Annotated in this window: 53 protein-coding genes and 1 other RNA gene (1 of these 54 running past the window's edge); 39 read left to right on the forward strand and 15 right to left on the reverse strand. The window is 64.9% G+C overall.

The genetic code is table 11. The features are described 5' to 3' along the window. Nucleotides 1–215 precede the first annotated feature (215 nt). The gene (locus tag XI05_RS02215) at nucleotides 216–1334 is read left to right on the forward strand and encodes a DUF2336 domain-containing protein (protein WP_172787456.1); all 1119 of its coding nucleotides are present in this window, start codon (nucleotides 216–218) and stop codon (nucleotides 1332–1334) included. Nucleotides 1335–1365: 31 nt separating this feature from the next. After that, nucleotides 1366–1608, forward strand: a complete 243-nt coding sequence (locus tag XI05_RS02220; RefSeq protein WP_172787455.1) for a hypothetical protein — start codon at nucleotides 1366–1368, stop codon at nucleotides 1606–1608. 56 nt (nucleotides 1609–1664) lie between these two features. Here the strand turns inward: XI05_RS02220 and XI05_RS02225 are convergent, their stop codons facing one another. The 11 genes from XI05_RS02225 to XI05_RS02275 form a co-directional block, all read right to left on the reverse strand. Next, the gene (locus XI05_RS02225) at nucleotides 1665–3371 is read right to left on the reverse strand and encodes a response regulator (RefSeq protein ID WP_271498350.1); all 1707 of its coding nucleotides are present in this window, start codon (nucleotides 3369–3371) and stop codon (nucleotides 1665–1667) included. Next, on the reverse strand, nucleotides 3368–4882 hold the full coding sequence (locus XI05_RS02230; protein WP_271498351.1) for an ATPase domain-containing protein: 1515 nt from the start codon (nucleotides 4880–4882) through the stop codon (nucleotides 3368–3370). Before XI05_RS02230 ends, XI05_RS02225 begins: the two co-directional genes overlap by 4 nt. A 277-nt stretch (nucleotides 4883–5159) precedes the next feature. After that, nucleotides 5160–5657: a GNAT family N-acetyltransferase gene (locus tag XI05_RS02235; protein ID WP_271498352.1), complete on the reverse strand. Its 498-nt coding sequence runs from the start codon at nucleotides 5655–5657 to the stop codon at nucleotides 5160–5162. 197 nt (nucleotides 5658–5854) lie between these two features. Then, nucleotides 5855–7726 (reverse strand): ferrous iron transporter B, encoded by a 1872-nt coding sequence (feoB, locus tag XI05_RS02240; protein WP_172787451.1) that lies wholly within the window; start codon nucleotides 7724–7726, stop codon nucleotides 5855–5857. Between the two features lie 36 nt (nucleotides 7727–7762). Continuing rightward, complete coding sequence (locus XI05_RS02245; RefSeq protein WP_212259137.1) at nucleotides 7763–8038, reverse strand: FeoA family protein; 276 nt, start codon at nucleotides 8036–8038, stop codon at nucleotides 7763–7765. A 115-nt stretch (nucleotides 8039–8153) separates the two neighbouring features. After that, nucleotides 8154–8405 (reverse strand): ribbon-helix-helix domain-containing protein, encoded by a 252-nt coding sequence (locus XI05_RS02250; protein WP_025038043.1) that lies wholly within the window; start codon nucleotides 8403–8405, stop codon nucleotides 8154–8156. Continuing rightward, the gene (locus XI05_RS02255; protein WP_025038042.1) at nucleotides 8402–8590 is read right to left on the reverse strand and encodes a DUF4169 family protein; all 189 of its coding nucleotides are present in this window, start codon (nucleotides 8588–8590) and stop codon (nucleotides 8402–8404) included. Before XI05_RS02255 ends, XI05_RS02250 begins: the two co-directional genes overlap by 4 nt. A 276-nt stretch (nucleotides 8591–8866) precedes the next feature. After that, on the reverse strand, nucleotides 8867–10300 hold the full coding sequence (fumC, locus tag XI05_RS02260; protein WP_271498353.1) for a class II fumarate hydratase: 1434 nt from the start codon (nucleotides 10298–10300) through the stop codon (nucleotides 8867–8869). A gap of 89 nt (nucleotides 10301–10389) precedes the next feature. Beyond that, on the reverse strand, nucleotides 10390–10908 hold the full coding sequence (locus XI05_RS02265; RefSeq protein WP_172787448.1) for an SspB family protein: 519 nt from the start codon (nucleotides 10906–10908) through the stop codon (nucleotides 10390–10392). Between the two features lie 116 nt (nucleotides 10909–11024). Next, nucleotides 11025–11391, reverse strand: a transfer-messenger RNA (tmRNA) gene (gene ssrA / locus XI05_RS02270). A gap of 113 nt (nucleotides 11392–11504) precedes the next feature. Next, the gene (locus tag XI05_RS02275) at nucleotides 11505–11633 is read right to left on the reverse strand and encodes a hypothetical protein (RefSeq protein WP_271498354.1); all 129 of its coding nucleotides are present in this window, start codon (nucleotides 11631–11633) and stop codon (nucleotides 11505–11507) included. A 27-nt stretch (nucleotides 11634–11660) separates the two neighbouring features. Between XI05_RS02275 and XI05_RS02280 the strand changes: the two genes are divergently transcribed. The 11 genes from XI05_RS02280 to XI05_RS02330 all read left to right on the forward strand — a co-directional run bounded on the left by XI05_RS02280 (nucleotide 11661) and on the right by XI05_RS02330 (nucleotide 21407). After that, entirely contained in the window at nucleotides 11661–11795 is a 135-nt protein-coding gene (locus XI05_RS02280) for a hypothetical protein (protein WP_271498355.1), read from the forward strand. A 96-nt stretch (nucleotides 11796–11891) separates the two neighbouring features. Beyond that, on the forward strand, nucleotides 11892–12653 hold the full coding sequence (locus XI05_RS02285) for a tripartite tricarboxylate transporter TctB family protein (RefSeq protein ID WP_271498356.1): 762 nt from the start codon (nucleotides 11892–11894) through the stop codon (nucleotides 12651–12653). A 7-nt stretch (nucleotides 12654–12660) separates the two neighbouring features. Beyond that, nucleotides 12661–14175 carry a tripartite tricarboxylate transporter permease gene (locus XI05_RS02290; RefSeq protein ID WP_172787446.1) on the forward strand — a complete coding sequence of 505 codons (1515 nt, stop codon included), beginning with the start codon at nucleotides 12661–12663 and terminating at the stop codon, nucleotides 14173–14175. A 141-nt stretch (nucleotides 14176–14316) separates the two neighbouring features. After that, nucleotides 14317–15297 (forward strand): tripartite tricarboxylate transporter substrate binding protein BugD, encoded by a 981-nt coding sequence (locus tag XI05_RS02295; protein WP_271498357.1) that lies wholly within the window; start codon nucleotides 14317–14319, stop codon nucleotides 15295–15297. Nucleotides 15298–15471: 174 nt separating this feature from the next. After that, nucleotides 15472–16266 (forward strand): thymidylate synthase, encoded by a 795-nt coding sequence (locus tag XI05_RS02300; RefSeq protein WP_271498358.1) that lies wholly within the window; start codon nucleotides 15472–15474, stop codon nucleotides 16264–16266. A 5-nt stretch (nucleotides 16267–16271) separates the two neighbouring features. Then, nucleotides 16272–16757: a GNAT family N-acetyltransferase gene (locus XI05_RS02305; protein WP_271498359.1), complete on the forward strand. Its 486-nt coding sequence runs from the start codon at nucleotides 16272–16274 to the stop codon at nucleotides 16755–16757. Next, on the forward strand, nucleotides 16757–17266 hold the full coding sequence (locus XI05_RS02310) for a dihydrofolate reductase (protein ID WP_271498360.1): 510 nt from the start codon (nucleotides 16757–16759) through the stop codon (nucleotides 17264–17266). Before XI05_RS02305 ends, XI05_RS02310 begins: the two co-directional genes overlap by 1 nt. A gap of 153 nt (nucleotides 17267–17419) precedes the next feature. Beyond that, nucleotides 17420–18556, forward strand: coding sequence for an FtsH protease activity modulator HflK (gene hflK / locus XI05_RS02315; RefSeq protein ID WP_271498361.1), 1137 nt, complete (start codon nucleotides 17420–17422; stop codon nucleotides 18554–18556). Then, complete coding sequence (hflC, locus tag XI05_RS02320) at nucleotides 18553–19449, forward strand: protease modulator HflC (protein ID WP_271498362.1); 897 nt, start codon at nucleotides 18553–18555, stop codon at nucleotides 19447–19449. Before hflK ends, hflC begins: the two co-directional genes overlap by 4 nt. An 82-nt stretch (nucleotides 19450–19531) precedes the next feature. Then, entirely contained in the window at nucleotides 19532–19738 is a 207-nt protein-coding gene (locus tag XI05_RS02325; protein ID WP_172787439.1) for a DUF2065 domain-containing protein, read from the forward strand. A 142-nt stretch (nucleotides 19739–19880) separates the two neighbouring features. Beyond that, on the forward strand, nucleotides 19881–21407 hold the full coding sequence (locus XI05_RS02330; protein WP_271498363.1) for a Do family serine endopeptidase: 1527 nt from the start codon (nucleotides 19881–19883) through the stop codon (nucleotides 21405–21407). A gap of 131 nt (nucleotides 21408–21538) precedes the next feature. Here the strand turns inward: XI05_RS02330 and serB are convergent, their stop codons facing one another. After that, entirely contained in the window at nucleotides 21539–22444 is a 906-nt protein-coding gene (gene serB, locus XI05_RS02335; protein WP_271498364.1) for a phosphoserine phosphatase SerB, read from the reverse strand. Nucleotides 22445–22455: 11 nt separating this feature from the next. Here serB and miaA point away from each other — a divergent pair, with 11 nt between their 5' ends. The 9 genes from miaA to XI05_RS02380 all read left to right on the forward strand — a co-directional run bounded on the left by miaA (nucleotide 22456) and on the right by XI05_RS02380 (nucleotide 32814). Further along, nucleotides 22456–23397 carry a tRNA (adenosine(37)-N6)-dimethylallyltransferase MiaA gene (gene miaA / locus XI05_RS02340; protein ID WP_271498365.1) on the forward strand — a complete coding sequence of 314 codons (942 nt, stop codon included), beginning with the start codon at nucleotides 22456–22458 and terminating at the stop codon, nucleotides 23395–23397. 326 nt (nucleotides 23398–23723) lie between these two features. Then, nucleotides 23724–25499, forward strand: a complete 1776-nt coding sequence (locus XI05_RS02345) for an acetolactate synthase 3 large subunit (protein WP_271498366.1) — start codon at nucleotides 23724–23726, stop codon at nucleotides 25497–25499. 4 nt (nucleotides 25500–25503) lie between these two features. Next, on the forward strand, nucleotides 25504–26487 hold the full coding sequence (locus tag XI05_RS02350; RefSeq protein ID WP_271498367.1) for a threonine dehydratase: 984 nt from the start codon (nucleotides 25504–25506) through the stop codon (nucleotides 26485–26487). A gap of 23 nt (nucleotides 26488–26510) precedes the next feature. Then, entirely contained in the window at nucleotides 26511–27053 is a 543-nt protein-coding gene (gene ilvN, locus XI05_RS02355) for an acetolactate synthase small subunit (RefSeq protein ID WP_018640841.1), read from the forward strand. A gap of 3 nt (nucleotides 27054–27056) precedes the next feature. Beyond that, entirely contained in the window at nucleotides 27057–27752 is a 696-nt protein-coding gene (locus tag XI05_RS02360) for a class I SAM-dependent methyltransferase (RefSeq protein ID WP_036006616.1), read from the forward strand. Nucleotides 27753–27798: 46 nt separating this feature from the next. Next, nucleotides 27799–28674: an EamA family transporter gene (locus tag XI05_RS02365; protein WP_271498368.1), complete on the forward strand. Its 876-nt coding sequence runs from the start codon at nucleotides 27799–27801 to the stop codon at nucleotides 28672–28674. Nucleotides 28675–28681: 7 nt separating this feature from the next. Continuing rightward, on the forward strand, nucleotides 28682–29284 hold the full coding sequence (locus tag XI05_RS02370) for a LysE family translocator (protein WP_271498369.1): 603 nt from the start codon (nucleotides 28682–28684) through the stop codon (nucleotides 29282–29284). Between the two features lie 133 nt (nucleotides 29285–29417). Further along, nucleotides 29418–30437 (forward strand): ketol-acid reductoisomerase, encoded by a 1020-nt coding sequence (gene ilvC / locus XI05_RS02375; protein WP_271498370.1) that lies wholly within the window; start codon nucleotides 29418–29420, stop codon nucleotides 30435–30437. 664 nt (nucleotides 30438–31101) lie between these two features. After that, nucleotides 31102–32814: a sulfatase-like hydrolase/transferase gene (locus tag XI05_RS02380; protein WP_271498371.1), complete on the forward strand. Its 1713-nt coding sequence runs from the start codon at nucleotides 31102–31104 to the stop codon at nucleotides 32812–32814. A 5-nt stretch (nucleotides 32815–32819) separates the two neighbouring features. Here XI05_RS02380 and XI05_RS02385 read toward each other — a convergent pair whose 3' ends face one another. Continuing rightward, complete coding sequence (locus XI05_RS02385; protein ID WP_271498372.1) at nucleotides 32820–34379, reverse strand: glycine betaine ABC transporter substrate-binding protein; 1560 nt, start codon at nucleotides 34377–34379, stop codon at nucleotides 32820–32822. Continuing rightward, nucleotides 34376–35158, reverse strand: a complete 783-nt coding sequence (locus tag XI05_RS02390) for an ATP-binding cassette domain-containing protein (RefSeq protein ID WP_271498373.1) — start codon at nucleotides 35156–35158, stop codon at nucleotides 34376–34378. The genes XI05_RS02385 and XI05_RS02390 overlap by 4 nt, the downstream gene beginning before the upstream one ends. A 278-nt stretch (nucleotides 35159–35436) precedes the next feature. On the opposite strand from XI05_RS02390, the gene XI05_RS02395 reads away from it, so the two are divergent. Then, on the forward strand, nucleotides 35437–36255 hold the full coding sequence (locus tag XI05_RS02395) for an ABC transporter ATP-binding protein (RefSeq protein ID WP_271498374.1): 819 nt from the start codon (nucleotides 35437–35439) through the stop codon (nucleotides 36253–36255). Further along, on the forward strand, nucleotides 36255–37043 hold the full coding sequence (locus XI05_RS02400; protein ID WP_271498375.1) for an ABC transporter permease: 789 nt from the start codon (nucleotides 36255–36257) through the stop codon (nucleotides 37041–37043). Before XI05_RS02395 ends, XI05_RS02400 begins: the two co-directional genes overlap by 1 nt. Before the next feature lie 48 nt (nucleotides 37044–37091). On the opposite strand, the gene XI05_RS02405 is transcribed toward XI05_RS02400, so the two are convergent. Further along, nucleotides 37092–37541, reverse strand: a complete 450-nt coding sequence (locus tag XI05_RS02405; RefSeq protein WP_271498376.1) for a cupin domain-containing protein — start codon at nucleotides 37539–37541, stop codon at nucleotides 37092–37094. 137 nt (nucleotides 37542–37678) lie between these two features. Here XI05_RS02405 and XI05_RS02410 point away from each other — a divergent pair, with 137 nt between their 5' ends. The 15 genes from XI05_RS02410 to XI05_RS02480 all read left to right on the forward strand — a co-directional run. Further along, nucleotides 37679–38704 (forward strand): ABC transporter substrate-binding protein, encoded by a 1026-nt coding sequence (locus tag XI05_RS02410; RefSeq protein WP_271498377.1) that lies wholly within the window; start codon nucleotides 37679–37681, stop codon nucleotides 38702–38704. Between the two features lie 28 nt (nucleotides 38705–38732). Further along, nucleotides 38733–39437 (forward strand): NUDIX hydrolase, encoded by a 705-nt coding sequence (locus XI05_RS02415; protein ID WP_271498378.1) that lies wholly within the window; start codon nucleotides 38733–38735, stop codon nucleotides 39435–39437. A 93-nt stretch (nucleotides 39438–39530) separates the two neighbouring features. Next, a complete protein-coding gene (locus XI05_RS02420; RefSeq protein WP_172787423.1) occupies nucleotides 39531–40853 on the forward strand; it encodes an ABC transporter substrate-binding protein in 1323 nt (440 codons plus the stop codon). A gap of 12 nt (nucleotides 40854–40865) precedes the next feature. Next, complete coding sequence (locus XI05_RS02425) at nucleotides 40866–41633, forward strand: ABC transporter ATP-binding protein (protein ID WP_036037489.1); 768 nt, start codon at nucleotides 40866–40868, stop codon at nucleotides 41631–41633. Between the two features lie 3 nt (nucleotides 41634–41636). After that, nucleotides 41637–42341 (forward strand): ABC transporter ATP-binding protein, encoded by a 705-nt coding sequence (locus XI05_RS02430; protein ID WP_271498379.1) that lies wholly within the window; start codon nucleotides 41637–41639, stop codon nucleotides 42339–42341. A 5-nt stretch (nucleotides 42342–42346) separates the two neighbouring features. Further along, nucleotides 42347–43228, forward strand: a complete 882-nt coding sequence (locus XI05_RS02435; protein WP_271498380.1) for a branched-chain amino acid ABC transporter permease — start codon at nucleotides 42347–42349, stop codon at nucleotides 43226–43228. Continuing rightward, nucleotides 43225–44244, forward strand: coding sequence for a branched-chain amino acid ABC transporter permease (locus XI05_RS02440; protein ID WP_271498381.1), 1020 nt, complete (start codon nucleotides 43225–43227; stop codon nucleotides 44242–44244). The genes XI05_RS02435 and XI05_RS02440 overlap by 4 nt, the downstream gene beginning before the upstream one ends. Next, nucleotides 44204–45133 carry a polyphosphate kinase 2 family protein gene (locus tag XI05_RS02445; RefSeq protein ID WP_271498382.1) on the forward strand — a complete coding sequence of 310 codons (930 nt, stop codon included), beginning with the start codon at nucleotides 44204–44206 and terminating at the stop codon, nucleotides 45131–45133. Before XI05_RS02440 ends, XI05_RS02445 begins: the two co-directional genes overlap by 41 nt. Further along, a complete protein-coding gene (locus tag XI05_RS02450; RefSeq protein WP_271498383.1) occupies nucleotides 45130–46167 on the forward strand; it encodes a patatin-like phospholipase family protein in 1038 nt (345 codons plus the stop codon). Before XI05_RS02445 ends, XI05_RS02450 begins: the two co-directional genes overlap by 4 nt. A gap of 797 nt (nucleotides 46168–46964) precedes the next feature. Beyond that, entirely contained in the window at nucleotides 46965–49298 is a 2334-nt protein-coding gene (locus tag XI05_RS02455; RefSeq protein ID WP_271498384.1) for a mechanosensitive ion channel domain-containing protein, read from the forward strand. Nucleotides 49299–49706: 408 nt separating this feature from the next. After that, complete coding sequence (locus tag XI05_RS02460; RefSeq protein ID WP_271498385.1) at nucleotides 49707–51359, forward strand: NAD-dependent malic enzyme; 1653 nt, start codon at nucleotides 49707–49709, stop codon at nucleotides 51357–51359. A 306-nt stretch (nucleotides 51360–51665) separates the two neighbouring features. Then, a complete protein-coding gene (locus XI05_RS02465; protein WP_212258346.1) occupies nucleotides 51666–52058 on the forward strand; it encodes a BlaI/MecI/CopY family transcriptional regulator in 393 nt (130 codons plus the stop codon). Continuing rightward, nucleotides 52055–54574: a M56 family metallopeptidase gene (locus tag XI05_RS02470; RefSeq protein WP_271498386.1), complete on the forward strand. Its 2520-nt coding sequence runs from the start codon at nucleotides 52055–52057 to the stop codon at nucleotides 54572–54574. Before XI05_RS02465 ends, XI05_RS02470 begins: the two co-directional genes overlap by 4 nt. A 162-nt stretch (nucleotides 54575–54736) precedes the next feature. Further along, entirely contained in the window at nucleotides 54737–56191 is a 1455-nt protein-coding gene (locus XI05_RS02475) for a DUF1800 domain-containing protein (RefSeq protein ID WP_271498387.1), read from the forward strand. Between the two features lie 2 nt (nucleotides 56192–56193). Next, nucleotides 56194–57179, forward strand: the 5' portion of a protein-coding gene (locus XI05_RS02480) for a DUF1501 domain-containing protein (protein WP_271498388.1). Its footprint extends 265 nt past the window's final position; the window shows 986 of its 1251 coding nt (coding positions 1–986); the start codon lies at nucleotides 56194–56196; the stop codon falls past the right edge of the window.

The following is a 57179-nucleotide window of genomic DNA, read 5'->3' on the forward strand; positions in this document are numbered from 1 at the left end:
AAGCGGGAGAGGGAGCGCACCTCCTGCACAGCATCTTCCCCGCCTCTTAACCCGCTCCCTCGCATTTGAACGAATTTTCGTCGGCAAAACTGATTTGCCGATTTTACTGAATTCTCGCGTTTCATCTCTAGCGTTGGTTCCCAGAGGAATTCGGCGTCGCGCCGCAAGCGGCGGGACGGCTCGCCAAAGGGCTGCCAAGAACTGGGGTTATCGAGATGAACGGGGCGAAATCGCTTCTGCAGGATCTGGACGACGCGATCGCGCGCGGCACCGACGAAAGCCGGGCACGCGCATTGTGGCATGCGACCGACATCCTGATCACCGGCCGCTACAGCGACGACGAGATCAGCATGTTCGGCGAGGTGATCGGCCGGCTCGCCGACGAGATCGAGGTGGCTGCGCGCGCGCAGCTCTCCGAAGTGATGTCGGCCTGCGATCACGCACCGCTCAACGTCATCGAAAAGCTCGCCCTCGACGACGAGATCGCGGTCGCCGGTCCCGTGCTGCGCGATTCCAACCGCATCGACGAGAAGATGCTGGTCGAGAGCGCCATGACCAAGGGCCAGGCGCATCTGCTGGCGATCTCCCAGCGCCAGTCGATCGGCGAAGCCGTGACCGACGTGCTGGTCAAGCGCGGCAACCAGGAGGTCGTGACCTCGGTCGCCAAGAACGAGGGCGCCCGCTTCTCCGGCTCGGGCCTGCTGCACATGGTCCGCCGCGCCGAGGGCGATTCGATCCTTGCCGAGCAGCTCGGCCTGCGCAAGGACGTGCCGCGCCACATCTTCCAGCAGCTGATCGCGAAGGCCTCCGAAGACGTCCGCCGCCGCCTCGAGGTCGAGCGGCCCGAGATGATGTCGCAGATCCAGAGCTCGGTGACCGAGGTCACCGGCGATCTCCAGTCCAAGTTCGGCCCGTCCTCGCGCAGCTATTTCGTCGCCAAGCGCGTGGTCACGACGCAGTATCGTCAGGGCAATCTCAACCAGGATTCGATCTCGAACTATGCCCGCCAGCACCGCTTCGACGAGGTGCAGATCGGCCTGTCGCTGCTGTCGGCGCTGCCGGTCGACGTGATCGAGCGCGCCTTGATGGACCGCAACCGCGAGATGATCCTGGTGCTGTGCAAGGCCCTCGACTTCTCCTGGGACACCACGATGTCGCTGCTGTTCCTCGGCGCCAAGGATCATCTGATCACGGCGCGCGAGCTCCAGGACAACGAGCGCGAGTACGGCCGGCTCAAGATCGAGACCTCGCGCAGCATTCTGAAGTTCTATCAGTCGCGCAAGACCGGCGCGGGTGCCGATGCGGGCCGTCAGCCCGAGCTTCAGGTTCACTGACAGGTCCACCGAGGACAGGGGAGTATCTGCAATGTTGCCTCAATTCGGCACCGCCGTTCGCAAGAAGAATCCGGCCAATGCCGCCAGCGCCGATCTCGGCGGCGCGGCTCCGGACAAGGCCTCGGTGGACGCCGCCTGGCTCGTGCTCGAAGCCGCCAACGATCTCGGCGACCACGCCGCGGTCGACGCCTGCCGCCGCGTCATCGACGCCGAGCTGAACGGCACCGTGGCCCGCAGCGCGGACGTCGATCTCGTGCTTGGGTATTTCCGGTAAGGCTCCTGAGATCACGGAGTGGCCTGGACAGAGCGCAGCGAAATCCAGGATCACTCTCAGCAGGAGTTCGAGCGTTTGGCGCCTGCATCGCGCCGAAGACTTGACTTCGCCGCGGACAAGGCTGCCGCGAGCTCGTCGATGTGATAGGGTTTGGCTAATATTGCAATGCCCGCGGTCTCCGCTTCATGGACCGAGGCTTCGGCATATCCGCTGGTCAGCAATATCGGTATGTCGCTTCGTCTCTTCCTGATCTCGCGCGCAAGCTCGACCCCGTTCATGCCGCCCGGCATCATGATGTCGGAGAAGATCAGATCGATGGGACGGCCGTCCGCCAGGGCGCCAAGCGCTGCCGCGGCGCTGGAGGCGCGGGTGACGTCGTAACCGAGCTGGCCGAGCATCTCGCTGACCAGCGCGGCAACCTCGTTATCGTCCTCCACCAGCAGGATCTGCCCCTGATTGCTCTTCTTCGGGCGCACCCGGGTGAGGTCGATGAGGTGTCGCTCGCCGGAAGGAGTCTCGAAGGATCGCGGCAAATACAGCTCGATGCTCGTGCCGCGGCCGACCTCCGATCGAATTCGCACCGTGCCCCGCGACTGCGTTGCAAATCCATGGACCTGTGCGAGTCCAAGTCCCGACCCCTTGCCGATGTCCTTGGTCGTGAAGAACGGCTCGAACACCCGCGACATGATTTCCGCGGGCATGCCGACACCGGTGTCGACCATGGACAAGCGAACATAGTCGCCGCAAATCTCCCCATCGTTCAGGTCGGGTAGATTTTCGCCGCGCACGATGATGGTACCGCCATTGGGCATGGCGTCGCGGGCGTTGACGGCCAGGTTGAGAATGACGAGCTCGAGCTCTCCGGGATCGACCTCCACCGGCCATAGCTGCTCCGGAAAGTCGAATTCGACATGGACGTCACCCCTCAGGCTGCGATCGAGCAGTTCTCGCATGCCGCCGATCTGCGCGGCGACGTCGACGGGCTCCGGCCGGAGCTTCTGCCGCCGTGAGAATGCCAGAAGTTGCTTGGTCAGGCTCGCCCCGCGCTGTGCCGCCTGGATCATCCCGTCCATCAGGCGGCGACGGCGGGCCGGATCAGTCTGGCGTTCGAGCATGTCGAGGCCGCCGGAAATCACCATCAGGAGATTGTTGAAGTCGTGCGCCACGCCGCCGGTGAGCTGGCCGATGGCTTCGATCTTCTGGGCTTGGCGCAGCGTTTCCTCCACGCGTGCGCGCTCTTCAATTTCGAGGCGAAGCTGCTTGTTGGCCTCCTCCAGCGCTTTGGTCCGCTCGATCACCAGCTTCTCGAGCTCCTGCGCGGTCTGCTCGCGCGCCTCGAGCAGCGCCCGGATCTCGTATTGACGTCCGCGTGCCCGCAGTGCGGATTGGATGGTGCTGGTCAGAGTGATCGGCTGAACCGGGCGTTCGAGCAGCGAAACGTTGCGGAGAAGCTCGACAATGCTGCGTCGCCAGGCGACCACCGCAGGCTGCTCCCGGTGGCTGGTGAGGACGACAAAAGGAAGGTCGGACCATGGCGGTTGGCCCGCGATCCACTTCGCCAGCGACGCCGTGTCCTTCCCGAACAGACCTTCCTCGGCAACGAAAACGGCACCCACCCCGGCACTCATCTCGGTGACGAGCTCTTCCAGATCGCGGCAGTTGACGGCTTCAAGGCCGGAGCTGCGGAAGAGCTCCGCAGCGGCTGGGCCGTCGCGGCCGATCGGCGCGAAGACGAGAACGTGGTGATCTCGCCCGATGGTCATTCAGCCGTGCCTTCCGCCATCGCCGGGCCGGTATAATGCGGGGTGCCGGAAAAAATGCCGCTGAAATCCCTCAGTGGCGGACCGAGCTTGATGCCGGCGCTGGTGAGCCGAAATTCGCGGATCGTGTGCTCGTGGTTGCCGCTGCGCTTCTTCACGACCGATAAGGCGCGCCGCACCGTTCCGCCGAGCTCGAAATAGCGCAACATGAGGACCGCATCGCTGAGATAGCTGATGTCGAGGTTGGTGTCCGTTGGCCCGACCAGCCCATGCTGAGCCAGGATCAGGATGGTGAGAACTCCTTGCTGCGCCAGGAAGCTCAGCAGCTCGTGCATCTGCAGAATGAGAAACCGCTCGTCCGGCATTGCATTGAGATAGCCGTTCAAGCTGTCGATGACGATGATGCGGGCGTTGTCGCGTTCGACGCTCCTGCGCACGTTGGCCGCGAATTCACCGGGTGAGAGCTCGGCTGGATCGATCTGCTGGAAGCGGATGCGGCCGGCATCGAGATGCTCGTCGAGGGCGAGGCCGATCGTTCGGGCGCGCGCCTCCACCGTGCCGCGACCTTCATCGAAGGCGAAGAACACGGCGTGCTCGCCGCGTGCCGCTGCTGAAATCGCAAAGGTGAGCGCAACGGACGACTTGCCGACGCCGGCGGCTCCGATCAGAAGCGCGTTGGTGCCGCGCTCGAGACCGCCTCCCAGCAACTGATCCAGTTCGGCGTTGCCGCTGGGCGTGAACTCGCCGATAAACGTCTTGTGGTGCTCGGCCGCGACCAGACGTGGGAATATCCGCAAGCCTCCTGTTTCGATCGTGAAATCGTGGTAGCCGCCGCGAAAACGGATGCCGCGCATCTTGATCACGCGAAGCCGCCGCCGTTCGGCACCGTAGTCGATGGCCAGCTGCTCGAGCATCACCACGCCATGCGCGATCGAATGCAGCTGCAGATCGTCCTGGGACGATGAAAGATCGTCGAGCAGCACGACCGTGCAGTTGCGATTGGTGAAGAAGTGCTTCAGGGCGAGAACCTGACGCCTGTAGCGGAGCGGGTTCTGCGCCAGCAGCCGCAATTCGGACAGGCTGTCGAGCACCACGCGGGTGGGATTGATCCGTTCGACCTCCTTGAAGATCAAACCCGTGGTCTCGCTCAGCTCCATCTCGGCGGGATGAAAAACCGTCAGCTCCCGCTCGGGATCGAGCGTCGTTTCCGGCGGCACCAGCTCGAAGATGTCGACGCCGTCCAGTGACCAGCCGTGCCGCTGCGCCACCACAGTGAGCTCGCGTTTGGTCTCGGAGAGAGAAATGTAGAGAACACGTTCGCCGTCGCGCACGCCGCGGAGAAGGAATTGGAGCGCAATCGTGGTCTTGCCCGTGCCCGGCCGGCCTTCATAAAGGTACATCCGGTTGGCATCGAGCCCGCCGCCGAGGATGTCGTCCAGACCGTCGCTGCCGGTCGAAATTCTCGGCAAATCCTTCGGGTCGCCGCCTGGAGCAGCCGCGGATTGAACGGTCATGAACCCCCCTTGCGTCTCTTCTGAAAGCTCTCCATGCGCTCCGAGCGTGCGCAAGGAGCCGGGTTTGGCTTAAAGGTCCGTCTTAGGAACTCTCAGGCAAGGATTGAGTTCCCGCGCCGAAACTCCCCCGGACGATAGGGCGGCCGCTTCGTTGCCGCTCAGATGCATCAAGTGAATTGGCGTATTCGCCACCTCGACAGCTGGGCTGGGCCGACCACTGGATCGTGTCGGAAAATGAACACAAGCGATCCACCTGCACCCGGTCTCGTTCTGGAATTCACCGTCGGATGCGGTAGATCACGACGTCGTTGCCGTGACGGTTCGTGCTTCGCTCGAGCAGATAGTTCGATTTCTCCAACACACGGCGGGATGCAGCGTTGCCGATATAGACGATGCCGATGAGGGAGGGCAGCGCAAGCTGTAATAGTCCGATGTCCGTCAGCGCGGTCGCGATCTCGCTGGCAAATCCCTGGCCCCAGAATTCGCGCTTGAATGCGTAGGCGATCTCGATCTCGTCGACATCGTCCACGAGAATGTGCCGAATGCCCGCCCGTCCGGCGAAGGCCCCGTCTTTCGTTCGCAGTGTCCAAAGCCCGAAGCCGTGCTGGTCCCAATGGCCCATGTTGGTCGCAAGATAGGCCCTCGTGACTTCGGGCGTCCGGACGCCGCCGAGAAAACGGGAGACCTCGGCATCACGATGCAGCGCGACGAGGTCGGCGAGGTGATCCTCGCGCAACCGCTCGGCGGTCAGGCGGTCGGTGCTGAAATGGTCCACGGAGACAGATCGCCGATTGGGTGGCGTGTCGCTCATGCTGCTATCGCTACGGGCTGATCATGACATCATGCCCCTGTTTTGCCCGACGGGTCAACGGACGAGGGCGGGTGGTTTGTTGCCTTGCGCGTAACCCATTGATTTCACGACCCCCGTCTACTGTGCATGGGGTTGTTTTCGTACTTTTGTTTTGGAAGCGGCTAGCCCGCGCCCAGCGCGACCGCGACGTTGTACGTCACGAGGCTCGCCGCATAGGCCAGCACCAGCATGTAGGCGAAGGTGACGCCCATCCAGGCCCAGCTGCCGGTCTCGCGCCGGATCACGGCGAGCGTGGACGCGCATTGCGGGGCGAAGATGTACCAGGCCAGCATCGACAGCGCGGTCGCGAGCGACCATTTCGTCGCCAGCACCTGGCCGATCTGCTCGGCCGCTTCCTTGCCGCCCTCGATCGCATAGACGGTGCCGAGCGCCGCGACCGCGACCTCGCGCGCCGCCATGCCCGGGATCAGCGCCACCGCGATCTGCCAGTTGAAGCCGACAGGGGCGAGCAGGGGCGCGAGCGCCTTGCCGATCATCGCCGCGAGGCTGAAGTCGATGGCCGGCCCGGTCGCGCCCGCGGGCGGCTGCGGGAACGAGGCCAGGAACCAGATCAGCACCATCATCGAGAAGATCGTGGTGCCGGCGCGCTGCAAGAACATCTTGGCGCGGGTGTAGATGCCGATCACGATCGATTTCAGCCGCGGCATCTTGTAGTCCGGGAGCTCCAACATGAAGGGCGCCGGCGCAAAGTCGCGCAGCATGAAGAACTTGATCAGGAACGAGACGACGAGCGCGCTGATGATGCCGGCGGCATAGAGGCCGAACATCACGAGGCCCTGCAGATTGATGAAGCCCCAGATGTCCTTGGCCGGAATGAAGGCGGAGATGATCAGCGTATAGACCGGAATGCGCGCCGAGCAGGTCATCAGCGGCGCGATCAGGATCGTGGTCAGCCGGTCGCGCTTGTTGTCGATCACGCGCGTCGCCATGATGCCGGGAATGGCGCAGGCAAAGCTCGACAGCAGCGGAATGAAGGCGCGGCCATGCAGCCCGGCGCCGCCCATGATGCGGTCCATCAGGAACGCCGCGCGCGCCATGTAGCCGAAATCTTCCAGGAGCAGGATGAACAGGAAGATGAGGATGATCTGCGGCAGGAACACGATGACGCTGCCGACGCCGGAGATCACGCCGTTCTGCAGGAAGCTTTGCAGCAAGCCGTCGGGCAGCGTGGCCTGCACCAGCTCCCCGAGCGAGTCGAAGCCGGACTTCAGCAGCTCCATCGCCGGCTGCGCCCAGGCGAACACCGCCTGGAACATCACGAACAGGATCAGCGCGAGCACGATCAGCCCGCCGACCGGATGCAGCACGACGGCGTCGATCCGTGCGGTCCAGGTGTCGGGGCGAGCAGGCAGGCTGACGCAGTCGGCGATGATGCGGTCGGCCTCGCGCTGGGTCGCGCGCAATTCGCTGACGCTGAGCGCGCGCCAGATGTTGTCCTGCGGCTCGGCGGCGAGCTTGGCCGAGATCTCGTCGGTCAGCTTGAGCAGGTCGGCCGTGCCGCCCTTGCGCACCGCGATCGAGGTGACCACGGGCACGCCGAGCTCCTTAACGAGCCGCTCGACGTCGACATTGATGCCGCGGCGGCTTGCGATGTCGAACATGTTGAGCACGAGGATCATCGGCCGCCCGGTGCGCTTCAGCTCCAGCAGCAGGCGGATGGTCAGGCGCAGATTGGTGGAATCGGCGACGCACAGCACGAGATCGGGCAGGGTCTCGCCGGAGGCCTTGCCGAGCACGAAGTCGCGGGTGATCTCCTCGTCCGGGCTGCGGCCGCGCAGCGAATAGGTGCCAGGCAGGTCGACCACGGAGACCTGGCGGCCGAGCGGGGTGACGAAGAAGCCTTCCTTGCGCTCGACCGTGACGCCGGGATAGTTCGCGACCTTCTGCCGGCTGCCGGTCAGCGCGTTGAACAGCGAGGTCTTGCCGCTGTTGGGCGTGCCGACCAGGGCGAGATGCAGCAGGGGTGCTTCCATGGGATCAAGGGCCTGGGGCAAAATTCCGGTCGCGCGTCAGGCGACGATGATGGCCATGGCTTCGCGACGGCGGACCGCGATCGTGATGCTGTCGACCCGTACCGCGATCGGGTCGCGCCCGACCAGCCCCTCATGCAGGATCTCGACCCGGGCGCCCTCGACGAAGCCGAGCTCGATCAGGCGGCTCTCTAGCTCGACGTCCGAAAGCGCCGAGTCCGCCTGCTTGGCGGCGAGGTGCTGGATGACGCCGGTATAGCCGCGCTGGGCTAGACCCAGCGGCATGTGCGAACGCGTATCAGTGGTGTCGGTCATGCCCTGTATTTTCAACGCCGGGCATTGAGGTCAAGCGCGGTCGCCCGCTGAAGCTGCACCTTAGAGCGATTTTAAAGTGCGGCGGCCGGGGCGCCGTCGCGGGCGCCCCCGACGGCTACTGGGCCGGGACCTTGTCCGGCTGGGCGGCCATGGCGCGGCTCTTGAAGTAGTCCAGGACGAACAGACGGATCGCCGACGACAGATTGCCCTGCTGGCGGTTGTTGTCGATCTCGCCGACCAGCTCCGACAACGTCATGTTGCGCAGGCCGGAGATCTCTTTCATGCCGTTCCAGAACGCCTCTTCCAGGCTGACGCTGGTCTTGTGGCCGGCGACGACGATCGACCGTTTCACGACCGGCGACTTCATGGCTGCTCCTCGCGATCGATCCGGTGCTGGTCCAGGTGCTCCTTGGCCTGGTCCGCCTGCTTCGCCTCGGACGACCGTTCCGCCTTCGTGCGCCCGAATTTCGCCCGGTTGGCGTCCGCCTGCTTCGCCGAGGCTTCCCGCTCGACGCGCTTCCTGAAACGATTCAGGTTGATGACGTTCCCCATGCCGCGTCTCCATCATCCGATCCTCTTCAGGCAGGATGGAACATTCAGAAACAGGGTGCCGCATTGCGCCCCAAAAGACTTGATCGCCATTAGCTCGTCCTCGTCAATCGGCCCTTGGGGCCATCAAAGGATGCTTCGCCCCGTCGAGGGCAGCAGGGCTGCGTAACACGCCGCCCCGCCGCAACATTGACGGTAATCAAATCCTGCCCCCAAAGCCGCATTTTTTTGGACGCCGAGCGTCCGTATCATTACGGATGGCTATCGGAATTCGGAATTTTATCCCGGGCTGGTCATCTTCTCGGGGCGCACCAGGCGGTCGAACTCCTCGGCCGAGACGAAGCCGAGCCGCAGCGCCTCCTCCTTCAGCGTGGTGCCGTTGGCGTGCGCCGTCTTGGCCACCTTGGCGGCGTTGTCGTAGCCGATCTTCGGGGCCAGCGCCGTCACCAGCATCAGCGAGCGCTCCATCAACTCCTTGATGCGCTTCTCGTCGGCGCGGATGCCGCTGACGCAATGCTCGGTGAAGGAGCGCGCGGCATCCGCCATCAGGCGGATCGAGTGCAGCATGTTGTAGGCCAGCACCGGCTTGTAGACGTTGAGCTCGAAATGGCCCTGGCTGCCGGCGACCGTGATCGCGGTGTGATTGCCGAACACCTGGCAGCACACCATGGTCATCGCCTCGCACTGGGTCGGGTTGACCTTGCCTGGCATGATCGAGGAGCCGGGCTCGTTCTCCGGCAGGATCAATTCGCCGAGGCCCGAGCGCGGGCCGGAGCCGAGCAGTCGGATGTCGTTGGCGATTTTGAACAGGCCGGTCGCGACCGAATTTATCGCACCATGCGCCAGCACATAGGCATCGTTCGAGGCCAGCGCCTCGAATTTGTTGGCGGCGCTGGTGAAGGGCAGCTTGGTGATCCCCGCGACATGCTTTGCGAACAGCTTGGCAAAGCGCGGCTTCGAGTTGAGGCCGGTGCCGACGGCGGTGCCACCCTGCGCCAGCGGATAAAGGTCCTTCACCGCGAGCTTGAGCCGGGCGATGCCGCTTTCGACCTGCGCGGCATAGCCGGAGAATTCCTGACCGAGCGTCAGCGGCGTCGCATCCTGGGTGTGGGTGCGGCCGATCTTCACGATCTTCGAAAACTCCTTCTCTTTCTTGCGCAGCGCGCGCAGCAACTCGGTGAGGGCAGGGACGAGATCGACATTGATGCGGCTTGCCGCCGCGATGTGCATCGCGGTCGGGAAGGAGTCGTTCGACGACTGGCTCATGTTGACGTGATCGTTGGGATGCACCGGCTTCTTGGCGCCGAGCTCGCCGCCGAGCAGCTCGTTGGCGCGGTTGGCGATCACCTCGTTGAGGTTCATGTTGCTCTGCGTGCCCGAGCCGGTCTGCCACACCACAAGCGGGAAATGATCGTCCAGCTTGCCCTCGATCACCTCGCGCGCGGCGCGGACGATGGCATTGGCGCGGCGCTGATCGAGCAGGCCGAGCTCGAGATTGGACTGCGCGGCGGCGAGCTTGACGATGCCGAGGGCATGCACGAGCGAGATCGGCATGCGGTCGGTGCCGATGCGGAAATTCTGGCGCGACCGCTCGGTCTGCGCCCCCCAATAGCAATCGGCGGGCACCTCGATGGGACCGAAACTATCGGTCTCGGTGCGGGTCGCCGGGCGGGCGGTGTTCGAGCGGGAAGCTTTGGCCATGAGCACATCCATTCTGCCGCGCGAAACGCCGCACGGCCTCTTCATGTGCTTCTCTATATAGGCAGTTGGGGCGGGCGCGATGGCGTCGCGGCCAACCTAGATCATTTCTTGCGGAAACGATCGAGCCGCACGACCTCGGCGCCGCCCTGGCTCGGTGGGGTCGGCTCGTCGGCAGCTTCCGCCTTCTCCGCGGCAGGTGCCGGGACCGATACGGCCGATGGCGCCGGCGCTGCCGGCAGATTGTCCGGCGCGACCTCGGCGACGTCGGAGGTGTCGAACTGGAGGCCGAACTTCACGGACGGATCAAGGAAGCTCTTGATCGCACTGAACGGCACCACCAGCCGCTCCGGAATGCCGCCAAAGGACAGGCCGACCTCGAAGCGGTCCTCGAGCACGGTCAGGTCCCAGAACTGGTGCTGGAGGATGATCGTCATCTCCTCCGGATATTGCGCGAGCAGCCGCGGCGACAGCTTCACGCCCTCGGCCTTGGACACGAAGGTGATGAAGAAATGGTGCTCGCCCGGCAGGCCATGGGCCGCGGCATCGGTCAGCACCTTCCGCAGCACGCCGCGCAGCGCGTCGCGGGCCAGCACATCGTATCGGATATGATCGGTCGCCATGGTGGTCCTGTTGCATCCTCGAAGCCGGACCCTGCCGATCCGACTCGCCAAGCCGCAATAGTACCGCGCCTGACGGGTGAGCAGGAGTCCCCGCCGGGGAAGAAATCAAAGAGTAAAGTGGAGGCTTCTGTTGCCAGGTGCCTCCGAACCCCGCCTAGCGGAGCTTAACCCACTAGGACTTTAGAGTGGTCTTTCAAACTGCGTTACGCAGCCTGAGCAACCGGAGCAAAGTTGTCGTTGGCAACTATTGCAGTAGCCCGATAACGGCGGAACAATACCGGGAAAAAGCACGCCCTTTACGCCCTCGTCGATCCTATTTCGCCCCCGCCAAAGCCCAGCTTCAGGCTCGCCCGATGGTGGGCTTTGGTGGAGGCGCCGGGTACCGCCCCCGGGTCCGAATGGTTTATTACGACGACCGTTTATTTCCATAGCCGGCGAACCGGCACCCCCAATATAGGGGGCAAAGCTCCCGAAAAACAGAGGGTTGGAGGAGCTATCCTGCAGTTCCCTTTGGATAGGTTTCGGGCCGTTTTTGGCCCGCTCTCCCTGCCGCTTTCAGGCCGTGCTGTGGGTCACGATTCCCGTCAGTGTCGGCGTCACTTATTTCCTGCGGCAGAAAGAAGCAGCATGACCGTCCACAGCCCGTTCTGATCCTTGATCTTCGCCTTCGGTCCGAAGTCGCTGCTCGCCGAGCGCGGCACCGCGGCGACCGCGGCCTGATTCATCGGGGCGGACTGGAGGTGCATGACTGGATGACCGACAGACAGCCAGCAATTGCTGCACTGCTTCTGAGCGCGATGGTTGCGGTGGTCGCGTCCATCTCGCACATCAATCCACTCTGGCATCGGCTTGCTGGCGGCATGTTGGGTTTTGCTGGCATTGTCTGATGAAAATCGCTAGGCAGTGATCCGGGCGGGGGTAACCAGTTCCAGCCGATTTAGAACAACAGTGCTCGTGACTTACGGGTCGCGGAGGAGACAGGCATGGCCGACACGATGGGCCACTCAGCGACGGCCAGCCGAAACACCCGGTTGGCGCTCGGCTTTTGTCTGCTGGCGATTGCGCCGCAGATTTTCGAATTGATCTGGTCGATCGGGGCGATCTTCGGCTGGGGGGCCGGCCGCGGTCCGGCGGCGGTCGTCACCAACCACGCGACGGCGCTGCTGGCCGGCGCGCCCAGCGCCATCTTCGGATCGTTCGGTGGCGGCGCCAAGAAGATGTCGTCCGAGGTGCTGCTGGCGCTGATCTATTCCTATCCGCTGTTTGCGGTGGCCATCCTCACGCTGTTCATGACCATTCGTTCGGCGCAAGATTATGTCGGCGGCGTCGTGCTGATGGCCCTTGCCCTGTTCGCGCTGTGGGCGTCGAGTGATTTGCAGGGCATGCGTGGCTTCTCCTTCGGTGCAGGCACTGCGCCACGTATGTTCGGCGGGCTGCTGGTTGCCCTGTCTGCCGGCGTCGCGTTGACCGGCCTGATCACGGAAGGACCGGCTCTTGCCCATTATTCCTGGCGCGGGCCGCTGTTCGTGATGGCGGCGATCCTGTTCTTCGCGCTGGCGATCCGGCCGCTCGGCCTCGTGGTCACGGCTTTTGCCAGCTTCATGATCGCGGCGACAGGTTCGCACGAGACGCGCTGGCTGGAAGCGGCCATCGTCGGCGCCTGCCTGACGCTCGGCTGCGCAATCCTGTTCCCCTACGTGCTCGGGCTGCCAATGCCGATGTTTCCGCGTTTCCTGAACCAGTGAGGGCGTGATGGATATCTTTGCCAACCTCGCTCACGGCTTCGCCGTCGCGTTCTCCCCGATCAACCTCCTGATGTGCCTGATCGGCGCACTCGTCGGCACGCTGGTCGGCGTTCTCCCTGGCATCGGAACCATCGCGACCGTTGCCATGCTGCTGCCGATCACCTTCGGACTGCCGCCGGTGGGCGCGCTGATCATGCTCGCCGGCATCTATTACGGCGCGCAATATGGCGGCTCGACCACGTCGATCCTGGTCAACATACCCGGTGAGGCGACATCGGTCGTGACCGCCATCGACGGTCACCAGATGGCGAAGCAAGGCCGTGCCGGCCCGGCGCTGGCGATCGCCGCGATCGGCTCGTTCTTCGCCGGATGCGTCGCGACCGTCTTGATCGCACTGCTCGGCGCACCGCTGACGAAACTCGCGCTGGCGTTCGGCCCGGCCGAATATTTCTCGCTGATGGTGCTCGGCCTGATCTTCGCCGTGGTGCTGGCCAAGGGCTCGGTGCTGAAGGCGATTGCGATGATCGTGTTCGGCCTCTTGCTGTCGATGGTCGGCTCGGACATCGAGACCGGCGCCTCGCGCATGGCCTTCAACATTCCGGAGCTCGCCGACGGACTCGGCTTTGCGACGGTGGCGATGGGTGTGTTCGGCTTCGCCGAGATCATCCGCAATCTCGACCACGGCGCCGAGATGAACCGCGACCTCGTGCAGCAGAAGATCACCGGCCTGATGCCCACCAGGAAGGACCTGGCCGATGCGACGCCGCCGATCCTGCGCGGCACCGTGCTCGGCTCGATCCTCGGTATCCTGCCCGGCGGCGGCGCGGTGATCGCGTCCTTCGCGGCCTATACGCTCGAGAAGAAGCTCTCAAAGACCCCGTCCCGGTTCGGCCGCGGCGCGATCGAGGGCGTGGCGGGACCGGAGAGTGCCAACAACGCCGCGGCACAGACCTCGTTCATTCCGCTGCTCACGCTCGGCATCCCGCCGAACGCGGTGATGGCGCTGATGGTGGGCGCCATGACCATCCATGGCATCGTGCCCGGTCCGCAGGTGATGCAGAAGCAGCCGGATCTCGTCTGGGGCATGATCGCCTCGATGTGGATCGGCAATCTCATGCTGATCATCATCAACCTGCCGCTGGTCGGAATCTGGGTGCGGCTCTTGCGCGTGCCGTACCGGCTGATGTTCCCCTCGATCGTGATCTTCTGCGCGATCGGCATCTATTCGGTGAACAACGCGCCGGTCGACGTCATCCTCGCGGGTGTGTTCGGTCTCGTCGGCTATTGGCTGATCAAGCACGATTTCGAGCCGGCGCCGTTGCTGCTCGGGATGGTGCTCGGACCGCTGATGGAGGAGAACCTGCGCCGGGCGCTGCTGATCTCGCGTGGCGACTGGAGCGTGTTCCTGACGCGTCCGTTGTCGGCGGTGCTGCTTGCTGTCGCGGCGAGCCTGCTTGTCCTGACGGTGCTCCCCGTGTTGCGCGCCAAGCGCGACGAGGTGTTCACCGAGTCCGAGAACTGAGGTCGCTCGCGCCCTGCGCTCGCGCCGCGCCCTGCGTCGGCACGCCGCATTCGGAAGTCGAATCGACTTGTGTTACGGCTTTGTGAAATGGAAATGCCGGCCTTTGGGCCGGCATTTTATTGTGTCCAAAGGGGGATCGCCATGACGTTCATTCGCGCGCTCGCAGGCGCATGTGCAGCAGCGATAGCATCGCTGGGCGCCTTCATCGCAACCGCTGAGGCGCAGACCTATCCGACGCGCAGCATTACCATGATCGTGCCCTTCGCGGCTGGCGGGCCGACTGACGTGATCTCACGGATCGTCACCGGGCACATGGCGCAGACGCTGGGGCAGAGCATCATCATCGAGAACGTCGTGGGTGCCGGCGGCACCACTGCCACGACGCGTGCAGCGCGTGCGGCCAATGATGGCTATACGCTGATCACCGGGCATATGGGCACGCATGCCGCCTCTGTGCCGCTCTATCCCAAGCTCGCTTATCACCCCGAGAAGGACTTCGAGCCGATCGCCCTGCTGGCGGGCACGCCGATCCTGATCCTGGCGCGCAAGGACTTTCCGCCGAAGGACCTCAAGGAGTTCGTCACCTACGTCAAGGCGAATGCCGAGAAGGTGAACGCCGCGCATGCCGGCGTCGGCTCGGTTTCGCACGTCTCGTGCGAGCTTCTGCACTCGATCCTCGACATCAAGCCGGTCGGCGTGCCCTTCAACGGGACGGGACCTGCGATGAATGCGCTGGTGGCGGGTCAGGTCGACTACATGTGCGACCAGATCGTCAACGCCGTCCCGCAGATCAATGCCGGCACCATCAAGGCCTATGCGATCGCCACGGCCGAGCGCAACCCGTCGCTGCCGAACGTGCCGACCACGGCGGAAGCCGGCCTGCCGGCATTCCAGGCTCAGGCCTGGAACGCGATGTTCGCGCCCAAGGGAACCTCGCCTGCGATCGTGGCAAGCGTGAACGCCGCCGCCGTCAAGGCGCTCGACGACGAGACTGTGAAGAAGCGCCTGCTCGAACTCGGCAGCGTCATCCCCGCGCCGAAGGACCGAACCCCGGAGGCGCTGGCGACCCTGGTCAAGAACGAGATCGCGAAGTGGAGCCCGGTGCTCAAGCCGGCAAATTAAGCGAAGGCGATCAAGGGGCTAGGCGAGGGGCGGAACGCTGAGTTTCGCCCCCTTGTCGTTTGTGCCGGGAACACTCACTTTTCCGGGTATAATCGACGGGGACAGCGAATCGCCGCTGTTGCAGCGCGGGGGCGGCCGCTAAGTTCGCCGCCTCCCCAAAGGCTCAGTCGCAACATGCACCAGTATCAGGACCTGCTCGAGCGGATTCTTTCAGACGGCGCCGAGAAGACCGACCGGACCGGCACCGGCACGCTCTCGGTGTTCGGCCATCAGATGCGCTTCAATTTGTCGGCCGGTTTCCCGATGCTGACAACCAAGCGGCTGCCGCTGAAGGCGATCGTGCATGAGCTGCTCTGGTTCCTGAAGGGCGACACCAACATCAAATATCTGCGCGACAACGGCGTCACCATTTGGGACGAATGGGCGGACGCCAATGGCGATCTCGGCCCGGTCTACGGCCATCAGTGGCGCTCCTGGCCGACACCCGACGGCGGCAGCATCGATCAGATCGCCAAGGTCATCGACATGATCAAGCGCACCCCGGATTCGCGTCGGCTGATCGTGACCGCCTGGAATCCGGCGGACGTCGACAAGATGGCGCTGCCGCCTTGTCACCTGCTGTTCCAGTTCTATGTCGCGAACGGCAAGTTGTCGTGCCAGCTCTATCAGCGTTCGGCGGACGTCTTCCTCGGCGTGCCCTTCAACATCGCATCCTACGCGCTGCTCACCATGATGGTCGCGCAAGTTACCAGCCTCAAGCCCGGCGACTTCGTGCACTCGCTCGGCGACACCCATCTCTATTCCAATCACCTGGAGCAGGCGCGGCTCCAGCTCAGCCGTGCGCCGCGCGCGCTGCCGGTGATGCGGATCAATCCTGAAGTGAAGGACATCTTCTCCTTCCGCTACGAGGACTTCGAGCTCGTCGGCTACGATCCGCATCCGCACATCAAGGCGGACGTCGCGGTCTGACACCGATGTCACCGACCATCCGCCGTGCGCAGCCCGGAGAGGCCGGCCTCGTTCTCTCCTTCGTCCGCGAGCTCGCCGAGTACGAAAAGCTGTCGCACGAGGTCGAGGCGACCGAGGCCGACATCGCCGACGCGCTGTTCGGCGAGAGGCCGCAGCTCTATTGCGCGATCGCGGAGTGGAACGGCGAGCCGGTCGGCTTCGCGGTGTGGTTTCTCAATTTCTCCACCTTCAGCGGCCGCCACGGCATCTATCTCGAAGATCTCTATGTGCGGCCGTCGCATCGGGGCAAAGGCCTCGGCAAGGCGCTGCTGGCCTATCTCGCCAGGGAATGCGTCGACAACGGCTGGTCGCGCCTGCAATGGGCGGTGCTCGACTGGAACTCACCCTCGATCGCGTTCTACAAATCGCTTGGCGCGGTCATGATGGACGACTGGACCTTGTGCCGCGTCACCGGGCCTGCGCTGACCCAGCTTGCCGGGAGCTCTGCCTGATGGAGATCGTCTTCGTTGTCGCGATCGCGGAGAATGGCGTCATCGGCGCGGGCAATGCGATGCCGTGGCGATTGAAGTCCGATATGGCGCGCTTCAAGGCGCTGACCATCGGCAAGCCGGTGATCATGGGCCGCAAGACCTTCGAGACCCTGCGCCGGCCGCTGCCGCGCCGCACCAACATCGTCGTCACCCGCGATCCGGCCTATCGCGCCAATGGCGCCATCGTCACGACGTCGCCAGCGGATGCGGAGGCGGTCGCGCGCGGCGATGCCCTGCGGCGTTCGGTCACTGAGATCGCGGTGATCGGCGGCGCCGAGATCTTCCGGCAATGGCTGGATCGTGCCGATCGTCTCGAGATCACCGAAGTGCATGCGCGCCCCGAAGGGGACACGCATTTCGACATCGACAAGGCGGAATGGGACGAGGTTGAACGCATCCGCCACCCTGCCGGCCCCGACGACAGCGCCGACGTCTCCTATGTGACATATCGTCGGCGGCGCGGCCATTAACCGCTTTCGTCAATGTTTACATTGACTTTTTCGTGCCCGAGCATAGCTCGGAAGACGGACAGGGCTGCGTTGTAAGGGACTTGCCTGTCCCCTATAAAGCCGGACCGGACAAAGCGGGCGGTGGCAATTCCACCCTGCCGAGGAGAACGTCGAATGCCGTGGAAGAATCAGGGCGGTGGCCCATGGGGCTCGGGTCCAAAGGGACCATGGGGCTCAGGCCCGCAACCGGTCGGGCCGAGGCCGCCGGATCTGGAAGACCTTCTGCGGCGTGGCCAGGACCGCCTCCAGCAGATCATGCCGGGCGGTTATTTCTCCGGCATCGGCATCACGCTGATCATCCTGCTGATCGTGGCATTCTGGCTCTTGTCGGGCTTCTTCCGCGTGCAGTCCGAAGAGCTCGGCGTCGTACTGCGCTTCGGCAAGCACGTCCGCACCGTGCAGCCGGGTCTGAACTATCATCTGCCTTATCCGATCGAGACCGTGCTGCTGCCGAAGGCGCTGCGCGTCAACACCACCTCGATCGGCATGACGCTGATCGAGGATCCGGCGCGGCGCGGCCGCTCCATTCGGGACGTGCCGGAAGAGAGCCTGATGCTGACCGGCGACGAGAACATCGTCGACGTCGACTTCACCGTGCTCTGGCGCATCAAGCCGGACGGCATCGGCGACTTCCTGTTCAACATCCAGAATCCCGAAGGTACCGTGAAGGCGGTCTCCGAGAGCGCGATGCGCGAGGTGATCGGCCGATCTCAGATCCAGCCGATCCTGACCGGAGCGCGCAACGTCACCGAGCAAGGCGTGCACGAGCTGATCCAGAAGACTTTGGACAGCTACGGCGCCGGCATTCAGATCACCCAGGTGCAGATGCAAAAGGTCGATCCGCCCGCGCAGGTGATCGATGCCTTCCGCGACGTCCAGGCCGCACGAGCCAATCTCGAGCAGCTGCAGAACGAAGCGCAGACCTATGCCAACCAGGTGGTGCCGCAGGCGCGCGGACGTTCGGCCAAAATCCTGCAGGACGCCGAAGGCTACAAGGAACAGGCGGTCGCCGAGGCCAAGGGCCAGAGCGCGCGCTTCCTGAAGGTTTACGAGGAATACAAGAAGGCGCCCGACGTGACGCGAGAACGGATTTATCTGGAGACGATGGAGCGCGTGCTCGGCGGCGCCGAGAAGCTCGTCTATGACGGTGGCCCCTCGGCCCAAGGCGTCGTGCCCTATCTGCCGCTTCCCGAACTGGCGCCAAAACGGACACCTACGACCGGTCCGCAGCCGAGCGGAGGCAGCCGATGAGGTCTCCGGTTACAGGTTTCGTCACGCTGCTCGGGCTGCTCCTGGTCCTGATCGTGGCTTACATGTCGCTGTTCACGGTGCAGCAGACCGAGCAGACGATCGTGCTCCAGTTCGGCAGGCCGGTCGACGTCGTCACCGCGCCCGGCCTGCACTTCAAGGCGCCGTGGAATTCGGTGATCAACATCGACAAGCGGATTCTCGACCTGGAGAACCCGTCGCAGGAGGCGATCGCCTCCGACCAGAAGCGGCTCGTGGTCGATGCCTTCGCGCGCTACCGCATCAAGGATGCGCTGCGCTTCTATCAGAGCGTCGGCTCGATCCAGGCCGCCAATATCCAGCTCACCACGCTCCTGAACGCGGCGCTGCGCCGCGTGCTCGGCGAGGTCACCTTCATCAACGTGGTGCGGGACGACCGTGAGAAGCTGATGCTGCGCATTCGCGACCAGCTCGACCGCGAGGCCGATGGCTACGGCATTCAGGTCGTCGACGTCCGGATCCGCCGCGCCGACCTGCCGGAGCAAAACAGCCAGGCGGTCTACCAGCGCATGAAGACCGAGCGTGAGCGCGAGGCCGCCGAGTTCCGGGCACAGGGTGGACAGAAGGCTCAGGAGATCAGGTCCAAGGCCGACCGCGAGGCGACTGTCATCATCGCGGAAGCCAATTCGCAGGCTGAGCAGACCCGCGGTGCGGGCGATGCCGAGCGCAACCGCCTGTTTGCGGAAGCCTACGGCAAGGACGCCGACTTCTTCGCCTTCTACCGGTCGATGACGGCCTATGAGAACGGGCTACGTGCCAGCGATACCCGCTTCCTGCTGCGGCCGGATTCGGATTTCTTCCGGTACTTCAGCAACCCGTCCGGCAAGATGGCAACCGAGACGCCGGCCAAGCCGTAAGCTAGACAAGGGCTCGACAAGGGCGGCGGATTTCGCCGCCCTTCGTCCAGACAAGAACAGCATAGCGGGAGGTTCCATTCCGATGAGGTCCATTGCGTTCGCCGACTTCCTCATCGGCCTAGGCATCCTGTTCGTGCTCGAAGGCTTGATGTTCGCGGCCAGTCCAAACTGGATGCGCAAAGCCATGAAAAGCGCCATCGCCACTCCGGACAACATCCTGCGGGCGGTCGGGATTGCCTCGGCCGTGGCCGGACTGGTCCTGATCTGGGTTATGCGTCGGCCGATTTAGGGCTTCGGCCAACGCCAAAGTGAAGGCGCCAGACTGGTTTTCGCCGTATTATCGGGCTCTTGAGGCCCGTGAAGCTCCGCGCTTGCGCCGTGCCCCCGTTCGAGCGCAGTCTGGCGCCGAATCCCTTTGTCTGGAGATCACAATGACCGCTGCCACCATTGCCCCGTCCCGCTCGCGCCGCCGGGTGCGACTTGGTGTGCGAATTGGGCTGGCCGCGCTCGCCGTCGGTGCTTTCAGCGCGTTCGGCACGCCGGCCCATGCGCGTGGACCGGATGGCATCGCCGACGTAGCCGAGAAGGTGATCGACGCGGTCGTCAACATCTCGACCTCGCAGACGGTCGAGGCCAAGGGGGGCGGCAGCAACACCATGCCGCAACTGCCGCCCGGCTCGCCGTTCGAGGAGTTCTTTGACGACTTCTTCAAGAACCGCCGGGGTCCCGGCGGCGGCAGCAAGGGCGGCGAGCGCGGCGACAACAACCCGCCGCGCAAGACCAACTCGCTCGGAAGCGGCTTCATCATCGACACGGCGGGCGTCGTCGTCACCAACAACCACGTCATTGCGGATGCCGACGAGATCCACGTCATCCTGAACGACGGCACCAAGATCAAGGCCGAGCTGGTCGGCGTCGACAAGAAGACCGATCTTGCCGTGCTCAAGATCAAGCCGACGAGGCCGCTGGTCGCGGTGAAGTTCGGCGATAGCGACAAGCTGCGCCTCGGCGACTGGGTGGTCGCGATCGGCAATCCCTTCAGTCTCGGTGGTACGGTGACGGCCGGCATCGTCTCGGCCAAGAACCGCGACATCTCCTCCGGGCCGTACGACAGCTACATCCAGACCGACGCCTCCATCAACCGCGGCAATTCCGGCGGTCCGCTGTTCAACCTCGACGGCGACGTCATCGGCGTCAACACGCTGATCATCTCGCCGTCCGGCGGCTCCATCGGCATCGGCTTCGCCGTGCCGTCGAAGACGGTGGTGGGCGTCGTCGACCAGCTCCGCCAGTTCGGCGAGCTGCGCCGCGGCTGGCTGGGCGTGCGCATCCAGAGCGTCACCGACGAGATCGCCGAAAGCCTCAACATCAAGCCCGCGCGCGGTGCGCTGGTCGCCGGCGTCGACGACAAGGGCCCGGCCAAGCCCGCCGGGATCGAGCCCGGCGACGTCGTCGTCAAGTTCGACGGCAAGGACGTCAAGGACCCGAAGGACCTGTCCCGCGTCGTCGCCGACACCGCGGTCGGCAAGGAGGTCGACGTCGTCATCATCCGCAAGGGCCAGGAGGAGATCAAGAAGGTCACGCTCGGCCGCCTCCAGGATCCCGACAAGGTGCAGGCCGCGGTGAAGACCGACGAGCCGGCGCCCGAGAAGCCGGTGACGCAGAAGGCGCTCGGCCTCGATCTCGCAGCGCTGAGCAAGGATCTGCGCACGCGCTACAAGATCAAGGATAGCGTCAAGGGCGTGGTCGTCACCAATGTCGACGCCAATTCGGACGCCGCCGAGAAGCGCCTGTCCGCCGGCGACGTCATCGTCGAAGTGGCGCAGGAGGCGGTGTCGAGCGGCGCCGACATCCAGAAGCGGGTCGACCAGCTCAAGAAGGACGGCAAGAAATCGGTGCTGCTGCTGGTCTCGAACGGCGACGGCGAGCTGCGCTTCGTCGCGCTGAGCGTGCAGTAGGAAACGCACGGTCCTAGGGTGGGCAAAACAAAGCGTGCCCACCATCTTTCTACTCTCGCGGCAACAATGGTGGGCACGGCGCAAGGGCGCCTTTGCCCACCCTACGGCTGCTGAGCGTGCACCAAGAGCGGCTACCCCTCCACGAACTCGTCGCGCCGATACCCCTGCGCATAGAGCAGCGCAGTGAGATCGCCGTGATCGATCCGCGCCGCCGCAGCCGCCGCCACGGCCGGCTTGGCGTGATAGGCCACCCCCAGCCCCGCGGCCTGGATCATCGCGAGGTCATTGGCGCCGTCGCCGACCACGACCGAGTCGATGTCGTCGAGATCGAACGATTCCATCAGGTCCACCAGCGTCGCGAGCTTCGCGGCGCGGCCCAGGATCGGCTCCTTGACCTCGCCGGTGAACTTGCCGTCGCGCACGACGAGCTCGTTGGCGCGGTTCTCCTGGAAGCCGATCTTGGCGGCGACCGCGCGCGTGAACAACGTAAAGCCGCCGGAGACGAGGCAGGTATAGGCGCCGTTCGCGCGCATGGTCGCGACCAGCTCGCGGCCGCCCGGCGTCAGCGTGATGCGCTTGGCCAGCACCTCGTCGACCGCGCTGGCCGGCAGGTCCTTGAGCAGCGCGACGCGCTCGCGCAGCGCCGGCTCGAACTCGATCTCGCCGCGCATCGCACGCTCGGTAATGGCGGCGACGTGTGCCTTCACCCCGACGAGATCGGCGAGCTCGTCGATGCATTCCTGGCCGATCATGGTGGAATCCATGTCGGCCAGAAAAAGCTTCTTGCGCCTGAAGCCAACAGGCTGCACGACGATGTCGATGGGCAGGTCGCCGCGGAGCTCGCGCAACCGCTGCTCGATGGCGTGGCGGTCGCCTTCGAGGTTACTGTCGGCACCGAAGGGAATGTCGACCGCAACCCCGTCGAACAGCCAGTGCGCGGGCGCCGCCTGCGGCAGCACGGCGCGGGCGCCGTCGACGATGGTCGAGTCCAGCGCGGGATTGTCAGGGTTGCAGATCAGCGTGGCGACGAGGGACATTTGAGGTTTTCGTGAGCGAGGGGCATTCGAGCAAGGCCGTGCTTATCGCAGGCCCGACCGCCAGCGGCAAGTCGGCGCTGGCGGTCGAGCTTGCGCTCACCGCCGGCGGCGTCGTCATCAATGCCGATTCCATGCAGGTCTATCGTGACCTCCGCATCATCACGGCGCGGCCGACCGCAGCGGACGAGGCGCTCGTGCCACATCGGCTCTATGGCCATGTCGATGCCGCCGTGAATTTCTCGGCCGGTGCCTGGGTAAGCGATGCGGCGAAGGCGCTCCATGAGGCGAGGGCGCAGCGACGCCTGCCGATCTTCATCGGCGGCACCGGGCTCTATTTCAAGGCACTGACCACGGGTCTCTCCGTGGTGCCGCCGATCCCCGCCGAGCTGCGCGAGGACGTGCGCGCGCGGCTGGAGCGAAACGGCGTCGAGGCGCTGCACGCGGAACTCGCAGCCCGCGATCCGCGCGCGGCCGAGCGATTGGACCTGCGCGACCGCACCCGCATCGCCCGCGCGCTCGAGGTGATCGAGGCAACCGGCCGTTCGCTGCTCGATTGGCACCGCGAGGGACAGCCACCGCTGCTGCCCAAGGACAGTTTTCGTGCGATCTTCCTCGCGCCCGGGCGTGACGAGCTCTATGCCCGCATCGATGCTCGTTTCGATGCCATGTTGGGCGCCGGCGCGCTCAAGGAGGTCGAGCGGCTCGCCGCCAGGCATCTCGATCCGCTGCTGCCGGCCATGAAGGCCCATGGCGTGCCGTCGTTGATCCGGCACCTCCGCGGCGAGCTCAGCCTGGAGGAGGCCGCCAGCATCGGCCGCGGCGATACCCGCCACTACGCTAAGCGGCAATTCACCTGGTTCCGGCACCAGCTGCCCGACTTCGAATGGGTCAGGCCGGAGGAAGCGAGGGGATGGCTCGCGGCGATCGCGACCGCGGAGCGGGACCTCGATTGACGCGCTTTTGTGCCGGGTTCCCGAATTTACCTCTCGCCGAACCCGGGGAACACCGCTACACTGCCAAAATCGCGCGGGAACGGCCGCATTGCCTTGACATCCAGGCTTTGGCCGCTATGTTCGCGCAACCTTTGGGAAGCCGAGCGCCGCCATGCGTAACATTATTACCAAACTCCTTATCGCCGTCGTACCCAGGCACACCGCCGGGGGTGGCTAGCTGCCATCCACACGACAGGCGGTGTGCATGGGCCCTCTTCGGGGCCTTTTTTATTTCCCGAACCCGACACGAATGAAGCCGCTGACAACAGCGCATCCGGAGCAAGCCAATGAGCGACAAGAGCCACGATCCGAACCAGATGACCGGCGCCGCGATGATCGTCCGCGCGCTCATCGATCACGGCGTGACCGACATTTTCGGCTATCCGGGCGGCGCGGTGCTTCCGATCTACGACGAGATCTTCCAGCAGAGCGAGGTCCAGCACATCCTGGTCCGCCACGAGCAGGGCGCGGGCCATGCCGCCGAAGGCTATGCGCGCTCGACCGGCAAGCCGGGCGTCGCACTGGTGACCTCCGGCCCCGGCGCCACCAACATGGTGACGCCGCTGACGGACGCGCTGATGGATTCGATCCCGCTGGTCTGCATCTCCGGCCAGGTGCCGACGCATCTGATCGGCAACGACGCGTTCCAGGAATGTGACACCGTCGGCATCACGCGCCCCTGCACCAAGCACAACTGGCTCGTGCGCGACGTCAACGATCTCGCAAAGGTGCTGCATGAGGCCTTCTACGTCGCAACCTCGGGCCGTCCGGGCCCGGTGCTGGTCGACGTCCCCAAGGACGTGCAGTTCGCCACCGGCACCTATCATCCGCCGCGCAAATCGGACGTGCACCGCTCCTACGCGCCGCGCCTGAAGGGCGATGCGACGCAGATCCGCAAAGCGGTCTCGCTGCTCGCGAATGCCAAGCGTCCCGTGATCTACAGCGGCGGCGGCGTGATCAATTCCGGCCCCGAGGCGACCAAGCTGTTGCGCGAGCTGGTCGAGGTCACCGGTTTTCCGATCACCTCGACGCTGATGGGCCTCGGCGCCTATCCGGCGTCGGGCAAGAACTGGCTCGGCATGCTCGGCATGCACGGCACCTACGAGGCCAACATGACCATGCATGATTGCGACGTCATGCTGTGCGTCGGCGCGCGCTTCGACGACCGCATCACCGGCCGCGTCGATGCGTTCTCGCCGGGCTCGAAGAAGATCCACATCGACATCGATCCGTCCTCGATCAACAAGAACATCCGGGTCGACGTGCCGATCATCGGCGATTGCGGCAACGTCCTCGGCGACATCCTCCAGGTGTTCAAGGCGGAGGCGAAGAAGCCCGACATCAAGTCGTGGTGGCAGCAGATCGCGCAATGGCGCGCCCGTAACTCGCTCTATTACAAGAAGAGCAACGACGTCATCCTGCCGCAGCACGCGATCCAGAGCCTGTTCGAAGCGACGCGCGGCAAGGATACCTACATCACGACCGAGGTCGGCCAGCATCAGATGTGGGCGGCGCAGTTCTACGGCTTCGAGGAGCCACATCGCTGGATGACCTCGGGCGGTCTCGGCACGATGGGCTACGGTCTGCCGGCCGCGGTCGGCGTTCAGGTGGCGCACCCGGACAGTCTCGTCATCGACATTGCGGGCGATGCCTCGGTGCAGATGACGATGCAGGAGATGTCGACGGCGGTTCAGTACGAGCTGCCGATCAAGATCTTCATCCTGAACAACCAGTACATGGGCATGGTGCGCCAGTGGCAGCAGCTGCTGCACGGCAACCGGCTGTCGCATTCCTATTCGGAGGCGCTGCCGGATTTCGTCAAGCTGGCGGAGGCCTACGGCGCCGTCGGCCTCCAGGTGCACAAACCGGCCGATCTCGATGGCGCCATCAAGGAAATGATCTCGGTCAAGCGCCCGGTGCTGTTCGACTGCCGCGTCGCGGCACTCGAAAACTGCTTCCCGATGATCCCCTCCGGCAAGGCGCATAACGAGATGCTGCTGCCGGAGCAGGCCAACGACGAGGCGACCGCGAAGGCATTCGCCGGCGGCAAGGCGCTGGTGTGAGGCCATGTTCGACCTGAGGGAGCTCGAGCGCGCACATGCGATCGTGGGGCAGGCGGTGCCGGCAACGCCGGCGCATGCCTGGCCGTTGCTCGCAGGTCGGATCGGCACCGAGGTCGTGGTCAAGCACGAGAACCACACGCCGATCGGCGCCTTCAAGGTGCGCGGCGGCCTCGTCTATCTCGAACGGCTGAAGCGCGAGCGGCCGAAGACATCCGGCATCATCTCGGCGACGCGCGGCAATCACGGCCAGAGCCTCGCCTTTGCCGCGAGCCGCCACGGCGTGCCCGCGGTGATCTATGTGCCGCGCGGCAACTCGGTCGAGAAGAACCGCGCGATGAAGGCCTTCGGTGCCGAACTCGTCGAACACGGCGAGGACTTTCAGGCGGCACGCGAGGAAGCCGAGCGTCGCGCGCAGTTCGCCGGGCTCCACATGGTGCCCTCGTTCCACCCGGATCTCGTTCTTGGCGTTGCGACCTACGCTCTCGAACTGTTCCGCGCAGTGCCCGACCTCGACGTCCTCTATGTGCCGATCGGGCAGGGCTCCGGCATCTGCGGCTGCATCATGGCGCGCGACCTGCTCGGCCTGAAGACCGAGATCGTCGGCGTGCAGTCGACGGAAGCGCCGTCCTACGCGCTGTCGTTTGCGGCCGGCAAGATCGTGACGACCGAGACCAGCAACACGCGCGCCGACGGCATGGCGACACGCATCCCCGACGAGGATGCATTCGCGCTGATCCGCAAGGGGGCTGCGCGAATCGCGCAGGTCACTGACGACGAGGTCGCCGCCGCGATCCGCGCCTACTGGACCGATACGCATAATCTCGCCGAAGGCGCCGGCGCAGCCGCGCTGGCCGCGGCGCTGCAGGAAAAGAGCAAGCTGAAGGGCAAGCGCGTCGGTCTCGTGCTGTCCGGCGGCAATATCGATTTCGATCTGTTCCGCCGCTGGGTCGGGATGGACGCGCCAGCCAAAGAATCGGCCAAGGCGTGACGGAGAGACAAGAGGGGACGACAATGAACCAGCCCGCATCCGCCTATTTCATCGAGGACCGTCACGACCCCAACGAGACGCATACGCTTGCGGTGCTCGTGCAGAACGAGCCTGGCGTGCTCGCGCGCGTCATCGGCCTGTTCTCGGGGCGCGGCTACAACATCGAGAGCCTCACGGTCTCGGAGACCGAGGCTCAGAAGCACCTCTCTCGGATTACCATCGTCACTACGGGCACGCCGATGGTGATCGCGCAGATCAAGAACCAGCTCGACCGCATGATCCCGGTCTATCAGGTGGTCGACATGACCCAGACCAAGCGCTCGATCGAGCGCGAGCTGGCGATGGTGAAAGTGCGCGGACAGGGCGAGCATCGGGTCGAGGCGCTCCGGCTGGCGGATGCGTTCCGCGCCCGGGTGATCGACGCCACCACCGAGAGCTTTGTGTTCGAGATCACAGGCAATACGGACAAGATCAATCAATATATCGACCTGATGCGCCCGCTCGGCCTCGTCGAGGTGTCGCGCACCGGCGTTGCCGCGATCGGCCGCGGGCCTGAAGGGATGTGAGCCATGCTGGCGCGCGACTGGTACTACAACGAGCGGAACCGGATGGGGATCGAGCCCGCTGTGGCCTCGATCTACGACAACCATGACGATGCCGATCTGCGGGCGCGCGCCGCGCTGAAGATGCTCGGGGTCCAGCGCGGCTGGCGCATCGCCGATATCGGCTGCGGCAACGGCGTGCTCGCCACCGAAGCGGCGTTGATGGGCGCCGACGTCGACGCCATCGACATTTCGCCGGCAATGCTGGCGCTGGCCGAGATCTATGCCCGCGACCGCAAGGCACCGGTGCGCACCCAATCCGCCGGCCTGCTCAGCTTCGCCTACCGGCCCGAATCCTACGATCTCATCGTCAGCGAGTTCACGCTGCACCATCTGCCGGATTTCTGGAAGGCGGTGGCGATGTCGCGGATTTTTCGCGCCCTCAAGCCCGGAGCGACGTTTTATCTCCGTGACATTGTTTACTCATCGATGCCCGACGCGATCGAGCGTGACGTCGAGCAATGGGCCGACTTCCAGATCAAGAACCACGATTTCTCCCGCGAGGGCGTGGTAACCCACATGCGCGACGAATATTCCACCTTCGGCTGGGTGATGGAGCGGATGCTGACCGACGTCGGCTTCACCCTGGTCGCGGCCGACTATCACGCGCCGATGCACGGCACGTATCTGCTGCGGAAACCGAAAGCCGGCGAGCAAGGCTAGACCAGAACAATAAACAGGGCTGCACGACAAGGCAGAACCGAGAACAATGAAGCCGGCCGACATCCTCATCGCCGTCATGGTGGCGATCATCTGGGGGCTTGCCTTCGTGGCGAGCCGGATCGCGCTCGACGAGCTTTCGCCGGAGCTGATGACGGCGTTGCGCTTTACGATCGCCGCGGCACCGTGCCTGTTCATTCCGAAGCCGAAGGTCGCCTGGTCACTGCTGATCGCGATCAGCTTCACGTTGTTCCTCGGTCAGTTCCTGTCGCAGGCCTACGGCATCGCCCATGGCGTCCCGGTGGGCCTCACCTCCGTCGTCGTGCAGAGCCAGGCGCTGTTCACGATCGGCTTTGCCGCGATCCTATTTGGCGAACGTCCGACGCCGGTGCAGACGCTCGGCGTCGCCATCGCCGCGGTGGGCCTGCTGATGATTTGCGGCACCGTCGGTTACGATTTCAGCGTCGGAGCCTTCGCGGTTCTGATGATCTCCCCACTCAGTTTCGCAATCGGCAATCTCCTGCTTCGAGGCGCGCGCGGCGTGCCGATGTTCGACCTGTTCGCCTGGCTCTGCCTCACCTCGGCCGTGCCGCTGTTTGTGCTGGCGCTGCTCGCCAACGGGCCGGCATCGACATGGACGTCGCTGACGCACATGTCGCTCGCATCGGCGCTTTGCATGCTGATGCTCGGAGGCATCTCGACCAGCATCGCCTATTGGCTGTGGGGCCGCCTCTTGCGTGACTACCCGGCTGCGCAAGTGGTGCCGTTCGCGCTGCTGGTGCCGTTCGTGGGCTCGGCGGCCTCCAGCATCGTGTTCGGCGAACGGTTCGGCCCTCTGCGCCTCGCCGGCATGCTGACCGTGATCGGCGGCATCGCCGTGATGGTGCTGGCAAAGCGCCCGCAAGTTTTGCCGAAGACTGCGTGAGGTGATGATGACCTACTCGCTGTTCTACGCCTTCCTCGTCTTCATGGTCGTGATGTACTTCACGCCCGGGCCGAACAACATCATGCTGCTGTCCTCCGGCCTGACCTACGGCTTCCGGCGCACCATCCCGCACATCGTCGGCATCGTGCTCGGCTTCGCCTTCATGGTCGCCGCAGTCGGCCTCGGACTCGGCTCGGTGTTCCTGGCCTATCCGATCCTCCAGACCATCCTGAAATATGCCGGCGCCGCCTACCTGATTTACCTGGCTGCCGCGATCGCCATGGCCGGTCCGGCAAAGCCGGGCGAGGAGAATGGCCGCGGCCCCATGACCTTCTGGGGCGCGGCGATGTTCCAATGGATCAACGCCAAGGGCTGGGTCATCGTGATCGGCACCATCACCGCCTATGCGGCGATCGCCCAATTTCCGATCAACATCGCCATTCAGACTGTGATCAGCCTCGTCGTCGGCACGGTCTCGACCGTGGTCTGGGCCCTGTTCGGCTCCGCATTGCGGCCGGTCCTGACCTCCGAGCGGCTGGTCCGCGCCTTCAACATTCTGATGGCGATCCTGCTGCTGGCCTCCCTCTACCCCGTTTTCATGGATGCATGATGTCGCGGATTTCCATGCAGAAACGGGTTTCCCTCAGGGCTGAAAATGCTCTAGACAGCCCCCGAAATCCGCAAATTTCACCCTTCGGACACTGACCATTGGCCGATTTCGGCCCTGAACGAGGAAACGACCTATGCGTGTTTATTACGATCGCGACGCCGACCTGAACCTGATCAAGGGCAAGAAGGTCGCCATCGTCGGCTATGGCAGCCAGGGCCATGCCCATGCGCTCAATCTGAAGGATTCCGGCGTCAAGGAAGTCGCCATTGCGCTGCGCAAGGGTTCGGCCTCGGCCAAGAAGGCGGAAGCTGCCGGCTTCAAGGTGCTCGAAGTTGCGGACGCCGCCAAATGGGCCGACCTCGTCATGATGCTGACCCCGGACGAGCTCCAGGGCGACATCTATCGCGAGCACCTGCACGACAACATGAAGAAGGGCGCCGCCCTGGTGTTCGCCCACGGCCTCAACGTCCATTTCAACCTGCTCGATCCGCGTGCCGACCTCGACGTGCTGATGATCGCGCCGAAGGGCCCCGGCCACACCGTGCGCTCGGAATATCAGCGCGGCGGCGGCGTGCCCTGCCTGATCGCGATCGCCAAGGACGTCTCGGGCAACGCCCATGACCTCGGCCTGTCCTATGCTTCCGCCATCGGCGGCGGCCGTGCCGGCATCATCGAGACCACCTTCAAGGAAGAGTGCGAGACCGACCTGTTCGGCGAGCAGGTGGTGCTCTGCGGCGGCCTGGTCGAGCTGATCAAGGGCGGCTACGAGACCCTGGTCGAAGCCGGCTACGCGCCGGAGATGGCCTATTTCGAGTGCCTGCACGAAGTCAAGCTGATCGTCGACCTGATCTATGAAGGCGGCATCGCCAACATGAACTACTCGATCTCCAACACCGCCGAGTACGGCGAGTACGTCACCGGCCCGCGCATCATCACCGACGAGACCAAGAAGGAGATGCGCAAGGTTCTGGCCGACATCCAGGGCGGCAAGTTCGCCCGCGACTGGATGCTCGAGAACAAGGTCAACCAGACCTCGTTCAAGGCGACCCGCGCCAAGCTCGCGGCGCACCCGATCGAGGAAGTCGGCGCGAAGCTGCGCGACATGATGCCCTGGATCAAGAAGGGCGCGCTGGTCGACAAGAGCAAGAACTAAGCCGTTGTGCTCCGGACGCGCTCAGCACCTTGGTGATGCGCTGCTGATCCGGGGCCCGGCGCGGCTCCTGCGTCCCGGCTCTGCGCTCCGCTTCGCTGCGCTTGTCCGGGACACGAGCGCAACGAGCTTCGCTCGCCAAGCCAAATCGTGAACCTTTGCGGTTCTAATTCGAGCGAGATCGCAAACAGCGATCTCGCTCTTTTCGTCTTGCGCGAGACATTGCTGGGTCGTTCGAGCTCCATGCCGCACGCCCGCCGTCCCCGCGGTCCACGCCGGCGGTATCACCACGGCGAACGTCGCCATGGCCCTGATCGATGCTGCGCTGCAACTGAAAGCACGGAGCGGAGATCTCCGTCCGCGATGCTGCGCGCCGGTCCGCGGCGTCGTCCGCACTTGCCGAGCCGCGACGTCCCGAGCGTCGAGGATGGCGCAGGCGAAGCGGTGCTAGACCAGTTCATCGCCGGAATAGCGAAGCGCTGGGGCATGCGTCGCAGCCCACTAACAATAAGCGAAGGTCGGACCCCGCCGCGCGTTGCCTGTCCTTGACCGTTCCGTTACAGTTTTATGACACGGTGCAGGCTTCCGGCTGCTCCGGAGGCCTTGGCCGCTATCAGGCCGGCCAGGCTTGGCATCACCCCGCCGGACCAGAAGTTGCGTGTCGTCGATGGCGTCCGCGCCCAATCCAGGCCCTTCTGCCACCACCGCCGTGCTGGCGAGCGTCGCCGCACTCGGCATCTGGCGGCTGCTCGCGGTTGCGGCGCCGCATCTGGCCGCGCTCGCACTGATGTACGAGACCGAGACCGATTTCGGCTCGCGCCTGTCCTTCGCGCTGGCCTGGGGCATCCTCAACTTCTTCTGGATCGTGCTGCTGCGGCGGCCGGCGCTGTCGGGCGCGCTGTCGCTGACCATGGTCGTCGTGCTGGTGCTGCTGTCGCGGCTCAAGCACGACGTGGTGCAGATGACGGTCAACTTCATCGACCTGATGATGATCGACCGCGACACCGTAGCGTTCCTGTTCACGATCTTTCCGAATTTGCGCTGGTCGGTGATCCTGGCCGGTCTGGTCACGCTGCCGCTGATGTACGCGCTGTGGTGGCTCGATCCGTTCCGCATCCGCCGCCTGCCGGCGCTCGCCTGCAAACTCGCCTGCCTTGCCGCCCTGGTCGGCTATTCGCTCTATCACCCGGACGAGGCCTGGCGCGGCTATTACGACGACGGCTATCTCTCGAAATTCTTCCGCTCGGGCGTCACAGCCGTCTCCGACTTTGCGCGGTACGGCTTCATGGAGGCGGCTGCCTCGACCAACGAGCGGCTCAACATGCCGCTGGTCGATGCCTGCCACCCCGCGGGCCGCCGGCCCAACATCATCATGATCCATGATGAATCGAGCTTCGACATCCGCGCCGCGCAGGGCATCAAGGTGCCGCCGCGCTACGGCGACCATTTCAAATCGTGGGACGGCAAGCAGCGCACGTTCCTCGCCGAGAGTAATGGCGGCCCGAGCTGGTTCACCGAATACAACGTGCTCGCTGGGCTCTCCTCGCGTTCGTTTGGCCGCTTCGCCTATTTCGTCACGCGCATCGCCTCGAGCCGCGTCGAGCGCGGCCTGCCGCTGGCGCTGCGCCGCTGCGGTTATGACACGCTGTCGCTCTATCCCGCCCATGGCGGCTTCATGGCCGCGCGTAGCTTCCAGATGACGACGGGAATCGAGCGCTTCCTCGATTCCAAGGATCTCGGCGCCAAGGATGTCGAGCCCGACAGCTTCTTCTACGACAAGGCGCTGCAGCTGATCGGCCAGCAGCCGCCCAACAAGCCGCTGTTCACCTTCATCTATCTCGGTGCCAACCACTTCCCCTGGGAGACCCGCTTCCGCCCCGATCTGCTGCCGAACTGGCGCGCGCCGGGCAACGTGGCGTCCATCGACGAATATCTGCGCCGGCAGGCGATGAGCGCCGAGCAGTACAAGGCGTTCGTTGCCGGCTTGAAGAAGACCTTTCCCGGCGAGCCCTTCCTGATCGTGCGCTATGGCGATCATCAGCCGGAATTTGCGCCTGCTATCCTGGAGCCCGGGCTCGACGAGGGCGCGATCGGCAAGAAGCTCGACGCCTACGATCCGCGCCTCTACGCGACCTATTATGCGATCGACGCCGTCAATTTCGAGCCGGTTGGAAGCCAGGCCGTGATGGACACGATCGACGGCCCCTATCTGCCGCTGGTCATTCAGGAAGCCGCCGGCATCCCGCTCGACCCCTCCTTTGCCGAGCAGAAAGAGATCATGCTCCGCTGCAAGGGCATCTTCTACGGCTGCAAGGACGGCGCCGAGGCGCGGCGGCTGAACCGGCTGCTGATCGACGCGGGGATGATCCGGGGGCTGTAACCGGCTTATCGCTTGCCGACTTTTTCCCACAACCACTTCGCCACAGCATCGGGCGATGAATTCGCATCATTGCCGCTGGCGCGCAGGTTCGCTTCGCGCATGGTGGCGATGTCGATCTTGCCGAGCAATGGCTTGAGCGCCGCCTGCAGTCGCTCGTCGCCGGCGCGCTTCGGCGCGAGCAGCAGGATGGCATCGTAGGGCGGGATCGCGTTTTTGGGATCGTCGAGCGTTGTGAGCTCGTATTTGGCGATCAAGCCGTCGCTGGTGTAGCCGGCGATGACGTCGACCTCGCCGCTGGCGACGGCCGCATACATGAAGTCCGGTTGCATCTGGCGCTGGGCGCGGAACTGCAGCCCATAGGCCTTCTGCAGGGCGGCCCATTCGGGGCGCGAGAAGAATTCGTAGTCGCCCGCAATCGACAGCGTCGCAGCATGTGCGGCGAGATCGGCGATGGTTCGGATGCCGAGCGCCTCGGCGCGTCGTCTTGGCATCACCAGCGCATAGGCATTCTCGAAGCCGAGCTCGCCGAGCAGGGTGATGTTGTCCTTGGCGAGCGCGGTCTTCAATTCCGCCACCAGCTCGGCGCGTGGCCTCATGTCGGTGCGATGCAGCTGGTTGGCCCAGAGCGTGCCGGAATAATCGACATAGAGATCGATGTCGCCGGCCTTCAGCGCCCCGAATATGACGCTGGAGCCGAGCCCGGAGCGCGCCGTCCCGGACAGACCGGCGGCCTGGAGGCGGTCCCTCATCAACGCCGACAGCACATATTGCTCGGCGAAGGTTTTTGCGCCGACCACATAGCCTGACGACGAGCGACCCATCGTTGGCACCAGCGTAGCGGCGAGCAGCGCCGCGATTCCGACTGCGCCGAGGCCGCTGCGCACGCGGCTGCGGCGGCGCAGGCCGCTCTCGATGAGCCCAAGCAGCTGGTCGACCGCAAGCGCGAGCAGGGCGGAAGCCACGCAGCCGAACAGCACGAACACCCAGTTCTGGGTCTGGAGGCCGGCAAAAATGTAGTTGCCGAGGCTGGTCTGCCCGATCGGCGTCGACAGCGTCGCGGTGCCGATCACCCACACCGCCGCAGTGCGGATGCCGGCCATCATCACCGGCAGCGCGAGCGGCAGCTCGACGATGACAAGCGATTGCCGCGCGGTCATGCCGACGCCCTTCGCTGCCTCGATCAGCGCGGGATCGATGCCGTTGAGGCCGGTGATGCCGTTGCGCAGCACCGGCAGCATCGAATAGAGCGCCAGCGCCAGCATCGCCGGCAGGAAGCCGAACGCGGAGAAGGATACGCCGAACCAGGCCAGCGTGACGGAAGCCGCCAGCAGCAGCAGCGGATAGAAGAGTGCGAGCAGCGCCAGCCCGGGTACGGTCTGCACGATGCTGGCGAACGCGAGCAGGATGCCGCGCGGCGCCGGACGATTGCGCGTCAAAATCGCCAGCGGCAGGCTCACGGCGAGGCCAAGCGCGAGGGCGGCGAGGCTCACCCGCACGTGGTTGCCGAGGTAGTCAGGCAGATGCGACAGCGCCTCGCCCCAGCGTGGATCGGCGAAGAGGCTCATGCCTCACCGCCCATCGGGAGCAACGCATTCAGTCGCTCGACCTGGCGCCGCGGGGTGCGCAACAGCTCGAGCACGTAATCGTCGCTGCTGCTCGCGAGTTCGGCGGCCGTACCCTGTGCGAGCAATCCTCCGCCGCGCATCACCGCGATGCGGTCGGCGAGCAGGATCGCCTCGGTCATGTCATGGGTGATCATCACGGTGGTCAGGCCGAGCTTGCGGTGCAGCGCGCGATAGTCGTCACCGAGCGCGTCGCGGGTGAGGGGATCGAGCGCGCCGAACGGCTCGTCCATCAGCACGATGCGGGGTCTTGCGGCGAGCGCCCGCGCCACGCCGACGCGCTGGCGCTCGCCGCCGGAAAGGGCCTCCGGAAGGCGGTTGCGGTGAGCAGCCCGGTCGAGCTGCACGAGCTCCAACAGCTCGTCGACGCGCCCTCCGATTGTCGGAGCCGGCTCGCCGAGCAGCTTCGGTGTGATGCCGATATTGTCGGCGACGCTCAGATGCGGAAACAGCCCGCCGCTCTGGAAGACATAGCCGATCCGCCGCCGCAGCGCGACCGGATCGACATTCCGCACGTCCTCGCCTTCGACCGTGATGGTGCCGCTGTCGGCCTCGATCAGCCGGTTGGCCAGCCGCAGCAGCGTGGTCTTGCCCGAGCCCGAGCCGCCGACGATCGCCACAAACTCGCCCTCGGCGACGTCGAGCGACACATCGTTCACGGCCTTGAGTGAGCCGAAGCTCTTGGTGACCTTTTGATAGCTGATCGCCGGCTTGGCAGACATCGCAGGTGTGCTCTCTCTTCTCTTACCTCCCCTGGAGGGGGAGGGTCGATCGCGCGAAGCGCGAGCGGGGTGGGGTGATCTATCCACGTTGGCAGTGCATCTGTGGAAAGACCGTCACCCCACCCCGTCTCACATTTCGCTGCGCTCATGCGAGCCGACCCTCCCCCTCCAGGGGAGGGTAAGAGAGCGGCAGCACGGTATGCGTAGCACGCCCGGCGCCTCGATTGAACTTGGCCGCGTGAGCGGCTAAGGCATCGGCCTGAGTTCGGAGGAAGCACATGACGACGCCCACAGCAGTGGCGCTGGAAGATACCAAGGTTGCGTTCCGCCTGGGAGACGGGCGGGTCTACACGGCAGTGGAGAAGGCTCATCTCGCGGTGGCACAGGGCGAGTTCGTCGCCATTGTCGGGCCCACAGGGTGCGGAAAATCGACGCTGCTGAACGTCGCCGCCGGCCTGCTCAAGCCGGCCGCCGGCAGCGTCAGGATCTTCGACCAGCCGCTGGCGGGGTTGAATCGGGATGCCGGCTATTTGTTCCAGGCCGACGCGCTGTTCCCCTGGAAGACCGCGCTCGACAATGTCGCGATCGGGCTCGAGATCAAGGGCACGCCGCGCGCTGAAGCCGTGCCGCAGGCGCAGAAATGGCTGACCTCCGTCGGCCTCGGCGCTTTTGCGAACCGCTATCCGCACATGCTCTCCGGCGGGCAGCGCAAGCGCGTGGCGCTGGCGCAGGTGCTGATCCGCGATCCGAAGATCCTCTTGATGGACGAGCCGTTCGGGCCGCTCGATGCGCAGACGCGCCAGGTCATGGGCAATCTGCTGCTCGACCTGTGGAATGCCGACCGCAAGGCCGTGCTGTTCGTCACCCACGATCTGGAAGAGGCGATCGCGCTCGCCGACCGCGTCGTGATTATGTCGGCGGGACCGTCCTCGCGCATCATCGGCGACTGGCGCGTCAGCTTGGCCCGCCCGCGCGACATCTTCGAGGTGCGTCTCGACAAGGAATTCCACGCGCTCCATCGTGAGATCTGGAGCGTGCTGAAGGACGAGGTGATGAAGGGTTACGCGCAGTCCACCCAGGCGGCGGAGGCGGTCTGATGTCGCGCCCGACGCTGTTTGCGCTGCAGGTCCTGGTCGCGGTCGTCGGCATCGTGCTGTGGCAGGTGCTGTCGACCGTGCCCGTGTTCGGCAAGATCCTGCTGCCGCCGTTCTTCTTCTCCAACCCGTTCGACGTGTTCAGCCAGATCGTGAAATGGTTCGCCTCCGGCGTGATCTGGAAGCATCTCGGCATCACGCTTACGGAATCGATCCTCGCCTTCGTGATCGGATCGCTCGGCGGGGTCCTGGTCGGCTTCTGGTTCGCGCGCCAACCGCTGGTCGCCGCGGTGTTCGACCCCTATGTGAAGATGGTCAACGCACTGCCGCGTGTCGTGTTGGCGCCGATCTTCGCGCTGTGGCTCGGGCTCGGCATCTGGTCCAAGGTCGCGCTCGGCGTCACCTTGGTGTTCTTCATCGTGTTCTTCAACGTCTATCAGGGCGTCAAGGAGGTCAGCCGGACCGTGCTCGACAACGGACGCATGCTCGGGATGAGCGAGCGGCAGCTGATGCAGCATGTCTATTGGCCGTCGGCCCTGTCCTGGATGTTCTCCTCGCTGCACACCTCGGTCGGCTTCGCCGTGGTCGGCGCGGTGGTCGGCGAATATCTGGGATCGGCGGCCGGGCTCGGATACCTGATCCAGCAGGCCGAGGGCGTGTTCGACGTCGCCGGCGTGTTCGCCGGCATGTTCGTGCTGTCCGCCTTCGTCATCCTGATCGACTTCGGCGTCACGCTGGTGGAGCGGCGGCTCCTGGTGTGGCGGCCGACCGCGTTGGATGGGAGGGGCTAGGCGCGAGTTCACCTCTCCCGCAAGCAAGCGGGAGAGGTGAGCACAAGCTCAATCCAGCAGCTTGGTGTCGTCAGGGGCTTGCGGCGGCGTCTTGATCGCGATCGCCTTGACCTGGCCGCTGATCGGCTTGGTCCCGCCATGCGGCGTGCCCTTGGGGATGATGACGAGGTCGCCGGGCTTCACCGTCACCTCCTTGTCGCCAAGCCAGATCGTGCCGGTGCCGTCCAGGATGTATTGGATCTCGTTGGTGTTGGGATGCAGGTGCTTGGGCACGTTGCCGACCTGGATCGAGACGGTGGCGCCATCCGCGCTCGCGAACATCTTGGAGCGGTAGCCGACCGCGTTGGCGGGCCCGAGCGCATCGCCCTCCATCTCGCCGGTGTGAATGATCTGCGCGTTGATATTCTCGGCGGCGAGCGCCGGCCGGAGCAGGTGGGTGGCGCCGCATCCGGCGGCAAAGGCGGCGGCGATCGACAGGCTGGCTGCAAGGCGATTCATGGATGATCTCCCCATCAGGAATTGTTCTTGTTTGGGCATGCTATTGCGCCGAAGGGCTGATGGCCAGCCCGCTCAGGCAGTGCTTCTCAAGCCAGCCCCGCTGCTCTATGGTGCCGCCGGCCGAACGGAGGAAACCAATGAAGAACACGATTGCCAGGCTCGCGGGCGCGCTGCTCGCGCTGACGCTCACCACCTCGCTTGCCGCGGCGCAAAGCAAAGTCACCATCGCGGTCGGCGGCGGCTCCTGTCTATGTTATCTGCCGACGGTGCTGGCCAGGCAGCTCGGCGAATACGACAAGGCCGGCGTCAATGTCGAGCTGGTCGACCTCAAGGGCGGTTCGGACGCGCTGAAAGCCGTTCTCGGCGGCAGCGCCGACGTGGTCTCCGGCTATTTCGACCATTGCGTCAATCTCGCCGCCAAGAAGCAGGAGCTGCAGTCCTTCGTAGTCTATGACCGCTATCCCGGCCTCGTGCTGGTGGTCGCGCCCTCGCGCACCAACGACATCAAGTCGGTCAAGGATCTCGCCGGCAAGAAGGTCGGCGTCAGTGCGCCCGGCTCCTCCACCGACTTCTTCCTGAAATACATGCTCAAGAAGCACGGGCTCGATCCCACCAGCGCCGCCGTGATCGGCGTCGGCCTCGGCGCCACCGCGGTGGCCGCGATGGAGCAGGGCCAGATCGACGCGGCCGTGATGCTCGATCCGTCCGTGACCGTGCTGCAGGGCAGCCACAAGGATCTGCGCATTCTCTCGGACACCCGCACCCAGAAGGATACGCTGGAGACCTTCGGCGGCGAATATCCGGGCGGCGCGCTGTATTCGACCGCGGCCTGGGTCAACAGCCACGAGAAGGAGGCACAGGCCCTCACCAATGCGATCGTCGCCACGCTCGCCTGGATCCATTCGCATACGCCCGAGGAGATCATGGCGAAAATGCCGGAGGAGACCGTCGGCAAGAACAAGGACCTCTATCTCGCCGCACTGAAGAACACGATCCCGATGTATTCCGAGACCGGCAAGATGGACCCGAAGGGCGCCGACGCCGTGCTTGCGGTGTTCAGTGTCGGCTCGCCCGAGGTGGCGAACGCCAAGATCGACGTCAGCAAGACCTTCACCAACAAATTCGTCGAGCAGGCCAAGAAGACCACCGGGAGCGCCAAATAGCCGCCGCGAAGGCGTGGTATCAGGCGTCATGACGTCACCAATCATTCATCGCGTCACGACGCTTGATCTTGCGGTGCGGCCGATCGTGTGGCCGTTCGCCGAGGAACGGCGCGCCGAGATCGCGGCGCATTTCGCCGAGAAGCAGCGCGAGCGGCCGAAAATCTGGAACGGCCGCGTCCTGCTCGGGCGCGACGCCGTGTTCAGCGACGGTCATCTGACCGCGACCTATTTCGAGACCGATTTCGCAAGCTTCCTTGCCTGGCGCGACTGGAGCTTTCCCGACAAGGCCGTGTTCAACGGCTTTGGCATGGGCGCGTTGCGCGCCTCCGACGGCGCCTTCATCATGGGCGAGATGGCGCCCCACACCGCCAATGCGGGCCGCATCTATTTCCCCTCGGGAACGCCTGATCTCGACGACGTCAGGAACGGCGCGCTCGACATTCCCGGCAGCGTCGTCCGCGAGCTCGGGGAGGAGACCGGCCTGACCGCGGCCGACTATCGGATCGAGCCGGGCTGGCATTGCGTGGTCACCGGCCCCACGATCGCGATGCTGCAGGTCATCAACCTGGACATGCCGGGCGATGTGGCCCGCGCCCGGATCGAAGCCAACCTTGCGCGCGAGACCGAGCCGGAGCTGTCGGCCATTCATCTCGTGCGCGGGACCAGCGATCTCAGGCCGTCCATGCCGCGATTTGTCACGGCCTTCATCGAGCAGCAGTGCGCAGCGCGCTGACGCGCGAGGCTTGACATCGCCGCGCGCAGCCCATGTGATGGGCCGAAGAAATTGCACCAAGAATGCAATGCACAATGGTCCAGGGAGGTTTTGATGCGCCTGCGCATGGCTGCCCGCTTGGTACGTGGGCTGTTGGTCGCGATATCAGCGACGGGCTTGGCGGTGTCTGCCGAGGCCCAAGACAAGGCTCAAGAGAAGAAGCTCAAGATCGGCGTCATCTATGATCTGACGGGTCCGCTCGCCGGCGGCGGTTCGGAGCTGCAATATACCGGCGCAAGGATCATGCTGGATCAGTACAGCGCGAAGGACGTCGAAGGCTACAAGATCGAGGCGATCTATGCCGATGCTCAGAGCAAGCCGGATGTCGCCATCAATGAAGCGATCCGTTTGATCGAGCAGGAAAAGGTCGACATGCTGCTCGGCTTCTTCTCCTCGGCGCAATGCGTGCCGGTGGCGGCGCGCGTCGAGCAGCTGAAGAAGTTCATGTGGATCACGACCTGCATTTCGTCGGCGGTGCTGGAGAACAAGAACTACAAATATGTGTTTCGACCGCAGGCCTCCGGCGATCAGTTCGGCATGATGACGATGGACTTCATCGCGCAGAACGCGAAGGAAAAGTTGGGCAAGGACCCGAAGGACCTGCGGGTCGCCATCATCCACGAGGACGGCGCCTACGGCGTCGACGTTGCCAAAGGCAATGAGGCCGGTGCCAAGAAGGCTGGTTTCAACATCGTGCTCAGAGAGGGCTATTCGGCGACGGCACCGGATTTGTCTGCGCTGGTCACCAAGCTGAAGCGGGCCAAGCCGGATGTGGTCTTCCATACCGGCTATAATCCCGACATCACCCTGTTGCTCCGGCAAGCCCGCGAGCAGGGGCTGAAGTTCGGCGCACTGGTAGGACATGGCGCCGGCTACGGGGTCTATGAGAAGCTGAAGGAAGGCCTGGGCGCCGATGCCAACTACGTCTTCAACACCGATCCGATCTCGATCTGGCTCGCCAACCAGAAGACAATGGATCCGAAGCTGCCGCCGGTCATCAAGGCGGTTGGCGAGGAGTTCGACAAGCGCAAGCCGGGCGTCGCAATCCGTTCGGCCCATGTCGGCATGGCTGCGTCCAATACCTATTTGTTCCTCACCGACGTGCTGCCGCGCGCAATCAAGAAATATGGCGGCGTCGATCCCGACTCCCTGCGCAAGGCAGCACTGGACACCGACATACCCGAAGGCGGCACCATGCTCGGCTTCGGCGTCAAATTCCACGGCGAGGGCTCGCCAATGGCCGGCCAGAACGAGCGCTCGTTCCCGGTCGTGATCCAATACGTCGACGACAAGTCCTATGTGGTGTGGCCCAAGAGCCAGGCGCAGCGCGAGGCTGTGCTGCCGCTACCGAAGGGCACCACCTACAGCAACCAGTAGCGGAGTGCTCCGGTGTTGGAAGTCAGCGGACTGGTGAAGCGGTTTGGCGGCTTCACCGCCGTGAACAACGTGTCGTTCCGGGTCGACCAGGGCGAGATCCTCGGCCTGATCGGCCCCAACGGCTCGGGCAAGAGCACGATCTTCAACATGCTCTCCGGCACGCTGGCGCCGACCTCCGGATCGATCCTGTTCGCGGGGCACGAGATCGCGGGCCTTGCACCGCACCGGATCATCAACAGCGGCATCGGGCGGACCTTCCAGATCCCGCGGCCGTTCCGTCGCCTCAGCATTTTCGAGAACGTCGCGCTTGCCGGCTTTTACGGCCAGGGCCGCCACAGCCGCGCCAAGGCGGAGGAGGCGGCCGAGCGCTCGCTGGCGATGGTCGGCCTGCCGACCGACCGCCATGCCAGCGTCGATGGGCTCGGCGCAGCGGGGTTGAAGAAGCTCGAACTGGCGAAGGCGCTCGCCACCGCGCCAAAGCTATTGCTCGCCGACGAGAGTCTCGGCGGACTCGACGAGGCCGAGATGGATCAGGCCGCGGACATGCTGCGCAACATCCGCGACGAGCTCGGCATCACCATCATCTGGGTCGAGCACATCATGGGCGTGTTGATGCGCGTCGTCGACCGCGTCATGGTGCTCGATCACGGCGAGAAGATCTCGGAAGGCCTGCCAAGCGCGGTTGCGGGCGATCCGCGCGTCATCGAGGTCTATCTCGGCACCGATGCCGAGACCACGCAGGCCGCGGCCGCCGAAGCGCGCCGCCGCGCAGGGGGCTAGGCTATGCTGGAGCTTCGCGGCGTCAATGCCGGCTATGGTACCTTCCAGGCGCTGTTCGACGTCAATCTCGACGTGAAGGCCGGCGAAGCCGTGGGCGTCATCGGCCCCAACGGCGCCGGCAAGACCACCTTGATGCGCGTCATCTCCGGCCTGATCCGTCCCTCCCGCGGATCGATCAAGATGGAAGGCGTCGACGTCGTCGCGACCCCGCCGCACAAGATCGTCAGCCTCGGCATTGCGCATGTGCCGGAGAACCGGCGGCTATTTCCACAGCTGACGGTCGACGACAATCTCAAGATGGGCGCCTTCATGAAGGAGGCGCGGGACCACTACGCCGAGCGGCTGGAGGTGGTGTTCGACCTGTTTCCGCGCCTGAAGGAACGCCGTCACCAGATGGCCGGCACCATGTCCGGCGGCGAGCAGCAGATGTGCGCCATCGGCCGTGCGATGATGTCCAATCCAAAACTGTTGCTGCTCGACGAACCCTCGGCGGGGCTGGCGCCGGTGGTGGTGCAGCAGGTGTTCGAGCTGGTGAAGCGGATCCGCGCCAGCGGGCTGACGGTGCTGATCGTCGAGCAGAACGTGCAGCAGGTGCTGAAGGTGGTCGACCGCGCCTATCTGATCGAGGCGGGCACGATCCGCGCGTCCGGCACCTCGGCCGAGATGCTGGCGAGCGACACGGTCAAGGAAGCTTATCTCGGGGTGTGATGGGCATGCAGGCGTTCCTGGACGTATTCGACATCTACCTGCTGGAAGCCGTCATCAACGGCATCCTGCTCGGCGGCGTGCTGGCGCTGCTTGCGCTTGGGCTCAACCTGATCTTCGGCGTCATCGACGTGACCTGGATCTGCTACGCCGAGCTCGTCATGATCGGCATGTACGGCATGTATTTCATGGTGCAGTATTACGGCATCAGCTATTTCGTTGCTGCCCCGCTCACCATCCTGCTCGTCGCCGTGCTCGGCGCGGCGCTGCACTATCTGGTCATCGCGCCGCTTCTGACCGCACCTCCGATCAACCAGCTGCTCGCGACCGGCGGGGTGCTGTTCGTGCTGCAGAGCTTTGCCACCGTCGCCTTCGGCATCGACTTCCGCAATCTCGGCATCCGCCTGCCGGTGCTCGCCTTCGGCGACATGAATTTCAGCTATGCGCGGCTGCTCTCGTTCGTCGCCGCGCTGGTCGGCATGGTCGCGGTCTATCTGTTCATGACGCGCACCTTCACCGGCATTGCGATCCGCGCCATCTCGCAGGACCGGCAGATCATGGCGCTGATGGGCGTCGACACCAAGCGGATCTACCTGATCACGTCGGCGCTCGGCGGCGCGCTCGCCGGCCTCGCCGCTTGTCTCCTGGTGCTGCAATACGACGTGCATCCCTTCGTCGGCCTGTCCTTCGGGCCGATCACCTTCCTGATCTGCGTGCTCGGCGGCCTCGGCAATTTCATCGGCGGCTTCATCGCCGCCTTCGTGTTCGCCGAGATCATCTCGCTCGGCGGCCTGTTCTCCGACCTCGAATGGGGCTATGTGCTCGCCTTCGCGTTCTTCATCGTCATGATGTTCATCCGGCCCGCGGGCCTGCTTGCGAGGCGCCGATGATGGGGCAGGGACGGCTTGCGGCGTGGGGGATCGGACTGGCGGCGCTGGTCGCACTGCCCTTCGTCTATCGCGATCCCTATCATCTGCACATCCTGGTGCTGATCCTGATCTGGTCGTTCGCCTATACGTCCTGGTCGATGATGGGGCGGTTCGGCCTCGTCTCGCTCGGCCATGGCGGCTTCATGGGGATCGGCGCTTACGTCACCGCGCTGTTGTGGAATCACGCAGGTTTGTCGCCCTGGATCGGCATTCCCATCAGCATGTCGGCGGCCGGCGCGCTGGCAATGATCGTCGGCTATCCCTGCTTCCGCTTTCGCATCACCGGGCACTATTTCGTGCTGGTGACGCTGGCGCTGTCAGGCATCGTGCTCCAGGTCATCACCGCGACGCGCGACTATACCGGCGGCTCGCTCGGTTACACCCCGAACCGCGCGTCCGGCAACAAGCTGCTGGCGCTGCAATTCGACGACAAGACCACCTGGTACCTGATCGCGCTGGCAGTCTGGCTGTTTGGCATCGTGGTCTGGCACTGGGTCGACCGCAGCATGGCGCGCTATGCGCTGGAGGCGATCTCGGAGGACGAGGACGCCGCGGCCGCGGCCGGCGTCGACGTCACCGCCGAGAAGCTGAAGATCACGCTGCTCAGCGCGCTGATGACGGCGCTGGCGGGCGCGATCTACTGCCAGTACCAGATGTTCATCACCCCCGACACGGTCAGCGGCATCGCGGTCTCGCTGCAGATGGTGTTCGCCGCGATCGTCGGCGGGCTGTTCGTCTCGCTCGGCCCGACCGTCGGGGCCATCATCACCATCCTGCTGGCGGAAACGCTGCGCATCGGTTTCGGCACCAAGGCGGTCGGCTGGGACAACCTCGTCTACGGCGTGCTGCTCGTGCTGTTCATCATATTCCTTCCCAAGGGCATCCTTGGTAGCTTGCTCGACCGATTGAAGTTGCAACGCAAGGTGCCCCGCGCTCATGAGCAAAAAGCCGTCCAAGTCGCTCGCCCAGGAGCTTGACCGCTACATCAGGCCGTTCCGCTATGATGGCTCGGGCAAGTTTCACCTCAAGGATCACAAGACCGACGAGAAGGGCGATCTCGACAAGGAGAAGGCGCTCGCGATTCTCGACGCCAACAAGAAGCGGCTGATCGCGTTTCAGGAGAAGCTTTACGCGCAGGACCGCTGGTCGCTCCTGATCGTGTTCCAGGCGATGGATGCCGGCGGAAAGGACTCTGCGATCAAGGCGATCTTCGAGGGCATCAATCCGCAGGGCTGCGAAGTCACGGCATTCAAGGCGCCGAGCAGCAAGGAGCTCGACCACGACTTCCTCTGGCGTCATGCGGTCGCGCTGCCCGAGCGCGGCCATATCGGCATCTTCAACCGCTCGCATTACGAGGAATGCCTGGTAACGCGTGTGCATCCAGAGATTCTCGCGAAGGAGAAGCTGCCGCCCAGGCTCGTCACCAAGAACATCTGGAAGGAGCGGTTCGAGGACATCTCCGCCTTCGAGCGCTATCTCTGCCGCAACGGCACCGTGGTGCTGAAGTTCTTCCTCAACGTGTCCAAGGAAGAGCAGCGCGAGCGCTTCCTCGAGCGGCTGGAGGATCCGGCCAAGCAATGGAAGTTCTCCATGGACGACATCAAGGAGCGCGCGCTGTGGCCGCGCTACCAGGCGGTCTACCAGGACATCGTCCGGCACACGGCGACCTCCCATGCGCCATGGTACGTCGTGCCCGCCGACCACAAATGGTTCGCCCGCGTCGTGATCGGCTCGGTGATCAATGTCGAGCTGGAAAAGCTCGACCTGCGTTTCCCCCGTGCCGACAAGGCATCGCTGGAAGAGTTCAAGCAGGTGCGCAAGGCGCTGGAGAAAGAGGGGACGGGAGGCAAGAAGCGAGCAAAGTGACAGCCAGCGGGACCACCAATTGCAAGAACGTCAACTTCGCGCTCCAGGGCGGCGGCGCGCACGGCGCCTTCGTCTGGGGCGTGCTCGACCAGGTGCTCGAGGACGGCAGGCTCGCGATCGAGGCGATCAGCGCGACCAGTGCCGGCGCCATGAATGCGGTGGCGATGGCCTCCGGCATGGCGCATGGAGGCGCCGAGGCCGCGCGGGAGAGCCTGCACGCGTTCTGGTACGAAGTGTCGCGCATGGACATGGCGTACGACCTGATGTCGCCGCTGAACCAGTGGATCCAGGCCCTGAAGCTGCCGCCGGAATATCATCCGGTCCACGCATTCATCCACACGCTGACGCACACGCTGCCGCCGAACCTGCTCAATCCCTTTCATTTCAATCCGCTCCGCGCGCTGCTGCAGCGCGTGGTCGATTTCGACCGCCTCAATTCCTCGCCCGAGGCGCCGCAGCTGTTTCTCAACGCCACCAACGTCCGTACCGGCAAGATCAAGGTGTTCCAGAGCCCGCTTCTCACGGCGGAAACCGTGCTCGCGTCGGCCTGCCTGCCACCCTATTTCCAGGCCGTCGAGATCGATGGCGAGCATTATTGGGACGGCGGCTATCTCGGCAATCCCGCGATCTATCCGTTGATCTACCGCAAGGGCAGTCACGACGTCATCATCGTGCAGGTGACGGCAATCCGCCGCGACGAGCTGCCGGCCAGTGCCGCCGACGTCCTCCACCGTATCAACGAGATCAGCTTCAATTCGTCCTTGATGCGCGAGATGCGCGCGATCGCCTTCGCCACCCGGCTGATCGACGACGGCGAGCTCGACAGCAACAAGCACAGCCGCATGTACATGCATTGGATCGGCAACGACCAATTGATGTCGCAGCTCGGCACCGCCACGCAATTCCACCCCGAATGGAGCCTGTTGTGCCGCCTGCGCGACGAGGGCCGCGAGGCGGCGCGAGGCTGGCTGGCACGAAACTTCGACCAGATCGGAAAGGCCTCGACGGTCGACCTGGCGGACATGTTTCTCTAGGCTGCCGCCGGCCATCGGCAAAAATGTGCGAAAACAACCCCATGCACAGTAGCCGGCCATAGCAGAATCAATGGCTTGCGGGGGCCGCTCCTTTGTAATGCGGATTTTACGAAGCGGGTTTGACTCGTCGGGCAAAACAGGAGCATGATGCCACCATTCCCGCGGCCTTCTGAAATTCCTCACTTCGCGCGGAAGCGATTTGCACAGCGGGCCTTCCAGCGGAACTCGGGTCGTCAAATGTGATCGTCAGATCATTGATCCTGCTTGACAGTTTTGTGTCCCAGGAGGAGCATCATAGCGGTCGCAAACCAGCGACGCGCAACGTCCACCTCATGAGCAAGGGGAGGTCTATGACACCACCTCCGCAAATCCAGCCGCGTTAATTGCGATGGAGCTCGTTCGGACTATCGCATAGCGGCGGAAACCGCGAACGGCACGCCGGGACAAGGTTTAGCGGGCTGCATCAGTGAGGCAAAGCCCCTACCTTCCCGGCGCTGTATTTTGGTCACGTCGATCGTGTCGGATGGCCTTGAAGGCTGCGGCAACTCTTTGACATCCCGCCTTTCCTTATCCTCCTGTTCGATCTGCACAGGGGTCTGTGCGCGTAGGCCCGATGGAGTTTCGCCGGGGCGTCAGCTCGCGATCCTGCATTGCGGCAAATGCCAAGAGAATGTCGTCTCAAAGGCCAACTTCCGACACAGGCTGGGGGCGAATAGCTCCGATCCGACATGACGGATGTGCTTCGGCGGTGACGGCCACGACACCGCGGGCGCATTCATTTTTTCCAGGGAATCTGCGTGTCGCAAAAGCTTGTCCCGGCGCTTCTCGCCGCTCTTTTCCTCGCGATCTCGTCTCTCTCCTGCGCCCGTGCCGATGCGCCGGCCGCGGGCGGTGCCGCCGCGCTATCGCCTGACGAAGCCAGGCGTGCGTTGGACACGCTCCAGGACGACAAGAAGCGCGCGCAGATGATCGATACGCTCCGTGTGATCGCCAACGCATCGGGTCCGCAGCAGCCCGCGGCTGCCGCGCCCGAGCAGAAATCGCCGATCCCGCTGGCGGCCGATGGCCTCGGCGCGCAACTCCTGCTCACGGTGTCGGAGGAGATCCAGGAGATATCGAGCGAGATCGCCGGCATGGCACGGACGCTCACGCACTTTCCGGCCTTCTACTACTGGATCATGCGCACCGCGAACGATCCCGCGGCTTACAATCTCCTGATCGAGATCGCCTGGAAGCTGGCGCTGCTGCTGGGCTGCGCCCTCTCGGCCGAATGGGTCATCTTCCGCCTGATCCGCCGGCCGGTCGCGTTCCTGGAGGGACGGGTGCCGCAAACCGCGCGCCTGCCGGCCCAGGCGCTGCCGCTTGCCGATCCGCCATCATCGGTCGCGGATGTCACGCCCGAGCCGGAACTGCACAAGCGACGCCACAGTCTCGCGCGCGTCTGGCAGATCATGCTGCGTCTGCCCTTCGTGCTCGGGCGTTTCGTGCTCGAACTGCTTCCCGTGCTCGTCTTCGTCGCCGTCGCCACCGCGCTGCTCGGAACGGAGATCGGCGAGCCCGCGATTGTCCGTCTCGTGATCCTCGCCGTCGTCAACGCTTATGCGTTCTCGCGCGGGCTGATCTGCCTGGTCCGGGCGCTGGCGGGGCCGTTCGGGCTGTTTCCGGTGCGCGCGGAGACCGCGGCCTATATCGAGATCTGGGCGCGTCGCATCGTCGGCGTCGGCGTCTCCGGCATCGCCTTTGCCAATGTGGCGCTGCTGCTCGGCCTGCACCGCGCCGGCTACGCCGCGCTGCTGCGCATGGTGATGCTGGTCGTGCACCTCTTCGTCGCCGTCATCGTCCTGCAATGCCGCCGCCAAGTCGCCGATGCCATCCGCGCGCCGGCCGAGCGGCAGGGAATTGCGGCCCGTTTGCGCAACCGCATCGCCGGCGGCTGGCACTATCTTGCCATCGCGCTCGACCTCGCGCTCTGGGCGGTGTGGGCGCTGAACATCCGCAACGGCTATTCGCTGCTGCTGCAATATTTCGTCGGCACCATCGCGGTGGCGCTGATCACGCGTGTCGTCATCATGCTGACGCTGAGCCTGATCGATCGCGGCTTCCGCATCAAACCGGAGATCCTCCAGCGCTTTCCCGGCCTCGAGATCCGTGCCAACCGGTACCTGCCGCTGCTGCGCAGGATCGTATCCGGCGTGATCGCCTTCATCGGCTTCGTGGCGGTGCTCGAAGTCTGGGGCGTGGACGCGATCGTCTGGTTCTATGGCGGCCAGATCGGCAGCCGGCTGATCTCGGCCGTGGTGACCATCGGCCTCGCCGTGCTCATCGCAGCGGCCATCTGGGAAGCCAGCAACGCGCTCCTGGACCGCCAGATCAATACGCTGACGCGGGACGGGCACTATGCCCGCGCAGCGCGGCTGCGCACCTTCCAGCCGATGCTGCGCACCGCACTGCTGTGCCTAATCGCGACCGTCGTCGGCCTCACCGCGTTGAGCGAGATCGGCGTCAATGTCGCCCCGCTGCTGGCGGGCGCCGGCATCGTCGGCATCGCGATCGGCTTCGGCTCGCAGAAGCTGGTGCAGGATCTCATCACCGGCCTGTTCCTGTTGCTGGAGAATACGGTGCAGGTCGGCGACACCGTCAGCGTGTCGGGGCTGTCGGGCGTCGTCGAGAACGTCTCGATCCGCACCATCCGCCTGCGCGCCGGCGACGGCGCCGTGCACATCGTGCCGTTCAGCGCGGTCACCACCATCACCAATGCCAGCCGCGGCGCCGGCAATGCCTCGGTGAGCGTCAACGTCGCCTACAAGGAAGACACCGATCGCGCCGGCCAGATCCTCAAGGACATCGTCGACGAGATGCGCCGCGAAGCGGACTTCCGCGCGCTCATCCGCGGCGACCTCGAGCTGTGGGGCATCGACAAGGTCGACGGCGCGATGGTGTCGATCGTCGGCCAGATCCGCTGCACCGAGGCCGGCCGCTGGCCGGTGCAGCGCGAATTCAACCGTCGCATGAAGCTGCGCTTCCAGCAGAACGGCATCGAGGTCGCATCCGCGACGCAGACGATCCTGATGCATATCGCGCCGCCGGGAGATGGCGCCGCCAATCTGATGCCAAGGCGGGCAGCTGGATAAGTAGGCGATCGCATATCTGTTCTTGGCGGCGGTCTGAGTGCGCGCCTCGTCCTTCGAGACGGCGCTAGGCGCCTCCTCAGGATGAGGCTAATCGGCGTCGGTGCCCGTTGATCCTGATGTCGCGCACTCCGTCCTCATCCTGAGGGCCCGCCAACGGCGGGCGTCTCGAAGGATGGCTGCGGGCGAGAATAGGGGCCTCCATGGTTCGAGACGGCGCTGACGCGCCTCCTCACCATGAGGAGTTAGAGGCCTGCCGCGTTAACCTTTCGCGCGCAACTGCCAGTCGTTTGCGCAAGTCTCGCTGCGGTGCGAGATCACAATCGGTGCCGCGGTCTCTCGGTCCTTGATCTGGATGGAGCGCTGGCCGACAATGGCTGCGGTTCAATAAGAAACTCCTTGGGGGAATTCGTGAATAGACCTGCCCGGGTCGTTGCCCAATCGACGTCGTCCAATCCGCAGCAAGGCATGACGCTGCTGCGCGATCCCCTGCTCAACAAGGGCACCGCCTTCACGGAAGCGGAGCGCGAGACGCTCGGCCTGCGCGGCCTGTTGCCGCCATGCGTGCTGACGATGGAGACGCAGGCTCAGCGCGTGCTCACCAATTTGCGCACGCTGCCGACGGATCTGGAAAAATACGTCGCCCTGAACGCGCTGCATGACCGCAACGAGGCGCTGTTCTTCCGCGTCGTCGTCGACAATATCGACGAGATCCAGCCGATCATCTACACGCCGACGGTCGGGCTTGCCTGCCAGAAATACGGCCTGATCTTCCAGCGGCCGCGCGGCATGTTCATCTCCTCGCGCGACCGCGGCCAGATCGCCGAGATCCTGAAGAACTGGCCCTACCAGGCCAGGCTGATCGTCGTCACCGACGGCGAGCGCATTTTGGGACTTGGCGATCTCGGTGCCAACGGCATGGGTATCCCCGTCGGCAAGCTCTCGCTCTATTCCGCCTGCGCGGGCGTGCACCCCGAGCTGTGCCTGCCGATCGTGCTCGACGTCGGTACCAACAACGAAGAGCTGTTGAACGATCCCTATTATCTCGGCCTGTGCGAGCGGCGGCTGACGGGCGAGGCCTATGACAGCTTCGTCGACGAGTTCATGCAAGCTGCGCGCAAGACGTTTCCGGGCGTGCTGATCCAGTTCGAGGACTTCGCCAATCATTCGGCGTTCAAGCTGCTGCACAAATATCGCGACGAGGCCTGCGTCTTCAACGACGACATCCAGGGCACCGCGGCGGTGGCGCTCGCCGGCCTGTTCTCGGCCTTGCGCGTCTCCGGCGGCAAGCTGAAGGACCAGAAGATCCTGTTCCTCGGCGCGGGCGAGGCGGCGACCGGCATCGCCGATCTCGTGGTCTCCGCCATGATGGCGGAGGGGGCTTCCGAGGCGGAGGCGCTTCGCCGCAACTGGTTGGTGGATTCCCGCGGTCTCGTCGTTGCGGGGCGCGAAGGTCTGCATGGCCACAAGCTGCGCTATGCGCACACTGGCCAGGCGCCGATCGCCGACTTCCTCACCGCGATCAGGACGCTGAAGCCGACGGCGATCATCGGCGTCGCCGCGGTCGGCGGCGCCTTCACGCCCGATGTGCTCAAGGCGATGGCCGAGCTCAACCAGCAGCCGATCGTGTTCGCGCTCTCCAACCCGACCTCGAAGGCCGAGTGCTCGGCGGAGGACGCCTATCGCTACACCGAAGGGCGCGCGCTGTTCGCCTGCGGCAGCCCGTACGATCCGGTCAAGCTCAACGGCCGCAGTTTCGTGCCGCGCCAGGGCAACAATTCCTACATCTTCCCCGGCGTCGGCCTCGGCGTCATCGCCAGCGGCTCGCGCCTCGTGACCGACGAGATGTTCATGGCGGCGGCCCATGCGCTCGCCGATTGCGTCGGCAAGGAGGACCTCGCCCAGGGCAGCCTCTATCCGGCACTGCCGCGCATCCGCGAGGTCTCCGTCCGCATCGCGGCGGCGGTTGCGGACGTGGCCTATCAGCGCGGGCTCGCGGAGGGACCTGCGCCCAATGACGTAAAGGCGCTGGTGCAGTCGCAGATGTACGAGCCGACGTACTGAGGGCTGATGACTTTTGATTGACTCGATCTGGCGAACTGGCTCGGTCACCTCTCCCGCTTGCGGGAGAGGTCGGCGCACTTGCGCCGGGTGAGGGCTCTATCCTCTTGGGGAGTCCCACTGCGGAGACACCCTCACCCCGACCCTCTCCCGCAAGCGGGAGAGGGAGCGCACCGTCCGTCCACTCCCGACTCCCAGATAGGTTGACCCATCACCACCATCTCAGGTGGAATCGCCATTGTGCTCCGCGGCTGCATATGCGACAGTCTGTAGCGTTACAAGAATACTCAATCCGCAAGGTCAAATGCCATGGACGATCGCCTGCCTGAACTCGGCGACCTCGAGCGTGAGGTCATGCAACTGGTTTGGGCCGATGGTCCTGTCACGGCCGAGATCGTGCGTGAGCGGTTGTCGCGGCGTCTGAAGGAATCCACAGTGCGCACGGTGCTGCGCCGGCTGGAGGAAAAGGGCTATGTCAACCACACGGTGGACGGCCGCACTTACGTTTATCACGCCGCCGAACCCCGCGCGCGCGTTGCCGCCAAGGCGGTGCAGCGCATCGTCGACTGGTTCTGCAACGGCTCGATCGAGGAGGTCCTCGTCGGCATGGTGGACAACAAGATGCTCGACCAGCAGCAATTGCGCTCGCTGGCCGACCAGGTGGCGAAGGCGAAGAAAGCGAGGGGAGTGAAGAAAGAATGATCGCAACTCTGGCGGAGGCGGCGCTGCGCTCCTTTGTGCTGGGAGGCGTCGTCTGGTTCGGTCTCACCCTGTTCCGTGTGCGCAATCCGCACGTCCACATGACGGCGTGGGTCGTCGTGCTGATGGCCTCGCTCGCGATGCCGTTCGTGATGCACTGGCCGACGCTCACCATCGACCGGCTCCCCGTATCCGGCCCGGTGCCGGGCGAATCTTGGCCGGCCGACATCGCGATGCTGGAGACGTCGCAGCCGACCCTGCCGATCGCGCCGGGCGCCGTCGCTGCGCCGCCGGTTGCAAACGGCGTTCTGGTCGACTGGTGGCTGGTGGCGACGATCGTCTATGCCGGAATCGCCGGCCTGTTGCTGCTGCGGCTCGCCATCGGCCTCGGCCTGACCTGGCGCCTGATGCGTGCGGCGAAGCCGGTGAAAGCTGCGCAGCTGATCGATGCCGACATCCGTGTCAGCCGCGACGTCGGCGGTCCCGTCACCTTCGGCTCGACCATTCTGGTGCCGCCGCAATTTGCAGGCTGGGATGCGAAGAAGCGCCTCGCGGTGCTCGCCCATGAAAGCGCGCATGTCGCCAACCGCGATTTCTACGTCCTGTTGCTTGCCTCGCTCAATCGTGCGGTGTTCTGGTTCAGCCCGTTCTCCTGGTGGCAGCTCGCGCGCCTTGCCGAGCTCGCCGAGATCATCAGCGACGCGCAGGCGATCGAGGTGATCGACGACCGGCTGTCCTATGCGGAGATTCTGCTCGATTTTGCCAGCAGCGTGAAACCGCGCCCGGTGGAGCTTGCGATGGCGCGGGCCTCGACCGTGCGCGCCCGGGTCGAACGCATCATCGCGGTCGCCGCGTTGCCCGTCGCGGTCGGCTGGCGCAAGCGGTTGTGGATCGCGGCCGCGATCGTGCCGGCGGTGATCGTGTCGACCGGCATGATCGCCTATCGCACGCCGGACCCTGCGCCCGCTATCGCAGATGGCGGCGAGGTGCCGGCCCAGCATTACCGCCCCTTCGTCAATTTCTACGCCATGGGCCCGGCCTCGGTGTTCGCCATCTTCCGCGAAGGAGACGAGCTCTACGGCCAGGTGACCGGACAGCGGAAATTTCGCCTCTCGGTCGGCAGCGACGGCACCGCGTCATATGCGGCCTCGTCGGGCGAGATCACGTTCTCGGCTGATGCAGAGCGCCGCTCGGCGGAGCTGATGCTGCGCATGAACGGCCGCGACATTCGCGCGGTTCGTGTCGCGGAGATGCCGGCACCGGCTGCGGAGGCCGTGTCGCTCGATCAATATGTCGGCTGGTACCGGCTGGCGCCCAACCGCGTGCTCAGCGTCCGCCGCGACGGCGACGGTCTCTGGCTGCAGGAGACCGGGCAGGGCGCAACGCAGGTGCTAGCCGAGGGCACCGACGCCTTCTCGTTCCGCGGCGACCATCTCGTCATCTTCCTGCGCGACGAGCAGGCGAAGGTGTCGCGCGTGCTGGTGCAGAGCGCGGTTTTCGGTGCCCGCCTCGCGACCCGCGTCGATGCGGCGGTGGCGCAGGCCGTCGAGGCCGACTTCGCGCGCCGCCTCGCCAAGGTCTCCGACCGATTCAGGGAGCAGGTGCCGGTGGCCGGTAGCAAGGAGATGGTCTTGGCCGGCATCGAAGGCTTGCGCCACGGTACGCCGGACTATGATCGCATGAGCGCGCCGCTCGCGGCCAAGGTCCACCGCTATCTCGCCGAAATGCAAACGACGTTCGTGGCGCTCGGCACGGTGGAGTCGATCTTCTTCCGCGGCGTCGGCCCGGGCGGCTACGATATCTATGGCGCCAAGTTCGAGAACGGCACGGCTGAATTCCGCCTGCTGCTCGAGCCCGACGGCAAGGCCGGCGACGTCATCTTCCGGGCCGACGGCAATGACGAGCTCGGCGGCATCCTGCCTTGCTCGGAGGAGGCGAACGTGCGCGGCCGCGCCGGCACCTCGCCGATCCGGATCATGGTCTACAATGAGCTCGGCGAGGACATCCGAGTCTTCAATCTCGATGCCGACGGCAATCGCAAGAACCAGAGCCTCGTCAGGTCGAACATGAGCTGGGCGGCCACCACCACCGTGAACAATCCGTGGGTGATTGCCGACAAGTCGGGCCGGTGTCTCGAGGTCCTGATGCCGGGCCGGCAGACGCGCTTCCACAATGTCGAGGCGTCGAACCTCGGCGCAAAGCCGGGGCGAGCCGCGCGCCGCGCTGTTCCGATCGCCAATGGCGAGGAGATGCTGCGCCGTTACATCGCAGGCGTCGGCAAGGGACGGCCCGATTACGAACACATGACGCCGGAGGTCGCCGACCTCACGCGCCAGCAATTGCCGTTCGACCAGGCCATCCTGGCGCGGCTCGGCGAGCTGCGTGCGGTGTCGTTCCGCGGCGTCACCGCGCTCGACAGCGACATCTACATCGCCCAGTTCGCCAACGGCTCGGCGGAATGGCGGATCGGTGTCAGGAACGGCACCATCACCAAGATCGCTCTCGGGCCAAATTTTTAGGAGCGTTACGCCGTCCCTCGCGTCGGAGGGGCGGCTCCCGATCTCTTGAGGCGACGGCTCAATCGTCGCTTGCCCGGATGCATCCCAAGTGTTACGATTTGTAGCATTACAGTTCGTAGCCTCGCGCCGCGTGTCGGCAGGCTCGAGAAAATGGGCGCCGCCATGAGCAATTCTGGAAGGGCCGAGACTGTGCTTGCGCTGCAGCGCTTCGGCATGGGGCCGCGGCCGGGATCGATCGCTGCAATGGGCTCGGACCCGCGCGGCGCGTTGATCGCGGAGCTCGACCGGCCGCTCACGCTGACCGCCGCCGCTGGGCTTCCCACCAGCGCCAAGGCCTTCCGCACCGTGGCCGACGCCAACGCCCGCCGGACGGCGCGGGTCAAGCAGGCGCAGCAGCAGGCCAAAAAGCAGCAGATGGCGGCGGCCGCGCCGGCGATGTCGGAAGACCAGGCGCAAGGTCAGGTGCAAGACAAGGACGCCGCCGAGATGGCGGCCAAGCAGGCGGCCGACGCCGTTCCCGATCCCGGACGTCCGATGTATTTGCAGGAAGCCAAGCTGCGCACCGAAGCCGCGCTCGCCGCCGACATCGGTTTTGCCGAGCGGCTGGTGTGGTTCTGGTCCAACCATTTCTGCGTCTCGGCCAACAAGATCCAGAGCATGTCAGGCGCCTATGAGCGCGAAGCGGTTCGCGCCAATGCGCTCGGCCGTTTCGTCGATCTCCTGCTCGCCGTCGAAGGCCATCCGGCGATGCTGTTCTACCTCGACAATCTGGAATCGATGGGCGCGAACTCGATCGCCGGCATCAATCGCAGCCGCGGCCTCAACGAGAACATCGCGCGCGAGATCATGGAGCTGCACACGCTCGGTGTGCGCACCGGATACACCCAGGACGACGTGATCAGCTTCGCCAACGTCATGACCGGCTGGACGCTGGTGCCGCCGGGCGCCGATCCCCAGCACGGCGGCGAGTTCACCTTCAATCCGCGGCTGCACGAGCCCGGCGGCCAGACCGTGCTCGGCAAGCGCTACGAGCAGGAGGATGCCGAGCAGGGCCGCGCCGTGTTGCGCGACCTCGCCGCGCATCCGGCGACCTCAACCCACGTCGCGACCAAGCTGGCGCGGCACTTCGTCGCCGACGAGCCGCCGCCGGCTCTGGTCGAGCAGATGGCCAAGACCTTTCGCGACACCGAGGGCGACCTCAAGCAGGTCGCAATGGCGATGGTGTCGTCGGACGAGGCATGGCGTGGACCGCCGTCAAAGCTCAAGCGACCCGGCGAATGGGTCGTCGGCATGGTGCGCGCGGCCGGCATCACGGTCGTCGATCCCGTCCTCTACACCGGTGGCCAGCAGCTGCTCGGCGAACCGCTATGGCGTCCATCATCGCCCAAGGGCTATCCGGACGACGAGGCGAGCTGGATCGACGGGGTCGGCCGGCGGCTCGACGTCGCCAACAATGTTGCCGAGCGCATCACCGGCATGGCCGATCCGCAAGTCATCATCGAGGACGTCTTTGCATCGGAGATTGCGCCCGAGGTGAAGCAGGCGGTCGGCCGCGCCGAGAGCCGGCAGCAGGCGCTCGCGCTGCTGTTCATGTCGGCGGATTTTCAGAGGAGGTGAGCATGGGCGTCGATCGTCATCTGCCCACGCGGCGCGAGCTTCTGGCCGGCTCCGGGGCGCTGTTCGCCTGGAGCCAGATGCCGCGGATCGCGCGCGCGGAAGGGCGCGATCCGCGCCTGCTCGTCGTCATCCTGCGTGGCGCGCTCGATGGCCTCGGCGCGGTGGCGCCGGTCGGCGATCCCGACTGGGTCGCCCTGCGCGGCGATCGCGCGCTGCTGCTCGACGGCAAGCCGCCGGCGCTGCCGCTCGATTCCTTCTTCGCGCTCAATCCGGCGATGCCGAACCTGCATCGACTCTACAAGAGCGGCAAGGCCGCCATCGTCCACGCCACCGCGACGCCCTATCGCGAGCGCTCGCATTTCGACGGCCAGGACGTGCTGGAGAGCGGCTTCACCAGGCCCGGTGCGACCGCTTCGGGATGGCTCAACCGTGCGCTGCTGGCGATGGAGTCCGGCGGTCGGGTCGATCCGCGCGGCAGCCGTGCGCTCGGCATCGGCTCGGTGACGCCGCTGGTGGTGCGCGGCTCCGCGCCAGTGATGACCTGGGTGCCGCAAAAACTCCTGCCGGCGAGCCAGGATACGCAGAACCGCCTGCTCGACCTCTATCAGCACACCGACCCGAAGCTCGCGACCGTGCTGCAGGCGCGCATGAAGCTCGCCTCGCTCGACGGTGCGAGGGGTACGGGCGATCCGATGTCGGACGATCCTACGCTGGCGCCGCCGGGCATTGCGCGCGTGCGCGCCTATTTCACTGAAGCCGCCGGCACCGCCGCGCGCTATCTCGCCAAGCCCGACGGCCCGCGCGTCGGCGCGATGGGCTTCGTCGGCTGGGACACGCACATCGCCGAAGGCGCGGCCTCGGGCCAGCTCTACAATCTGCTCGGCGCGCTCGACGGCGCGTTCGCGGCAATCGAAAGCAACATGGGCGCGGTATGGCACGAAACCGTGGTCGCCGTCGTCACCGAGTTCGGCCGCACCGCGCGCATCAA

The sequence above is a fragment of the Bradyrhizobium sp. CCBAU 11357 genome (assembly GCF_028128865.1).
In the GTDB taxonomy this organism is placed as follows: domain Bacteria; phylum Pseudomonadota; class Alphaproteobacteria; order Rhizobiales; family Xanthobacteraceae; genus Bradyrhizobium.

Excerpts from the sequence above, each read along its gene's own strand:
- XI05_RS02215 (WP_172787456.1), top strand. The coding sequence starts at position 216 with ATGAACGGGGCGAAATCGCTTCTGCAGGATCTGGACGACGCGATCGCG.
- XI05_RS02220 (WP_172787455.1), top strand. The coding sequence starts at position 1,366 with ATGTTGCCTCAATTCGGCACCGCCGTTCGCAAGAAGAATCCGGCCAAT.
- XI05_RS02225 (WP_271498350.1), bottom strand. The coding sequence starts at position 3,371 with ATGACCATCGGGCGAGATCACCACGTTCTCGTCTTCGCGCCGATCGGC.
- XI05_RS02230 (WP_271498351.1), bottom strand. The coding sequence starts at position 4,882 with ATGACCGTTCAATCCGCGGCTGCTCCAGGCGGCGACCCGAAGGATTTG.
- feoB (WP_172787451.1), bottom strand. The coding sequence starts at position 7,726 with ATGGAAGCACCCCTGCTGCATCTCGCCCTGGTCGGCACGCCCAACAGC.
- XI05_RS02245 (WP_212259137.1), bottom strand. The coding sequence starts at position 8,038 with ATGACCGACACCACTGATACGCGTTCGCACATGCCGCTGGGTCTAGCC.
- XI05_RS02250 (WP_025038043.1), bottom strand. The coding sequence starts at position 8,405 with ATGAAGTCGCCGGTCGTGAAACGGTCGATCGTCGTCGCCGGCCACAAG.
- XI05_RS02255 (WP_025038042.1), bottom strand. The coding sequence starts at position 8,590 with ATGGGGAACGTCATCAACCTGAATCGTTTCAGGAAGCGCGTCGAGCGG.
- fumC (WP_271498353.1), bottom strand. The coding sequence starts at position 10,300 with ATGGATGTGCTCATGGCCAAAGCTTCCCGCTCGAACACCGCCCGCCCG.
- XI05_RS02265 (WP_172787448.1), bottom strand. The coding sequence starts at position 10,908 with ATGGCGACCGATCATATCCGATACGATGTGCTGGCCCGCGACGCGCTG.
- XI05_RS02275 (WP_271498354.1), bottom strand. The coding sequence starts at position 11,633 with ATGAATCAGGCCGCGGTCGCCGCGGTGCCGCGCTCGGCGAGCAGCGAC.
- XI05_RS02280 (WP_271498355.1), top strand. The coding sequence starts at position 11,661 with ATGACCGACAGACAGCCAGCAATTGCTGCACTGCTTCTGAGCGCGATG.
- XI05_RS02285 (WP_271498356.1), top strand. The coding sequence starts at position 11,892 with ATGGCCGACACGATGGGCCACTCAGCGACGGCCAGCCGAAACACCCGG.
- XI05_RS02290 (WP_172787446.1), top strand. The coding sequence starts at position 12,661 with ATGGATATCTTTGCCAACCTCGCTCACGGCTTCGCCGTCGCGTTCTCC.
- XI05_RS02295 (WP_271498357.1), top strand. The coding sequence starts at position 14,317 with ATGACGTTCATTCGCGCGCTCGCAGGCGCATGTGCAGCAGCGATAGCA.
- XI05_RS02300 (WP_271498358.1), top strand. The coding sequence starts at position 15,472 with ATGCACCAGTATCAGGACCTGCTCGAGCGGATTCTTTCAGACGGCGCC.
- XI05_RS02305 (WP_271498359.1), top strand. The coding sequence starts at position 16,272 with ATGTCACCGACCATCCGCCGTGCGCAGCCCGGAGAGGCCGGCCTCGTT.
- XI05_RS02310 (WP_271498360.1), top strand. The coding sequence starts at position 16,757 with ATGGAGATCGTCTTCGTTGTCGCGATCGCGGAGAATGGCGTCATCGGC.
- hflK (WP_271498361.1), top strand. The coding sequence starts at position 17,420 with ATGCCGTGGAAGAATCAGGGCGGTGGCCCATGGGGCTCGGGTCCAAAG.
- hflC (WP_271498362.1), top strand. The coding sequence starts at position 18,553 with ATGAGGTCTCCGGTTACAGGTTTCGTCACGCTGCTCGGGCTGCTCCTG.
- XI05_RS02325 (WP_172787439.1), top strand. The coding sequence starts at position 19,532 with ATGAGGTCCATTGCGTTCGCCGACTTCCTCATCGGCCTAGGCATCCTG.
- XI05_RS02330 (WP_271498363.1), top strand. The coding sequence starts at position 19,881 with ATGACCGCTGCCACCATTGCCCCGTCCCGCTCGCGCCGCCGGGTGCGA.
- serB (WP_271498364.1), bottom strand. The coding sequence starts at position 22,444 with ATGTCCCTCGTCGCCACGCTGATCTGCAACCCTGACAATCCCGCGCTG.
- XI05_RS02345 (WP_271498366.1), top strand. The coding sequence starts at position 23,724 with ATGAGCGACAAGAGCCACGATCCGAACCAGATGACCGGCGCCGCGATG.
- XI05_RS02350 (WP_271498367.1), top strand. The coding sequence starts at position 25,504 with ATGTTCGACCTGAGGGAGCTCGAGCGCGCACATGCGATCGTGGGGCAG.
- ilvN (WP_018640841.1), top strand. The coding sequence starts at position 26,511 with ATGAACCAGCCCGCATCCGCCTATTTCATCGAGGACCGTCACGACCCC.
- XI05_RS02360 (WP_036006616.1), top strand. The coding sequence starts at position 27,057 with ATGCTGGCGCGCGACTGGTACTACAACGAGCGGAACCGGATGGGGATC.
- XI05_RS02365 (WP_271498368.1), top strand. The coding sequence starts at position 27,799 with ATGAAGCCGGCCGACATCCTCATCGCCGTCATGGTGGCGATCATCTGG.
- XI05_RS02370 (WP_271498369.1), top strand. The coding sequence starts at position 28,682 with ATGACCTACTCGCTGTTCTACGCCTTCCTCGTCTTCATGGTCGTGATG.
- ilvC (WP_271498370.1), top strand. The coding sequence starts at position 29,418 with ATGCGTGTTTATTACGATCGCGACGCCGACCTGAACCTGATCAAGGGC.
- XI05_RS02380 (WP_271498371.1), top strand. The coding sequence starts at position 31,102 with ATGGCGTCCGCGCCCAATCCAGGCCCTTCTGCCACCACCGCCGTGCTG.
- XI05_RS02385 (WP_271498372.1), bottom strand. The coding sequence starts at position 34,379 with ATGAGCCTCTTCGCCGATCCACGCTGGGGCGAGGCGCTGTCGCATCTG.
- XI05_RS02390 (WP_271498373.1), bottom strand. The coding sequence starts at position 35,158 with ATGTCTGCCAAGCCGGCGATCAGCTATCAAAAGGTCACCAAGAGCTTC.
- XI05_RS02395 (WP_271498374.1), top strand. The coding sequence starts at position 35,437 with ATGACGACGCCCACAGCAGTGGCGCTGGAAGATACCAAGGTTGCGTTC.
- XI05_RS02400 (WP_271498375.1), top strand. The coding sequence starts at position 36,255 with ATGTCGCGCCCGACGCTGTTTGCGCTGCAGGTCCTGGTCGCGGTCGTC.
- XI05_RS02405 (WP_271498376.1), bottom strand. The coding sequence starts at position 37,541 with ATGAATCGCCTTGCAGCCAGCCTGTCGATCGCCGCCGCCTTTGCCGCC.
- XI05_RS02410 (WP_271498377.1), top strand. The coding sequence starts at position 37,679 with ATGAAGAACACGATTGCCAGGCTCGCGGGCGCGCTGCTCGCGCTGACG.
- XI05_RS02415 (WP_271498378.1), top strand. The coding sequence starts at position 38,733 with ATGACGTCACCAATCATTCATCGCGTCACGACGCTTGATCTTGCGGTG.
- XI05_RS02420 (WP_172787423.1), top strand. The coding sequence starts at position 39,531 with ATGCGCCTGCGCATGGCTGCCCGCTTGGTACGTGGGCTGTTGGTCGCG.
- XI05_RS02430 (WP_271498379.1), top strand. The coding sequence starts at position 41,637 with ATGCTGGAGCTTCGCGGCGTCAATGCCGGCTATGGTACCTTCCAGGCG.
- XI05_RS02435 (WP_271498380.1), top strand. The coding sequence starts at position 42,347 with ATGCAGGCGTTCCTGGACGTATTCGACATCTACCTGCTGGAAGCCGTC.
- XI05_RS02440 (WP_271498381.1), top strand. The coding sequence starts at position 43,225 with ATGATGGGGCAGGGACGGCTTGCGGCGTGGGGGATCGGACTGGCGGCG.
- XI05_RS02445 (WP_271498382.1), top strand. The coding sequence starts at position 44,204 with ATGAGCAAAAAGCCGTCCAAGTCGCTCGCCCAGGAGCTTGACCGCTAC.
- XI05_RS02465 (WP_212258346.1), top strand. The coding sequence starts at position 51,666 with ATGGACGATCGCCTGCCTGAACTCGGCGACCTCGAGCGTGAGGTCATG.
- XI05_RS02470 (WP_271498386.1), top strand. The coding sequence starts at position 52,055 with ATGATCGCAACTCTGGCGGAGGCGGCGCTGCGCTCCTTTGTGCTGGGA.
- XI05_RS02475 (WP_271498387.1), top strand. The coding sequence starts at position 54,737 with ATGAGCAATTCTGGAAGGGCCGAGACTGTGCTTGCGCTGCAGCGCTTC.